The 56,403-nt window shown below is 65.1% G+C and carries 53 protein-coding genes (2 of these 53 cut by a window edge); 34 read left to right on the top strand and 19 right to left on the bottom strand.

Annotation, left to right across the window (positions count from 1 at the left end):
- Nucleotides 1–86: the end of a 1-acyl-sn-glycerol-3-phosphate acyltransferase gene (locus tag RSO41_RS10710; protein ID WP_315619101.1), read on the top strand. It extends 613 nt beyond the left edge of the window; the window shows 86 of its 699 coding nt (coding positions 614–699); the start codon falls outside the window, past its left edge; it ends in the stop codon at nt 84–86.
- On the opposite strand, the gene RSO41_RS10705 is transcribed toward RSO41_RS10710, so the two are convergent.
- The gene (locus tag RSO41_RS10705) at nt 76–1,362 is read right to left on the bottom strand and encodes an HlyC/CorC family transporter (RefSeq protein ID WP_315619088.1); all 1,287 of its coding nucleotides are present in this window, start codon (nt 1,360–1,362) and stop codon (nt 76–78) included. The two genes, RSO41_RS10710 and RSO41_RS10705, sit on opposite strands and share 11 nt — an antisense overlap.
- 68 nt (nt 1,363–1,430) lie before the next feature.
- The gene (locus RSO41_RS10700) at nt 1,431–2,231 is read right to left on the bottom strand and encodes an inner membrane protein YpjD (RefSeq protein ID WP_315619087.1); all 801 of its coding nucleotides are present in this window, start codon (nt 2,229–2,231) and stop codon (nt 1,431–1,433) included.
- 198 nt (nt 2,232–2,429) lie between these two features.
- On the opposite strand from RSO41_RS10700, the gene ffh reads away from it, so the two are divergent.
- The 10 genes from ffh (at nt 2,430) to RSO41_RS10650 (ending at nt 12,970) form a co-directional block, all read left to right on the top strand.
- Nucleotides 2,430–3,842: a signal recognition particle protein gene (gene ffh / locus RSO41_RS10695; protein WP_315619085.1), complete on the top strand. Its 1,413-nt coding sequence runs from the start codon at nt 2,430–2,432 to the stop codon at nt 3,840–3,842.
- 205 nt (nt 3,843–4,047) lie between these two features.
- Nucleotides 4,048–4,296 carry a 30S ribosomal protein S16 gene (gene rpsP, locus RSO41_RS10690; protein ID WP_149321042.1) on the top strand — a complete coding sequence of 83 codons (249 nt, stop codon included), beginning with the start codon at nt 4,048–4,050 and terminating at the stop codon, nt 4,294–4,296.
- A gap of 39 nt (nt 4,297–4,335) precedes the next feature.
- Entirely contained in the window at nt 4,336–4,887 is a 552-nt protein-coding gene (rimM, locus tag RSO41_RS10685; protein ID WP_315619083.1) for a ribosome maturation factor RimM, read from the top strand.
- 17 nt (nt 4,888–4,904) lie between these two features.
- Entirely contained in the window at nt 4,905–5,666 is a 762-nt protein-coding gene (trmD, locus tag RSO41_RS10680) for a tRNA (guanosine(37)-N1)-methyltransferase TrmD (RefSeq protein WP_315619082.1), read from the top strand.
- A 156-nt stretch (nt 5,667–5,822) separates the two neighbouring features.
- The gene (gene rplS / locus RSO41_RS10675; RefSeq protein ID WP_013333616.1) at nt 5,823–6,179 is read left to right on the top strand and encodes a 50S ribosomal protein L19; all 357 of its coding nucleotides are present in this window, start codon (nt 5,823–5,825) and stop codon (nt 6,177–6,179) included.
- Nucleotides 6,180–6,307: 128 nt separating this feature from the next.
- Nucleotides 6,308–7,210 (top strand): site-specific tyrosine recombinase XerD, encoded by a 903-nt coding sequence (xerD, locus tag RSO41_RS10670; protein WP_315619081.1) that lies wholly within the window; start codon nt 6,308–6,310, stop codon nt 7,208–7,210.
- A gap of 3 nt (nt 7,211–7,213) precedes the next feature.
- Nucleotides 7,214–7,951 (top strand): DsbC family protein, encoded by a 738-nt coding sequence (locus RSO41_RS10665; protein ID WP_315619080.1) that lies wholly within the window; start codon nt 7,214–7,216, stop codon nt 7,949–7,951.
- Between the two features lie 83 nt (nt 7,952–8,034).
- Nucleotides 8,035–9,351, top strand: coding sequence for a homoserine dehydrogenase (locus RSO41_RS10660; protein ID WP_315619100.1), 1,317 nt, complete (start codon nt 8,035–8,037; stop codon nt 9,349–9,351).
- A 179-nt stretch (nt 9,352–9,530) separates the two neighbouring features.
- Nucleotides 9,531–10,919 (top strand): threonine synthase, encoded by a 1,389-nt coding sequence (gene thrC, locus RSO41_RS10655; protein ID WP_315619079.1) that lies wholly within the window; start codon nt 9,531–9,533, stop codon nt 10,917–10,919.
- Between the two features lie 257 nt (nt 10,920–11,176).
- A complete protein-coding gene (locus RSO41_RS10650; protein WP_315619078.1) occupies nt 11,177–12,970 on the top strand; it encodes a single-stranded-DNA-specific exonuclease RecJ in 1,794 nt (597 codons plus the stop codon).
- Nucleotides 12,971–13,250: 280 nt separating this feature from the next.
- Here the strand turns inward: RSO41_RS10650 and RSO41_RS10645 are convergent, their stop codons facing one another.
- The 3 genes from RSO41_RS10645 to RSO41_RS10635 form a co-directional block, all read right to left on the bottom strand.
- Nucleotides 13,251–13,670 (bottom strand): VOC family protein, encoded by a 420-nt coding sequence (locus RSO41_RS10645; RefSeq protein WP_315619077.1) that lies wholly within the window; start codon nt 13,668–13,670, stop codon nt 13,251–13,253.
- Between the two features lie 119 nt (nt 13,671–13,789).
- Nucleotides 13,790–16,309, bottom strand: a complete 2,520-nt coding sequence (locus tag RSO41_RS10640; protein ID WP_315619076.1) for a heavy metal translocating P-type ATPase — start codon at nt 16,307–16,309, stop codon at nt 13,790–13,792.
- A complete protein-coding gene (locus RSO41_RS10635; protein WP_315619075.1) occupies nt 16,306–16,761 on the bottom strand; it encodes a MerR family transcriptional regulator in 456 nt (151 codons plus the stop codon). The genes RSO41_RS10640 and RSO41_RS10635 overlap by 4 nt, the downstream gene beginning before the upstream one ends.
- A 285-nt stretch (nt 16,762–17,046) precedes the next feature.
- Here RSO41_RS10635 and RSO41_RS10630 point away from each other — a divergent pair, with 285 nt between their 5' ends.
- On the top strand, nt 17,047–18,402 hold the full coding sequence (locus RSO41_RS10630) for an OmpP1/FadL family transporter (RefSeq protein ID WP_315619074.1): 1,356 nt from the start codon (nt 17,047–17,049) through the stop codon (nt 18,400–18,402).
- A 152-nt stretch (nt 18,403–18,554) separates the two neighbouring features.
- On the opposite strand, the gene RSO41_RS10625 is transcribed toward RSO41_RS10630, so the two are convergent.
- The 6 genes from RSO41_RS10625 to RSO41_RS10600 form a co-directional block, all read right to left on the bottom strand.
- Complete coding sequence (locus RSO41_RS10625; RefSeq protein ID WP_315619073.1) at nt 18,555–19,679, bottom strand: porin; 1,125 nt, start codon at nt 19,677–19,679, stop codon at nt 18,555–18,557.
- Between the two features lie 259 nt (nt 19,680–19,938).
- The gene (locus RSO41_RS10620) at nt 19,939–21,537 is read right to left on the bottom strand and encodes an ABC transporter ATP-binding protein (RefSeq protein ID WP_315619071.1); all 1,599 of its coding nucleotides are present in this window, start codon (nt 21,535–21,537) and stop codon (nt 19,939–19,941) included.
- Between the two features lie 82 nt (nt 21,538–21,619).
- On the bottom strand, nt 21,620–22,546 hold the full coding sequence (locus RSO41_RS10615) for an ABC transporter permease (protein WP_315619070.1): 927 nt from the start codon (nt 22,544–22,546) through the stop codon (nt 21,620–21,622).
- A gap of 19 nt (nt 22,547–22,565) precedes the next feature.
- Entirely contained in the window at nt 22,566–23,492 is a 927-nt protein-coding gene (gene oppB, locus RSO41_RS10610; RefSeq protein WP_315619068.1) for an oligopeptide ABC transporter permease OppB, read from the bottom strand.
- A 54-nt stretch (nt 23,493–23,546) separates the two neighbouring features.
- Nucleotides 23,547–25,130, bottom strand: a complete 1,584-nt coding sequence (locus tag RSO41_RS10605; protein ID WP_315619067.1) for a peptide ABC transporter substrate-binding protein — start codon at nt 25,128–25,130, stop codon at nt 23,547–23,549.
- Nucleotides 25,131–25,206: 76 nt separating this feature from the next.
- Nucleotides 25,207–26,790 carry a peptide ABC transporter substrate-binding protein gene (locus tag RSO41_RS10600; RefSeq protein ID WP_315619066.1) on the bottom strand — a complete coding sequence of 528 codons (1,584 nt, stop codon included), beginning with the start codon at nt 26,788–26,790 and terminating at the stop codon, nt 25,207–25,209.
- A gap of 326 nt (nt 26,791–27,116) precedes the next feature.
- Between RSO41_RS10600 and prfB the strand changes: the two genes are divergently transcribed.
- The 7 genes from prfB to RSO41_RS10565 all read left to right on the top strand — a co-directional run bounded on the left by prfB (nt 27,117) and on the right by RSO41_RS10565 (nt 33,933).
- Nucleotides 27,117–28,215, top strand: a protein-coding gene (prfB, locus tag RSO41_RS10595; protein WP_315619065.1) for a peptide chain release factor 2 whose coding sequence is annotated in 2 segments (ribosomal slippage) — nt 27,117–27,191 and nt 27,193–28,215 — 1,098 coding nt in all. Because the reading frame shifts where the segments join, the coding sequence is not laid out codon by codon here.
- A gap of 154 nt (nt 28,216–28,369) precedes the next feature.
- Nucleotides 28,370–29,923, top strand: coding sequence for a lysine--tRNA ligase (gene lysS / locus RSO41_RS10590; protein ID WP_315619064.1), 1,554 nt, complete (start codon nt 28,370–28,372; stop codon nt 29,921–29,923).
- Between the two features lie 266 nt (nt 29,924–30,189).
- A complete protein-coding gene (locus tag RSO41_RS10585; protein WP_315619063.1) occupies nt 30,190–30,576 on the top strand; it encodes a hypothetical protein in 387 nt (128 codons plus the stop codon).
- Nucleotides 30,577–30,893: 317 nt separating this feature from the next.
- Entirely contained in the window at nt 30,894–32,306 is a 1,413-nt protein-coding gene (locus RSO41_RS10580; protein ID WP_315619062.1) for an MFS transporter, read from the top strand.
- Nucleotides 32,307–32,334: 28 nt separating this feature from the next.
- Complete coding sequence (locus tag RSO41_RS10575; RefSeq protein ID WP_315619061.1) at nt 32,335–32,646, top strand: BolA family protein; 312 nt, start codon at nt 32,335–32,337, stop codon at nt 32,644–32,646.
- Nucleotides 32,643–33,476: a hypothetical protein gene (locus RSO41_RS10570; RefSeq protein ID WP_315619060.1), complete on the top strand. Its 834-nt coding sequence runs from the start codon at nt 32,643–32,645 to the stop codon at nt 33,474–33,476. Before RSO41_RS10575 ends, RSO41_RS10570 begins: the two co-directional genes overlap by 4 nt.
- Nucleotides 33,469–33,933, top strand: a complete 465-nt coding sequence (locus RSO41_RS10565) for a GNAT family N-acetyltransferase (protein WP_315619059.1) — start codon at nt 33,469–33,471, stop codon at nt 33,931–33,933. The genes RSO41_RS10570 and RSO41_RS10565 overlap by 8 nt, the downstream gene beginning before the upstream one ends.
- 2 nt (nt 33,934–33,935) lie before the next feature.
- On the opposite strand, the gene RSO41_RS10560 is transcribed toward RSO41_RS10565, so the two are convergent.
- Nucleotides 33,936–34,169, bottom strand: coding sequence for a cell division protein ZapB (locus RSO41_RS10560; RefSeq protein ID WP_315619058.1), 234 nt, complete (start codon nt 34,167–34,169; stop codon nt 33,936–33,938).
- An 86-nt stretch (nt 34,170–34,255) separates the two neighbouring features.
- Nucleotides 34,256–34,906, bottom strand: a complete 651-nt coding sequence (gene rsmD, locus RSO41_RS10555; RefSeq protein WP_315619057.1) for a 16S rRNA (guanine(966)-N(2))-methyltransferase RsmD — start codon at nt 34,904–34,906, stop codon at nt 34,256–34,258.
- A gap of 91 nt (nt 34,907–34,997) precedes the next feature.
- Between rsmD and ftsY the strand changes: the two genes are divergently transcribed.
- From ftsY to rpoH, 4 genes are all read left to right on the top strand, one after another.
- Nucleotides 34,998–36,287, top strand: coding sequence for a signal recognition particle-docking protein FtsY (ftsY, locus tag RSO41_RS10550; protein ID WP_315619056.1), 1,290 nt, complete (start codon nt 34,998–35,000; stop codon nt 36,285–36,287).
- Nucleotides 36,284–36,952, top strand: a complete 669-nt coding sequence (gene ftsE, locus RSO41_RS10545; RefSeq protein WP_315619055.1) for a cell division ATP-binding protein FtsE — start codon at nt 36,284–36,286, stop codon at nt 36,950–36,952. The genes ftsY and ftsE overlap by 4 nt, the downstream gene beginning before the upstream one ends.
- The gene (ftsX, locus tag RSO41_RS10540; protein WP_315619054.1) at nt 36,949–37,926 is read left to right on the top strand and encodes a permease-like cell division protein FtsX; all 978 of its coding nucleotides are present in this window, start codon (nt 36,949–36,951) and stop codon (nt 37,924–37,926) included. The genes ftsE and ftsX overlap by 4 nt, the downstream gene beginning before the upstream one ends.
- Before the next feature lie 129 nt (nt 37,927–38,055).
- Nucleotides 38,056–38,922, top strand: coding sequence for an RNA polymerase sigma factor RpoH (gene rpoH, locus RSO41_RS10535; protein WP_315619053.1), 867 nt, complete (start codon nt 38,056–38,058; stop codon nt 38,920–38,922).
- 119 nt (nt 38,923–39,041) lie between these two features.
- On the opposite strand, the gene slmA is transcribed toward rpoH, so the two are convergent.
- Genes slmA through coaBC form a run of 5 tightly spaced genes read right to left on the bottom strand, consistent with a single transcriptional unit; the run spans nt 39,042 to nt 43,799 of the window.
- Nucleotides 39,042–39,653, bottom strand: coding sequence for a nucleoid occlusion factor SlmA (gene slmA / locus RSO41_RS10530; RefSeq protein WP_315619052.1), 612 nt, complete (start codon nt 39,651–39,653; stop codon nt 39,042–39,044).
- Nucleotides 39,654–39,690: 37 nt separating this feature from the next.
- Entirely contained in the window at nt 39,691–40,608 is a 918-nt protein-coding gene (gene argB / locus RSO41_RS10525; protein ID WP_315619050.1) for an acetylglutamate kinase, read from the bottom strand.
- A 31-nt stretch (nt 40,609–40,639) separates the two neighbouring features.
- A complete protein-coding gene (locus RSO41_RS10520) occupies nt 40,640–42,037 on the bottom strand; it encodes a phosphomannomutase/phosphoglucomutase (protein ID WP_315619048.1) in 1,398 nt (465 codons plus the stop codon).
- 46 nt (nt 42,038–42,083) lie between these two features.
- Nucleotides 42,084–42,551, bottom strand: coding sequence for a dUTP diphosphatase (gene dut / locus RSO41_RS10515; protein ID WP_315619047.1), 468 nt, complete (start codon nt 42,549–42,551; stop codon nt 42,084–42,086).
- Nucleotides 42,552–42,575: 24 nt separating this feature from the next.
- Nucleotides 42,576–43,799 (bottom strand): bifunctional phosphopantothenoylcysteine decarboxylase/phosphopantothenate--cysteine ligase CoaBC, encoded by a 1,224-nt coding sequence (gene coaBC, locus RSO41_RS10510; protein ID WP_315619046.1) that lies wholly within the window; start codon nt 43,797–43,799, stop codon nt 42,576–42,578.
- Between the two features lie 185 nt (nt 43,800–43,984).
- Between coaBC and radC the strand changes: the two genes are divergently transcribed.
- The 10 genes from radC to RSO41_RS10460 all read left to right on the top strand — a co-directional run bounded on the left by radC (nt 43,985) and on the right by RSO41_RS10460 (nt 53,195).
- Nucleotides 43,985–44,659: a RadC family protein gene (gene radC / locus RSO41_RS10505; protein WP_315619045.1), complete on the top strand. Its 675-nt coding sequence runs from the start codon at nt 43,985–43,987 to the stop codon at nt 44,657–44,659.
- A gap of 321 nt (nt 44,660–44,980) precedes the next feature.
- A complete protein-coding gene (gene rpmB / locus RSO41_RS10500) occupies nt 44,981–45,217 on the top strand; it encodes a 50S ribosomal protein L28 (protein ID WP_275288981.1) in 237 nt (78 codons plus the stop codon).
- 36 nt (nt 45,218–45,253) lie between these two features.
- On the top strand, nt 45,254–45,409 hold the full coding sequence (gene rpmG / locus RSO41_RS10495) for a 50S ribosomal protein L33 (RefSeq protein WP_013333580.1): 156 nt from the start codon (nt 45,254–45,256) through the stop codon (nt 45,407–45,409).
- Between the two features lie 169 nt (nt 45,410–45,578).
- Nucleotides 45,579–46,403: a bifunctional DNA-formamidopyrimidine glycosylase/DNA-(apurinic or apyrimidinic site) lyase gene (mutM, locus tag RSO41_RS10490; RefSeq protein WP_315619043.1), complete on the top strand. Its 825-nt coding sequence runs from the start codon at nt 45,579–45,581 to the stop codon at nt 46,401–46,403.
- A 48-nt stretch (nt 46,404–46,451) separates the two neighbouring features.
- Nucleotides 46,452–47,648, top strand: coding sequence for a class I SAM-dependent rRNA methyltransferase (locus RSO41_RS10485; protein ID WP_315619042.1), 1,197 nt, complete (start codon nt 46,452–46,454; stop codon nt 47,646–47,648).
- Nucleotides 47,649–47,764: 116 nt separating this feature from the next.
- Entirely contained in the window at nt 47,765–48,082 is a 318-nt protein-coding gene (locus RSO41_RS10480) for a DUF2007 domain-containing protein (RefSeq protein WP_315619041.1), read from the top strand.
- A 34-nt stretch (nt 48,083–48,116) separates the two neighbouring features.
- On the top strand, nt 48,117–48,551 hold the full coding sequence (locus RSO41_RS10475; RefSeq protein WP_315619040.1) for a thioesterase family protein: 435 nt from the start codon (nt 48,117–48,119) through the stop codon (nt 48,549–48,551).
- 176 nt (nt 48,552–48,727) lie between these two features.
- On the top strand, nt 48,728–49,843 hold the full coding sequence (gene ald, locus RSO41_RS10470; RefSeq protein ID WP_315619039.1) for an alanine dehydrogenase: 1,116 nt from the start codon (nt 48,728–48,730) through the stop codon (nt 49,841–49,843).
- Nucleotides 49,844–50,188: 345 nt separating this feature from the next.
- Entirely contained in the window at nt 50,189–51,214 is a 1,026-nt protein-coding gene (locus tag RSO41_RS10465) for a tryptophan--tRNA ligase (protein ID WP_315619038.1), read from the top strand.
- 301 nt (nt 51,215–51,515) lie between these two features.
- Nucleotides 51,516–53,195, top strand: coding sequence for an NAD-dependent malic enzyme (locus tag RSO41_RS10460; RefSeq protein WP_315619037.1), 1,680 nt, complete (start codon nt 51,516–51,518; stop codon nt 53,193–53,195).
- A 224-nt stretch (nt 53,196–53,419) separates the two neighbouring features.
- On the opposite strand, the gene acnA is transcribed toward RSO41_RS10460, so the two are convergent.
- Nucleotides 53,420–56,164 carry an aconitate hydratase AcnA gene (acnA, locus tag RSO41_RS10455; RefSeq protein WP_315619036.1) on the bottom strand — a complete coding sequence of 915 codons (2,745 nt, stop codon included), beginning with the start codon at nt 56,162–56,164 and terminating at the stop codon, nt 53,420–53,422.
- 158 nt (nt 56,165–56,322) lie between these two features.
- Here acnA and RSO41_RS10450 point away from each other — a divergent pair, with 158 nt between their 5' ends.
- Nucleotides 56,323–56,403, top strand: partial view of a CPXCG motif-containing cysteine-rich protein gene (locus RSO41_RS10450; RefSeq protein ID WP_315619035.1) — the beginning only. The gene runs 129 nt beyond the window's last position; the window shows 81 of its 210 coding nt (coding positions 1–81); the start codon lies at nt 56,323–56,325; the stop codon falls past the right edge of the window.

The following is a 56,403-nucleotide window of genomic DNA, read 5'->3' as shown; positions in this document are numbered from 1 at the left end:
GCGCCGAGCGAGCCCGGCTCGAGGCTCGGGTGCGGGCGCTCAAGGAGGAGGCGGATGCCTGGGTGGAGCGTGGGGCTAGGTCGTGACGGCGACGGTGCGGCGGACCGACTGCCAGCAGCGTGCGGCGGTGATCAGGTTGTCGCGGACCTCGAGGATCTCCATACGCACCGGCCCGATCTCCAGGCAGACAGGGCCGTCCGGGAAGGATTCCAGGTATTCCAGGATCAGGCCATTGAGGGTCTTGGGGCCGTCGGTGGGGAGCTGCCAGCCCAGTGACTTGTTGACATCCCGAATGTTGGCGGTGCCGTCGATGACGTGACTGCCATCCTCCTGGGGATGGATGTCCTGATCCTGACTGGCTACGTCAGTGGTGAACTCGCCGACGATCTCCTCGAGGATGTCCTCCAGGGTCACCAGTCCTTCCACGTCGCCGTATTCGTCGACCACGATGCCGATGCGTCGCTTCTGTTTCTGGAAATTGAGCAACTGGGTATGCAGCGGCGTCGATTCTGGAATGAAGTAGGGTTCCCGCGCTTCCTGCACGATGGCCGCCTTGGTCACTTCGCCGCGAGACAGGAATCGTGCCGCGTTGCGCAGGTGCAGCATGCCGATGATGTTGTTGATATCGCCCTTGAAGACCGGAACGCGCGTGTGCTGGCTGGTACGTATCTGGGCGAGGATATCATCCAGGTCGTCATCCAGGTCGATGCCCGAGACCTCGTGGCGGGGTACCATGATGTCGTTCACCGTGACGTTCTCGAGATCGAGAATCGAGACCAGCATGGCCTGGTGGCGGCGTGGAATCAGCGGGCCGGCTTCGTGGACCACGGTGCGTAGCTCGTCGCGGGTCAGGTTGTCACCATCCCCCTCGATGTTCTTTACGCCAAGCAGCCGCAGCAGGCCGTTGGAAATGGCATTGACCAGCCAGACCAGCGGATAGAGCACCTTGAGCAGCGGCTCCAGGATCAGCGAGGCCGGATAGGCGATACGGTCGGGCTTCACCGCCGCATAGGTCTTGGGCGTCACTTCGGCGAAGATCAGGATGACGATGGTCAACAGGGTGGTGGCGACCGCCGGGCCCGTGACATCGCCGAAGAAATGGATGGCGATGATGGTCGCGATGGATGCCGCCAGGTTGTTGACGAAGTTGTTGCCGATCAGGATGACGCCGATCAATCGGTCGGGGCGGCTGAGCAGGCGCATGACACGCTGAGCGCGACCCTCGCCACCACCGGCCCGATGGCTCAGGCGATAGCGGTTGATCGACATCATGCCGGTTTCGGAACTGGAGAAGAAAGCGGAAAGGCAGATGAGCAGCAGCAGTAGGCCGAACAGCAATCCCAGAGGGAAATCGTCGTTCAAGTCTAAGGATCCTCAATCGCGGGTCAGGCTCGAGTTGTAGGGACTGGGCCGGGCGCTGTCAAGGTGACTCAGCCCTGAGCCAGCAAGACCTCGAGAACGAACTTGCTGCCGAAGTAGGCCAGCAGCAGCGTCAGGTAACCGCCCAGGGTCCAGCGCACGGCGCGCATGCCGCGCCACCCCAGCCAATGATGGCAGACCAGCAAGGTGGCGAAGATCACCCAGGCGAGCAATGACAGTACCGTCTTGTGCACCAGGTGCTGGGCGAACATGTCCTCGACGAAGATGAAGCCGCTGGCGATCGCCAGGCTCAACAGGACCATGCCGGCCCAGATCAGCTCGAACAGGATACGCTCCATGCTGGTCAAAGGGGGGAGAGACTGGACCACCCCTCGGATGTGGTGGTGGCGCAGCGCCTGGTTCTGTACGCCGAGCAGAATCGCCTGGAAGGCGGCGATGGCCAGGAAGGCGAAAGCGAGTGCCGAACTCAGGGCATGCAGGGCGATACCCGGGGTCATGCCCGGGTGGCGCTCAGGGCTCGGCAGGCCGATGGCCAGCAGCAGGGTGAGGCCTGCCAGAGGGAAGAGGCCGGCGGCCACGTTGAGCACCGGCTTGAACAGACTGACCACCAGTAGTGTCAGCACCGCCAGGCCGCTTGCCAGTACCGCACTGGTGGACAGGCCGGGCAGCAGGGAGGCGCCCTGGTCGAGCAGGCCGATGGCGAGGGGCAGGTGGCAGAGCAGACCCAGCAGGCCGAAGCTGCGCACCAGCGCGGCGCGCGGCGGTACCCGCCGGGCCAGGGTCAGGCCCTGCCAGGAGGCGGCCGCTATGTAGAGGATGAAGGCCATGACGGCAAGAGGTAGCGCGTGCATCGATGCTATCCGTGCGCCTTCGCCAGCGCCTGGTGACATGAAATGGAACGCTTACTATACCGAATCGTCTTGATGCCTGACAGCCGCGAGCGAAAGATGACGGCGGCCATGCATGGAGACTCGCGGTCACAAGGCGTATAATTTTTGGCCATTGCGGGGAAGCCACGGCTTCCCAGGCCATCGTTTGCGGAGAGGCCCATGTTCCAGAATCTCAGTGATCGTCTGTCCCAGACGCTCAAGTCCATCAAGGGTCAGGCGCGCCTGACCGAAGACAACGTCAAGGATACCCTGCGGGAAGTGCGCCGGGCGTTGCTCGAAGCCGATGTCGCGCTGCCGGTGGTCAAGGCGTTCATCGACCGCGTGCGCGAGCGTGCCGTGGGCCAGGAGGTGTCGAAGAGCCTCTCGCCGGGGCAGCAGTTCGTCAAGATCGTCCAGCAGGAGCTCGAGGCGATCATGGGCGAGGCCAACGAAGGCCTGGTGCTCAAGAGCTCGCCCGCCGTGGTGCTGATGGCCGGTCTGCAGGGGGCGGGCAAGACCACCTCGGTGGCCAAGCTGGCACGCTACCTGCGTGAACGCGAGAAGAAGAAGGTGCTGGTGGTGTCGGCGGACGTCTACCGTCCGGCGGCCATCGACCAGCTCGAGACGCTCGCCGAAGAGGTGGAGGTCGACTTCTTCCCGTCGAGCAGCGACCAGCAGCCGGTGGAAATTGCCGAGGCGGCCATCAAGCACGCCAAGATCAAGTTCCACGACGTGGTCCTTGTCGATACCGCCGGTCGTCTGGCCATCGACGAGTCGATGATGGCGGAAATCCAGGCGCTCAACAGTGCCGTGTCACCGGACGAGACGCTGTTCGTGGTCGATGCCATGACCGGTCAGGATGCCGCCAATACCGCCAAGGCGTTCCACGAGGCGCTGCCGCTGACCGGTGTGATTCTCACCAAGGCCGATGGCGATGCCCGGGGGGGTGCCGCCCTGTCGGTCCGGCACATCACCGGCAAGCCGATCAAGTTCATGGGGATGGGCGAGAAGGTCGATGCCCTGGAGCCCTTCCATCCCGACCGGGTCGCCTCGCGGATCCTCGGCATGGGCGACGTGCTGTCGCTGATCGAGGAAGCCGAGCGTACCGTCGACCAGGGCAAGGCCGAAAAGCTGGCCAAGAAGGTCAAGAAGGGCGATGGCTTCGACCTGGAGGATTTTCGCGACCAGCTTCAGCAGCTCAAGAAGATGGGTGGCATGAGCGGTATGCTCGGCAAGCTGCCGGGCATGGGGCAGATGGCCGAGATGGCCCAGGGGCCCGGGCCCGAGAAGGAGTTCGGCAAGCTCGAGGCGCTGATCAACTCCATGACACCCGGGGAGCGGCGTCGCCCGGATATCATCAACGGGTCGCGCAAGCGCCGGATTGCCGCCGGCGCTGGCTTGCAGGTGCCCGACCTCAATCGCCTGCTGAAGCAGCACAAGCAGATGCAGAAGATGATGAAAAAGGCCGGCAAGAAGGGCGGGATGCAGAAGATGATGCGTGGCATGCCCGGCATGATGGGCGGCCAGGGAGGTCCTGGCGGGCCCGGTGGCCCGGGCGGCATGGGCGGTCCCGGCGGCATGCCCTGGCGCTGAAGAGGCCGTGTGCACGCAAAAAGGTTTCCAAGCCGGGGAGATTTCCGTAAAATGCTGCGTCTTCACTGGCAGGTCCGCGTCGATTCGCGGGCATCGTCGTGACCGAACGACTCGGCGACGGGCGTAAACCCGCCACCGAACCGATTGTCGAAGGGTGAGCCTTCGATCGACAACCTCCGTAACTCAACCGAAGGACAGTCAACGCATGGTTACCATTCGTCTGGCACGTGGTGGCGCCAAGAAGCGTCCCTTCTATCATCTGACCGTGACCGACTCGCGCAAGTCGCGCGATGGTCGTTTCATCGAGCGCCTGGGCTTCTTCAACCCGGTGGCGCGTGGCCAGGAAGAGCGTCTGCGCATCGACCTGGACCGCATCAGCCAATGGCAGGAAAAGGGCGCTCAGCTGTCCGACCGTGTCGCCGAGCTGGTCAAGGAAGCCCGCAAGCAGGCCTGAGTCGCCTGACGCGGCTGCATATCCGACGCAGAGCCGACGATGAGCATGAGTGCCGAGCACAAGGCGTCTCCCGAGCATGTCGTACTGGGCAAGTTGACCAGCCCGTATGGCGTGAAGGGATGGCTGAGGGTGTATTCGTACACCAGCCCCATGGAAGGCATCCTCGACTATGATGAGTGGGTGCTGCGCCATCGGGGCGTCGAGTCGCGTTATCGGCTCGCTCAAGGCCGCCTGCATGGCAAGGGATTGGTCGCCCGGCTCGAGGGTGTGGAGGGGCGCGACCAGGCCGAGGCGCTTGCCGGCGCCGAGGTGTTGCTGCCCACCGCCGAACTCCCGGAACTTCCCGAAGACGACGATTTCTACTGGTATCAACTCGAAGGGTTGGCCGTCGTGACCACCGAGGGCATCGCGCTCGGGCGCGTCGAGTACCTGTTCGAGACTGGTGCCAACGACGTCCTGGTCGTCAAGGGGCGTGACGGCGAAAGCCTCGATGCACGTGAGCGTCTCCTGCCTTTTCTCCCCGACGAGGTCGTGAAGGAAGTAGACCTCGAAGCGGGACGAATGACCGTCGACTGGGATCCGACATTTTGAGTCGGAGCGAGGCGGCGATGTGGGTCGGTGTCGTGTCCCTGTTTCCCGAGATGTTCGAGGCGCTGACGCGCCAGGGCGTGACGGGCAGAGCCGTGGAAAAGGGGTGCATCGACCTGGCGGTCTGGAACCCCAGGGACTATGCCACCGACCGGCACCGTACCGTGGACGACCGCCCTTATGGCGGCGGTCCGGGCATGCTGATGAAGGTCGATACCTTGCGTGCGGCCATTCATGACGCTCGCTCGCGAGCGGAGGCCGCCACCGGCCAGCGGCCGAGGGTGATCTATCTGTCCCCTCAGGGGCGCCGCCTCGATCAGGAAGGCGCCCGGGAGCTGGCGTCGGGCCCGCCCCTGGTGGTGGTGGCCGGACGCTATGAAGGCATCGATGAGCGGGTGGTGGAAGCCGACATCGATGAGGAATGGTCGATCGGCGACTATGTGCTCAGCGGCGGTGAGCTGCCGGCCATGGTGCTGATCGACGCAGCGGCAAGGCTGGTGCCCGGGGTGCTCGGGCATCAGGATTCCGCGCTCGAGGACTCTTTCAACGACGGGCTGCTGGATTGTCCGCACTACACCCGTCCCGAGGATGTCGACGGTCGACGCGTGCCGGATGTGTTGCTCAGCGGCCATCATGGCGCCATTCGGCGCTGGCGCCTGAAGCAGTCGCTGGGGCGGACCTGGCTGAGGCGTCCCGATCTGCTGGAAGGCAGGACGTTGAACGACGAGCAATGTCGCCTGCTCGAGGAGTTCATCGAGGAATACGCGCTGGCCTCTCGTTAGGAAAGCGCGGAGGTGCAGGACGTGCCCCGAGGGGCGACGGACCTGTGTCACCAACGACGCTCCCGTGCCTCGATTCGTTCGAGCGCCGGGATCACGATTCACCGGCCATCCACTGCCGGTCCGGTGAGTCACGTAACGTTATCGAGGAGTTTTGTCATGAGTAGCAAGAACAAGGTGATCCAGGCGCTCGAAGCCGAGCAGATGAACAAGGACGTGCCGGAATTCGCCCCGGGCGATACCGTGGTGGTCCAGGTTCAGGTCAAGGAAGGTAACCGTGAGCGTCTCCAGGCCTTCGAAGGCGTGGTGATCGGCAAGCGCAACCGCGGCCTGAACTCCGCCTTCACCGTGCGCAAGGTGTCTCACGGCGTCGGCGTCGAGCGGACCTTCCAGACCTACAGCCCGTTGGTCGACTCCATCAGCGTCAAGCGCCGCGGTGATGTTCGCCAGGCCAAGCTGTACTATCTCCGCGAGCGCAGCGGCAAGTCCGCCCGCATCAAGGAAAAGCTGGCCTGAGGCCCGCCTTGCGGGCATGACGGAGCCGATGGCTCGCGTCCGGCGATACCCCGTCACCGCTCATGCGGGGCGGGGTTTTTCACGTTTCGGGACAAGTGCCGGCGACGCGCACGCGAGGAACTGACAACATGTCGAGCGCTTTCGACGACTCAGCGCTGATCGATGCCTTCCTCGACGGCCTCTGGCTGGAGCAGGGGGCCAGCGACAACACCCTGGCGGCCTATCGGCATGATCTGCGGACCTGGCAGGCTCGGCTCGCTGAGCAGGGTGCCACCTTGCTGGCGCCACCGCCGAAAGCGCTGGCGGACTGGCTGGACGAACGTCGAGAAGCAGGCTACAAACTGCGCAGCAATGCCCGACTGTTGTCCAGCCTGAGGCGCTTCTATCACTGGGCACTGAGCGATGGCCTGATCGAGCACGACCCCCTTGCCGAGATCAGGCTGCCCAGAGTGACCCCCTCGCTGCCCAATACGCTGGAGGAGGGGGAAGTGGAGCGCCTGCTCGAGGCGCCGGATGTCGACACCGAGCTGGGGTTGCGCGACCGCGCCATGCTCGAGGTGCTTTATGGCGCCGGCCTGCGAGTCACGGAGCTGGTGGGCCTGACGACCGATGCGCTCAACCTGCGCCAGGGGGTCGTGAGGGTGCGTGGCAAGGGCGACAAGGAGCGGCTGGTGCCGCTCGGCGAGGAAGCCGTGGACTGGCTGACGCGCTACCTACGCCGTGCCCGAGGGGCACTGATGCGTGACGTGACGCGCCCCGCGCTGTTTCCCGGGCGGGGCGATGCCTGCCTGACTCGTCAGGCCTTCTGGTATCGTATCAAGGCGCATGCCAGGCGTGCCGGCATCGAGCGTTCCTTGTCGCCGCACACCCTGCGGCACGCTTTTGCCACCCATTTGTTGAATCATGGGGCCAACCTGCGTGTCGTACAGCTGCTGCTGGGTCACAGTGACCTGTCGACCACGCAGATATACACCCATGTCGCGCAGGTCCGGCTCGAGGCCCTGCATGCTGAACACCACCCCCGAGGCTGAATCATGAGAGTATCGACCCTTCCCCTGGCCGGTGGCCTGCTTGCCGCTACCCTGGCGCTGCCTTCCCTGGCCGGAGCCAGCGTGCCCGAGTCCCTCGAGACACTCGAGGTGTCGGGACGCAGCATGCCGGTGAAAGGCGTGCGGGAAACCCCCATGGCGGATCTTTTCGAGGTGCGTCTGGAGACCGGGGAAACCTTCTATACCAACGCCGAGGGCAATTATTTCCTGGTGGGGGATCTCTACGAGAATACCGATGCCGGGCTCGTCAATCTGACCGAGCAGGCGCGCAACGCCGAACGCACCGCTCGGCTGGACGAGATCCCCGATGATCAGCGGGTCACCTTCCGTGGCACCGAGGACCCAGAGGCCAGGGTGGTGGTCTTCACCGATACGACCTGCCCCTACTGCCAGCGGCTCCATGAAGAAATACCGCGCTTCAATGAGCTGGGTATCGAAGTGGATTACCTGGCCTTTCCCAGGGGGGGCATGAACTCGCCCGGAGCCCGTGAGATGGAGCGAATCTGGTGCGCCGGCAATCCGAGCGAGGCGTTGTCGGCCGCGTTTCGGGACGAGTCGCCGGAAAGTGACGCAACCTGCGACAATCCGGTCGAGGAACAGTATCATCTAGGCCTGGAGCTTGGCGTGCAGGGCACGCCGGCCATCATTCTGCCCGATGGCAGCCTGGTTTCCGGTTATGTACCGGCGGAACGCCTGGCTACCATGCTGGGAGTGGATGACTGATACAACCGCGTCGATGAACGCGGACGGCGGGGCCCGGCCCCGCCATCGCTTGGACACACGCCAGAACGAAGAGGGGAATGACATTGAAACCGGTGAGAGTGGGAATCTGTGGCCTGGGCACTGTCGGAGGCGGGACCTTCAACGTGCTGACACGCAATGCCGACGAGATCGCCCGTCGGGCGGGGCGGCCCATCGTCATTGAACAGGTGGCGTATCGCAGCCCCAATCCCGAGTGCGACATTACCGGTATCAAGACCACCCAGGATGTCTTCGAGCTGGCCTCCAACCCCGATGTCGATGTCGTCGTCGAACTCATTGGCGGCTATGACGTGGCCCGGGAGCTGGTGCTGACGGCCATCGACAACGGCAAGCACGTGGTCACCGCCAACAAGGCCCTAATTGCCGTGCATGGCAACGAGATCTTCCAGGCCGCCCACGAGAAGGGCGTGATCGTGGCCTTCGAGGCCGCGGTGGCGGGCGGCATCCCGGTCATCAAGTCACTTCGCGAGGGCCTTGGCGCCAATCGCATCGAGTGGCTGGCAGGCATCATCAACGGCACCGGCAACTATATCCTTACGCACATGCGTGACGAGGGACGGGCCTTCGAGGACGTGCTCGCCGAGGCCCAGGCGCTGGGCTACGCCGAGGCCGACCCGACCTTCGACGTCGAAGGTATCGACGCCGCGCACAAGCTGACCATTCTGGCGTCCATCGCCTATGGCGTTCCCCTGCAGTTCGAGAAGGCCTACACCGAGGGTATCTCCCGGGTCACCGCCGAGGACGTCGAGCAGGCCGACAACCTCGGCTATGTCATCAAGCACCTGGGGATCTCCAAGCGCACCGATGCCGGCCTGGAGCTGCGTGTTCACCCGACCCTGATCCCCAAGGGGCGGCTGCTGGCCAACGTGCACGGCGTGAAGAATGCCATCGCCGTGATGGGCGACGCCGTGGGGCCGACCCTTTATTACGGTGCCGGCGCCGGTGCCGAGCCCACCGCCTCGGCGGTGGTCGCCGACGTGCTCGACGTGGCCCGCGACATCACCACCGATCACCATTATCGCGTTCCCTATCTGGCCTTCAGCGGCATTGGCGAGGGGGATGATCAGCCGCAGATCATGCCCATGGAGGAGATCGACACCGCCTACTACCTGCGCTTGCTGGCGGTGGACCGCCCCGGCGTGCTGGCCCGGGTGGCGACGATCCTCTCCGAGGAAGGCATCTCCATCGAAGCGTTGATCCAGAAGGAAGCCACCGAGGGCGAACTGGTGCCGATCATCCTGCTGACACACAGCACCCGCGAGAAGCACATGAACGAAGCGATTCGTCGTATCGAGTCGATGGCCGACATCGCCGGCTCGGTGACGCGAATCCGGGTGGAGAGCCTCGACGAGCAGGAATAAGCCGGGCTGCGCCCGGAGCGGTAAGCCGTAAGCTTTAAGCTGTAAGTAACCCCTTGGCCCGAGAAGGACGGGGGTTACGCTGCCTTCGAGCTTTAGACTTCGAGTGGCAGGCGACGAGCCGCGAGCAATGAAGTGCTCGCGACTCGAGGCTCGCGGCTCGAGACCCACGGAGTGGAATGATGCGTTATATCAGTACCCGCGGGCAGGCGCCCGCGCTGTCCTTCGAGGAGGTCGTGCTGACCGGCATGGCCAGCGACGGCGGCCTCTACGTGCCCGAGTCCGTTCCCCAGCTCGACCACGAGGCGCTGGCCGACATGGCCGGGTGTTCCTATGCCGAGATCGCCTTCCGGGTGATGAAGCCCTATGTGGGCGGCGAGATCGACGATGACACCTTCCGCGGTATCGTTCGCGATGCCTACGCGACGTTCAGTCACGATGCCGTGGTGCCGCTCAATCAACTCGATGCCAACCACTTCCTGCTCGAGCTGTTCCACGGCCCGACGCTGGCCTTCAAGGATGTGGCACTGCAGCTGCTCGGCCGGCTGCTCGACCACTTCCTCGCCAAGCGCGGCGAGCGGGCGGTGATCATGGGCGCGACCTCCGGCGATACCGGTTCGGCCGCCATCGAGGGCTGCCGCCACTGCGACAACCTGGACATCTTCATCCTGCACCCTCACGAGCGAGTCTCCGAGGTGCAGCGACGCCAGATGACTACCGTGCTGGCCGACAACGTCTTCAATGTCGCCATCGAGGGCAACTTCGATGACGCCCAGGCGATGGTCAAGGCCAGCTTCGCCGATCAGACGTTCCTGAACGGTACCCGCCTGGTGGCGGTGAACTCGATCAACTGGGCGCGCATCATGGCCCAGATCGTCTACTACGTGGCCTCCGCCGTGGCGCTCGGCGCGCCGCACCGCAAGGTGAGCTTCTGCGTGCCGTCGGCCAACTTCGGCAACGTCTTCGCCGGCTACATGGCCTACCGTATGGGGCTGCCGGTCGAACGCTTCGTGATCGCCACCAACGCCAACGACATCCTGCATCGCACCCTGGCCGACAACGACTTCTCCAAGCAGGAACTGGTCGCGACCCTGGCGCCGTCCATGGATATCGTGGTGTCGTCCAACTTCGAGCGCCTGCTGTTCGAGGCCTACCAGCGTGACGGTGCCGCCGTGGCCGAGCTGCTCGAGCGCTTCCAGGACGAGCCCTCGGCGCTGGCCGAGGCACCGCTGGCGCGGTTGCGCGAGATGTTTGCCAGCCACAGCATCGACGATGCCACCATCCTGGAGGTGATCCGCGAGGCGCATCACCGCACCCAGGAGATCCTCGACCCGCACACCGCCACCGGCTATCGTGCCGCCGAGCGCGAACGCGGCGACGAGAGCGTGCCGATGATCACCCTGGCGACCGCGCATCCGGCAAAATTCGCCGAGGCGGTGGTCAAGGCCGGCTTCCCCGGTGTGCCCTTGCCGCCGCACATGGATGATCTGCTGGAGCGCGAGGAGCGTTATACGGTATTGCCGGCGGAGCTTGCCGCGGTGCAGGCGTTCGTTGCCGAGAACCGCCGCTGAGGAGGTCTGATCTCCGGTGGTTCCCGATAAGCCGGCCCCAAGAGCCCATGGCCGTTATGGGGCGGGAGTCGCGCGAGGCTGAACCGTCGACAGGTCTGCGAGGGGGCGCTGTGAACCCTTCACTGGGCGCTACCGATGCCATCCATGGCATCGGACCCCCTCATTCGACCTGTCCCCGGCGCCTCTCGCTAGTTTTGTGCGAAAAGTCGGCGAGCGCAGCAATAGACCCGTGTTTCCCCTGATCAGAGGAGCCAGGCGTGAACGCCCCTGTCGATCTGCATGAATCCCTCAAGCCGCGTATTCTGCCGCGCCCGCGGGATGCCGCCGTAGAGCAGCGCGCCCTGGCCGAGGGGCTGACGCCGCTGCAGGCGCGGATCCTGGCCGGGCGACTCGGTGGCTACGAGGGCGAACTTGGGCCGCTGGTGGCGCCGAGCCTGCGCTACCTGGCGCACCCCGAACGTCTTCAGGACGGACGCCGTGCCGCCGAACGCATCGCCCGGGCGGTGACCGAGGGCGAACATATCGGCATCCTCACCGACTATGACGTCGACGGCATCACCTCCCATGTGGTGATTCGGCGGACGCTCAACGAGCTGTTCGGCATCCCCGAGAACCGCTTGCACAGCCTGATCGGCCACCGGATTCACGATGGCTACGGCATCAGCCTGCCACTGGTGGAACGCACTCTGTCGCTCTCGCCGCGTCCGAGCCTGGTCATCACCGCCGATTGCGGCAGCAGCGACGAGCCGCGTATCGCCAGGCTCCGCGAGGCCGGTATCGACGTGGTGGTCAGCGATCACCACGCTCTGCCGACGGAGGGGCCACCGGCCTCGGCCTTCGCTACCGTCAATCCCACCCGCGACGACTGCCCCTATCCTGACCCGACCATCGCTGGCTGCATGGTGGCCTGGCTGGTCATGTCGCTGACCCGCAGCGTATTGATCGAATGGGGGGCGCTCGAATCGGCCACCCCAAAACTGTCGCCCTGGCTCTCCTACGTGGCCCTGGGCACGGTGGCGGATTGCGTCTCGCTGGGCGGCAGTGCGTCCAATCGTGCCGTGGTCGCCCATGGTCTGACGCTGATCAATCGCATGGAAGCGGCCTGCTGGCGGACCATGGCCCAGCGGCTGGGGGCCGACAGCGTGCCCTTCGACGCCGAGACCCTGGCCTTTCAGATGGGCCCACGGATCAACGCCCGTTCCCGCCTGGATGATCCCTATGCGGCGCTGCACTTCATGCTGGCGGCGGATGACGCCACGGCGGCAGGCCACCTGGAAACGCTGGATCAGGACAATCAGTCGCGCAAGGCCATCGAGGCGGAGATGACCGAGCGTGCCCGTGGCCTGGCCATGGCCGAACTGGAGGCCGGCGCACCGCTGCTGCTGGTGCTGCTCGAGGATGGCCATCCAGGGGTCCAGGGCATCGTTGCCTCGCGGCTGGTGCAGGCCTTCGGGCGGCCCGCCCTGGTGCTGACCCCGGCCGCACAGCCCGGCATGCTCACCGGTTCCGGACGTTCCATCGAGGCCTTGCACCTGCGCGATGCCCTGCAGCGTGCCTTCGAGCTGGCACCGGCATCGCTGCCGCGCTTCGGCGGGCACCGAGGAGCCGCCGGTGTCGGGGTGTCTCGTGAGGCCTTCGGCGACTTCCGCCAGGCGTTGCTCCAGGCGGTCGGCGAACAGCTAGGCGATACGGAGCTGGGGCCGCGCGTCTTCACCGACGGTGAACTCGAGGCCGATCAACTGGGCCTGGAAACGCTCGATGAACTGGAAGCGCTCGGCCCCTATGGCCGCGAATTCGATGCCCCGCTTTTCGAAGGCGTGCTGCGGGTGGAAAGCCTGCGTACGGTGGGCGCCGACGGCAGCCACCTGATGCTCGAGCTGTCCAGTGGCGCCATCAGCGTCAGGGCGATCTGGTTTCGCGCCCTGACACCGGGCGAGGTACCGGCTTTCGATGCCGGCGACCTGCTGCGCTGTGCCTACAAGCTCAATCGCAATCGCTGGCGGGGACGAGAGTCGTTGCAGTTGATCATCGAGCATGCCGAACCCACCTGAGGAAACACTGATTTATTACTACGCTCGACGACCCATATGGATGTGGGAAGTGCGAAGGCCCGTAGGGTACGGGCCTAGCCATCTTGGCTGCCGGCGGTACTCAATATCCTCATTTACTGGCGTGTAAACTCCGGTATCTCCGTTCCGGCAGCAGCCAATCTATCTTCGCTCGCGACATAAATCAGCGCTTCCTTAAATGGAAAGAGGGGCAATAGAGCTCGGCATTCTGCCTGTTGCGTCTCCTTCAAGATGCACAGCGTCGTACTTCCTTCTTCCCTCTTTAGTACGTCGGCCAGACGCCGGGGGTGGCCAGTTCCAGCAGGTGGCCGTCCGGATCGCGGAAGTAGAGACTCTCGCCGCCTCGGGGCCAGTGCGTGCGTCCCTCGATCTCGACGCCGTGGCTCGTCAGGCGGCGTTCCCATTCCGCCAGGGCTTCGGCGCCGATGGCGAAGGCCATGTGCGTACGACCGCTGCCGTCGTGGGGTGGGATGGTCCCCATCTCGTCGGGCAGCACCACGGTGTCGCGCGTCGCTCCTTCGAGAAACAGCAGCAGGACGGTGTTGCCGCCGGCGTCGTAGGCGGTGAAGCGCTGGTCGGCGGTGAAGGCCGACAGGCCCATCACCTCTTCGAAGAAGGCCCGGGCCCGGACCATGTCGGTGACATACAGGGCCGTTTCCAGAACGCCGTCGAGTCTGGGCATGGTATTGCCTCCTTCTATCCGTCGTACTTGCCAGCCTAGCAGTCCCCGGTGTCAATCCAGCCAGAACCACCAGACGATCAGGGTGATCAGGCCCAGTCCGATGAGGTTGATGATCCAGCTCATGATGTCGTCTCCCGGGCATCGGTGGCGTCGTGCGGCGTGAACAGGCGCAGCCGGCTGGCATTGCCGACCACGGTGATCGATGACAGCGACATGGCGGCGCCGGCGATCATCGGTGACAGCAGGGTGCCGGTGAGCGGATAGAGCACGCCGGCGGCGATGGGAATGCCGAGCAGGTTGTAGCCGAAGGCGCCCATCAGGTTCTGCCGGATGTTGCGCAGGGTGGCGCGACTGATCTCGATGGCGGCGACCACGCCGTGCAGCGAGTCGCGCATCAGCGTGATGCCGGCGCTCTCGATGGCCACGTCGGTGCCCTGACCGATGGCGAAACCGACATCCGCCAGCGCCAGGGCCGGCGCATCGTTGATGCCGTCGCCGACCATGCCCACCACCTCGCCGTTGCCTTGAAGACGCTGGATCTCGGCGTGCTTGTCCTCGGGCAGCAGGTCGGTGCGGAAGTCGTCGATGCCGACTTCACGAGCGATGGCTTCGGCGGTGTGGGCATTGTCGCCGGTGAGCATGACCACCTTGAGGCCGTCGGCGCGCAGCCGCTGGATTGCCGCCATGCTATCGCCACGCAGCGGGTCGCTGATGCCGAAGACGGCAGAGAGGCGGCCATCGATGGCCAGGTGGACGACGCTGCGGGCCTGGCGCTGCAGGCGTTCGGCGATGTCCTGGCCGGCGCCGAGCGAGACCCCCTGGTCCTGCAGCAGTCGGGCATTGCCCAGCAGCAGCTTGCTACCTTCCGCAGTGCGTGCCGTGACGCCGCCCCCCGTCACCGACTGGAAGTCGTGAATGTCGGCGGCCGCGACATTCTCCTGTTCGGTGTAGGTCAGCAGGGCGCTGGCCAGGGGGTGTTCGGAGCCGCGCTCCAGGGCGGCCACCAGGGCGAGCGCGCCATCGCGGTCACCGTCGAGGACCTCGGCTTCGGTGACCTTCGGCTTGCCTTCGGTCAGGGTGCCGGTCTTGTCGACCACCAGGGTGGTCAGGCGGCTGGCGGTCTGCAGCGCCTCGCCGGTTCTGACCAGCACGCCGTGTTCGGCGGCCTTGCCCACGCCGACCATGGTGGAGATCGGCGTCGCCAGCCCCAGGGCGCAGGGGCAGGCGATGATCAGCACCGTGGTGGCGGTGACCAGCATGTGGATGACTCGGGGCTCGGCGCCGAGGTTGAACCAGGCCAGGGCGGTGATCACGGCAACGATCATCACCGCGGGGACGAAGATGCTGGAGATGCGGTCGGCGAGCTGGCCGATGGGCGGCCGTGAATTCTGGGCGCTGGCCACCTGCTCGGTGATACGGCCGAGCCGGGTATCGGCACCGACCCGGGTGGCACGGTAGACCAGCCCTCCCTTGCCGTTGACGGTGCCGGCGCTCAGTTCGTCGCCGACCGACTTGGCGACCGGCAGTGGTTCGCCGGTCAGCATGGATTCGTCGACATGGCTGGACCCCTCGAGCACGTCACCGTCTACCGGCAGACGCTCGCCGGGGCGCACGCGCAGATGATCTCCCTCGCGTACCGCATCGATCTCGATTTCCCGCTCCTCGCCGTCGCGGATGACCCGTGCGGTTCGGCTCTGCAGGTCGAGCAGGCGTCGCAGTGCTTCGCTGGTACGCCCACGAGCGCGCAGTTCCAGGGCATTGCCCAGCAGGACCAGGCCGATGACCATCGCCGAGGCTTCGAAATAGATACCGCGCGCGGCCTCCGGCAGAGCGCCGGCGAAGGCCACCACCGCCATGGAGTAGAGCCAGGCGGTCCCGGTGCCCATGGCGATCAGGGTATCCATGTTGGCCTGGCGATGGCGCAGGTTTTTCCAGGCACTGAGGAAGAAGTGGCGTCCGGGCAGCACCATCACGGCCAGCGTCAGCAGTCCGACCACCAGCCAGTAGAGACGGCCGGCGCCGATCGGCTGTGGATGAAAGGCGAACATGCTGGCCATCAGTGGCACGGCCAGCGCCAGGGAGCAGGCGGCGCCACGCATAAGGCGGCGGTACTCGGTACCCTCTCGTTCGGCGCGGGTGCGTTCGGCCTCGCGCATGTCGAGCACGGGTTCGGCGCCATAACCGACGCTTTCCACGGCACCGACCAGGTCATCGACATTGGCGTTGCCCCGTACCTGAGCGGTATGGGTACCGAAATTGACGCTGGCCTCGACGATGCCCGGGACGCTTTCCAGTGCCCCCTGGACGGTGCGCACGCAACTGGCACAGGTCATGCCGGAAATCGACAGTCGCCGGGTGTCGCCGGCACCCGGTGATGCGTCGTGAGCGGGTACCCCGGGAGCCGGGGAATCGGTCGCCGCCATGCCGTCGTCGTCGGCGGAGTCGGGGGGATAACCGGCCTCGCGTAGGGTGGCATCCAGCGCCTCGCCGTCCAGGGAAGTGGTGACTGTCAGGCGTTTGTCGGCGGGCTCGCCGGCCACTTCGGCCTTGGCGTCGTGGGCCTGAACGGCACGTCGCATGCGGCCGACGCAACCCTGGCAGCTCATGCCGGGAACCAGACGCTCGTATCGAGTGCTCATGAAGACGCCTCCTGGCGGGATGTGGTGGGGCTGTCGTCGGCCGCAAGTGGCTCGGGAAAGCTTTCGATCAGCCGGCACAGGCTATGGCCGTCGGGCGTGCCATCGGGCATGTCCGACCAGGCCGACAGTGCCTGCTCCATGCGCGACGCCAGCGCCTCGAGCTCACGGATGCGGGCGCGGATCTCCGGGAGGCGTTCGGCCATCAGGTCGCGCACCAGCGGGCAGGGCGAGTCGCCATGATCGGCATGTTCGAGGATCTGGCGGATCTCGGCCACGCTGAAGCCGAGTGTTCGGGCCCGTTGGATGAAGCGCAGGCGCTCCAGGTCGGTGTCGTCGTAGCGCTGGTAACCGTTGTCGGGATCGCGCTCGGGCGCGAGCAACCCTTCGCGGGTGTAATGACGCACGGTTTCGGCGGTGACGCCGGTTCGGCGTGCGAGTTCACTGACTTTCATGGTGCCCTCGTCGGGGTGGTGACGTTGGCAACAGTGTAAAACCTTTGTGTTACACAAAGGTCAAGGCAGGGTCCCGGGCGGATAACAGCGTTTTCAGAGGGGGCGTGTAACCGGTTGAAAAATAGAGGAGTCAAACGGTTGTGTGACTAAAGTATGAGCATGTTTTGCGTTAAAACGAACGTTTGGACTTGATCGTCGGGATGGGTTTCGCAAACACTGAGGCCACGTGACCGCCCCGTGGTTAGCGAGACAACAATCACCCATCACGACTAGGGAAGTCTGCTCATGCAAAACAAGCTCAACAAGCTCACCGTCGCCGTGACCCTGGCGTCCGCCGTGCTGGCGTCCAGCCAGGTCGCCGCGTCGGGTTTCCAGGTTCGTGAACAGAGCGCCAAGGCGCTGGCCAACGCCATGGCCGGGGCGGCAGCCGGTGCCGAAGATGTCAGCTTCATGACCTACAACCCGGCGGCCATCGGTAACGTCGAAGGGACCCAGATGGCCGGTGGCATTTCTTATATCGATGCCAACTTCGAGCTGACCGATGCCTCGGCGAGCCCCACTGGACAGCCTGTGAGCTATGATCGTGGCGGCTCGCGCGAAGGGGGCGAGGAGGCCTGGGTGCCGAGCTTCGCCTTCAAGACGCGGCTGAGCGATCAGTTCGATTTCGGCCTCTCCGTCTCGGCACCGTATGGCCTCTCGACGGAATACGACAAGGACTGGATCGGCCGTTATCATGCCGTCGAGACCGACCTGCAGACCATCGATATCCAGCCGACGCTGAACTATCGTGCCACCGATCGTCTCGATCTCGCTGTCGGGGTTCGAGCCCAGTACGCCGATGCCACCCTGTCCAATGCCATCGATCTCGGTGGTATGGGCGTCCGTGCCGGTCAGTTGCCGCCCTCGGCGATTGGCAATGCCGATGGCATGGCCGAGGTGACCGGCGATGACTGGGGGTATGGCTACACCCTGGGGGCGCTGTTCCAGGCCACCGATCGTACCCGCCTGGGGATCAGCTATCGCTCCGAAGTGGATCTGACGCTGGACGGTGACGTCAATTACAGCGCCGACAACGCCACCGGGCAGCAGGTGCTGGCGGGTGCCCAGGCCATGGGGCAACTGCAGGATGCCGGCGGCAAGGCGGACCTGACCACGCCGGCCAACCTCAACCTCGGGGTCTATCATCAGTTGACCGACCGCTTCGCCTTGATGGCCAACGCCGAATGGACCGAATGGAGCAGTTTCGATGAGCTGGTCGTCGAATCGGGGGGGCAGCCTTTGAGCACCACGTCGGAAAACTGGGACGATACCTGGGCTTTCTCGGTGGGGGCCAACTACCAGCTCAACTCGCAGTGGATGCTGCGTGCGGGCCTGGGGGTCGACGAGTCGCCGGTGCCGGACAGCGAGCACCGCACACCGCGCGTGCCGGATGCCGATCGCCGCTGGGCAACCCTTGGCGCGACCTGGATGCCGACGCCCGATCTGGGCGTGTCGGCCGGCTACATGCGAGTGTTCGGTGACGATGGCGACATCGACCAGGTGGCGACTCCGACCAACGAGAACGCCAGTCGTGGCGACCTGTCCGGGACCTATGAAGTCGATGCCAACGTCTTCGCCCTCTCGGTGGATTACCGCTTCTGACGCCGACTTCGCGCGACCTTCGCGCCTCCTGAGCATGACGGGACCCGGCCTCGGCCGGGTCCCGTCGTGTCGTGTCCCTTGTCTGTTCTGCCCCCGAGGTATCGCCCCGGTGGGGCCGGGCATCCTGCCCGGCCTTGACGGTAGAGCGGTGCTCAGAAGTTGTAGCGCACCAGCAGGTTCGTCTCGTCGTTGCCGATATCGCTCGTGCCCCCGGCGTCGACGGAGTCGTCGAACTTGCGCTCCAGGGCGATGATCAGGTTCTCGTCGAAGGTCAGCCAGGCTGCGCCGGCCAGGTAGAAGGCGCTGCGTGCTTCGGAACCGCTGTCCTCCAGGCGGTTGAACCCGGTATAGAGCTGCACCTTGCCGGGTACCTGGTCCTTGAGGTTATACAGTGCCACCCCCTCGACGCCACGGGCTTCATCGACGATGCCATCGGCGGCGTCGACGCCGCTGAAGCTGCCCTCGCGGATCAGGTTGTCGTAGCGACCGCCGGTCAGCGCGAAGTACCAGTTGCCCGGTGTCCAGCGTGCAGCGAGCAGGCCGGCATCGACATTCTGTTGGCGCTTGCCGCCGCCGGCCGTCTTGCCGTCGATGGCGCTGTGCGTGTAGGTCGCGCCCAGCGACAGGTCTTCGGTCGGCTGCCAGACCACAGCCCCCTGGGCGGTATAGTCGCGCTCAAAGCCGGTCAGGTTGCCGGTATAGCCGGCCCCAGTCGGCACATCGTCGCGGGAAGTCTGGTAGAGCACCCCGAGGCTCCAGTCGCCCCAGGTATTCTGGTAGGACACCGCATTGTCGGGGCGGCCATTGCCTTCGAAGCCACCGTCGCCGAAGGCGCCGTTGAAGCTGCCCTGGGCGGTGGCACCGTTGTACCAGAACCAGTCCGTCCAGTAGGCGACCATGTCGTACCACAGCGAATACTGCTTACCGATCAGTAGTTGCCCGTAATCATCGTGGCGGACGCCGGCGTAGAGCATGCGTTTGTAATGGTCGTCATCGCCGTGCTCGAAGAAAGGATCGAACCCCCATTCGGCGCGTGCCACGGATGACCAACCGTGTTCGAACTCATGCTCGTGGATGAGGCGAATCCGCGAGCCGGCGTTGGTCGGGTCGTGGTCATCATCGATGTGGTCGACGAAGCTGCTGCCGGCCGCGATGCGGCCGCTGATGGTGAGCGTATCTTTGTCGGTTTCGTAGGCCGTGACGGCCAGTGCCTGCTGGGTGGCGAGGGTGGCGCCGATGGCGACGACCAGCCCGGTCAACTTGTAGTGATGGAACATGCCAAACCTTTTGGGTTGTTGTGTTTCTTGTGAATCCGCGGATGGCGGAGCGGCTCGTTGACGGTCGGGTCGACCGGCATCGAGCGACATACTGCCGTGTGCGTCACGGGGGAACGCCAGTCGTGATCATGCCGTCCGGCATGAGCGGTCTCCTTTGCGGGTGAATGAAGGGCAGAGCCCTGTCGTATGGCCGCAGTCGCCCCTGGCGGACGCCCAAGGGCGCCCGCGGCCGGAGAGAAGCATTGGGGGCCGTCGCTCGTCAGGCGGCGTCGTCGACGAAGGCCGCTCGCATCAGTTCCCGGGTATAGGCGTCGCGCGGGTTGGCGAAGATGTCCTCGGTCGGCCCCTGTTCGACGACCTGGCCCGATTTCATCACCATCACGGTGTCGGCCAGGGCGCGCACCACGGCGAGGTCGTGGCTGATGAACAGATAGGTCAGGCCGTATTTCGCCTGGAGGTTGCGCAACAGCTCGATCACCGTGACCTGCACGGAGCGATCGAGTGCCGAGGTGGGTTCATCGAGCAGCAGGAATTCCGGCTTGAGCACCAGGGCGCGGGCGATGGCGATGCGCTGTCGCTGGCCCCCGGAGAATTCGTGGGGGTAGCGCTGGCGCATGGTCGGGTCGAGGGCGACTTCCTCGAGGGCCTCGATGACCCGGCGTTCGCGTTGGCGTCGATCGAGCTCCGGGTGATGGACGCGCAGCCCTTCGCTGATGACCTCGCCGACGGTCAGGCGTGGCGAGAGCGAGCCGAAGGGGTCCTGGAAGACGACTTGCAGGCGCGAACGCAGCGGACGCATGCCGGCGCCATCCAGGGCGGAGAGGTCGCTGTCGTCGAAGCGGATGTTGCCGCTGCTCTTGAGCAGGCGCAGCAGGGCGCGTCCCAGCGTCGACTTGCCGGACCCCGACTCGCCGACCACCCCGACGGTCTGGCCACGCCGGATGGTCAGATCGATGCCGCGGACGGCCTCGAAGTACGAACTGGGGCGGAACAGACGCTTCTTGAGGGCGAAGCGAACACATAAGTCTCGTGCTTCCAGCAGGACCGGTGCACTGGCCTCGACCGGTGACTTTCCGCCACGGGGTTCGGCGTCGATCAGCATGCGGGTGTAGTCATGGCGGGGATTGGCAAAGACCTCGGCGGTGCTGCCGCGTTCGACCATCTCGCCGCGGCACATCACACAGACCCGGTCGGCGAAATGCCGCACGATGCCCAGGTCGTGGGTGATGAACAGGATCGCCATGCCATAACGCGCCTGCAGCGACTTGAGCAGTTGCAGGATCTGCGCCTGGACCGTGACATCCAGGGCCGTGGTGGGCTCGTCGGCGATCAGCAGTTCTGGCTCGCAGGCCAGTGCCATGGCGATCATCACGCGCTGGCGCTGGCCACCGGACAGTTCGTGCGGGTAGCTGTCGATGCGCCGCTCGGGCTCGGGAATGCCGACCTGGTCCAGCAACTCGATGGCCCGGGTGCGGGCCGCTCGGCCCTTGGCCTTGTTGTGCCGGGTCAAGACCTCGATGATCTGGGCGCCGATCCGGTGCAGCGGATTGAGCGAGGTCATCGGCTCCTGGAAGATCATCGAGATGGCATTGCCGCGGATGCGTCGCATGCGGCGCGGGGTGGCGGCAAGAAGATCCTCGCCATGGAAACGGATCGCGCCGCGGGCCTGGGCCAGGTCGGGCAGCAGGCGCATGGCGGCGGTGGAAGAGACCGACTTGCCGGAGCCGGATTCACCGACCAGCGCCACCGTCTCGCCGGCATGGATGTCGAAGCTCACTCCCTTGACCGCGGCGACGGCGCCATCGGGGAGCTGGAAGTCGACACTCAGGTTGTCGATGTCGAGCAGTGGGGTTGTCATCTTTCACTCCTGGTATCGATCATGTGCGTGACATGGGAGTGCCGATTCATGTCGCGAGCGCAGTAATACATCGGTGCTTCCATCAGCGTGTCTTGGGGTCCAGGGCGTCGCGCAATCCATCGCCCAGGAAGTTGAGACAGAACAGCGTCGCCGCCAGGAACACCGAGGGCACCAGCAGCATCCAGGGCGCGCTCTGCATCATGTCGGTGCCTTCGGAGATCAATACGCCCCAACTGGTCAGCGGTTCCTGCACGCCGAGGCCGAGGAACGACAGGAAACTCTCCAGCAGGATGACCTTGGGCACCGTGAGGGTGACATAGACGATCACCGGCCCGATGGCATTGGGAATCAGGTGGCGGGTGACGATTCTGGAGTCGCGCACGCCCAGGGCGTGAGCGGCCTCGATGAACTCGCGCTGCTTGAGCGCCAGGGTCTGGCCGCGCACGATGCGCGCCATGTCCAGCCACTCCACGGCACCGATGGCGGCGTAGATCAGCAGAATATTGCGGCCGAACACCACCATCAGCAGGATCACCAGGAACATGAAGGGCAGCGAGTACATGATGTCGACGAAGCGCATCATGACGTTGTCCACCCGGCCGCCGAGATAGCCCGAGATGGCGCCGTAGAGCACGCCGATCACCAGGCTGACGAGGCTCGCCACCAGCGCCACCGAGAGTGATACTCGGCCGCCGTACAGCGTCCGGGTGAGCAGATCGCGTCCATTGGCATCGGTGCCCAGCAGATGGCCGTTCTCGATACCGGGCGGGGCATTGAAAGCATTCCAGTCGACTTCCGCCAGGCCCCAGGGCAGTACATAGGGGCCGAAGACGCAGATCACGGTGATGACGCTCAGCATCACCAGGCTGACCATGGCCGCGCGGTTCTGCTTGAGCCGCCGCCAGGCGTCTCGCGTCAGGCTCTCGCCGGCTGCCGGCGCGGCGTCCGGTCCGAGGTCATCGACCGCGGCATGGCGGTCGCCGTCGTGGGTAAGGGGGTCTGTGGTCATGGCTATCCGCTCCCTGCGGTCAGTCGTCATGGCGGATCTGCGGATCCAGCGCGGAATAGATCAGGTCGACGAGCAGGTTCATCAGCACGATCAGGGCGCCGTAGAACACCACCGTGCCCATCACCAGGGTGTAGTCACGGTTGAGCGCGCCCTGCACGAAGTAGCGACCGATGCCGGGAATGCCGAAGATCTGTTCGATGACCACCGAGCCGGTGATGATCCCGGCGACGGCCGGGCCGAGATAGGACGTCACCGGCAGCAACGCCGGGCGCAGCGCATGGCGCCAGATGACCTGGGACTCGGCCAGCCCCTTGGCACGCGCGGTGCGGATGTAGTGGCTGCCCAGAACCTCGATCATGCTGGCGCGCATCATCCGCGCGATATAGGCGATCTGCTGGATCGACAGGGCGATGACCGGCAGCACCAGGTTGGGCAGGGCACCGCCGTTCCAGCCGCCGGCTGGCAGCCAGGCCAGCAGCACGCCGAACACCAGCGCCAGGATCGGGGCGATGACGAAATTGGGAATCGCGATGCCGGCCAGGGCCGTGCCCATCACCAGGTAATCGACGGTCGAGTTGCGCTTGAGTGCGGCGATCACGCCCAGGGGCAGGCCGAGCAACAGGGCCAGCAGGATCGCCAGTCCGCCGATCTCCAGGCTGACCGGAAACCCCTGCAGGATCAGCTCGGTGACCGAGAAGTCCTTGTACTTGAAGGAAGGGCCGAAGTCGCCCTGCAGCAGGTTGCCCATATAACGCAGGTACTGCATCGGCAGGGGCTCGTCCAGATGATAGGCGGCCATCAGGTTGGCCTCGATCTCCGGCGGCAGGGCGCGCTCGCCGTCGAAGGGACCGCCGGGGGCGATGCGCATCAGAAAGAACGAGATGGTGATCACGATCAGCATCGTGGGAATGGCCTGCAGCAGCCGTTTCAGCGTATAGATCAGCATGACGGCCTCCGGGGCATGGGCCGATGATGTAGGAAGGTGTGGAACATCACGGGGCTAGTCCTTGAGCTGGATGTAGCGCAGTGGGTGAACGTCGATGGCGGTGGTCTGCCAGCCCTTGACCTCGGGGGCGACCAGGTGGGCGCTGACATAGTCGTAGAGCGGCAGCAGGGCGTGGTCGTCGAGCAGCATCTGTTCGGCCCGGGTCATCAGTTGGGCGCGGCGCTCGGTGTCCAGCTCCCGGGTGCTGCGCTCGACCAGAGCATCGTAGGCGTCGTTGCGATAGCCGGTGCTGCGCTGTGCGGAGCCGCCCTCGGCATAGGCGTTGAGAAAGTCGTAGGGGTCGTTGATGGTGGCGACCATGCCGTAGCGGGCGATCTCGAAGTTGCCCTCGTTGACCGTCGCGTAGTGCACGGCCGCCTCGGCGTTGATCAGCTCCACCTCGACACCGAGCGGCTTCCACATGGCGGCCACGGCCACGGCGATCTTCTTGTGGTCCTCAAGAGTGTTGTAGCGCAGCGTTACGCGCAGGGGGTTGTCGGGGCCATAGCCGGCCTCGCGCATCAATCGCTTGGCCCTGGCAAGCCGCTGTTCCACCGGCTGCTCGGCGAGCTTCAGCGAGCCATGGGTGCCGCCCTCGGTGGCGCGCGGCACATACCAGTACGAGGCACGTTGCCCCATGCCGAGGGTGCGGTCGGTGATCACCTCGCGGCGCACGGCGAGGCTGAGCGCCTCGCGCACGCGTTCGTCGGCCAGTGGCTGGCCGTCACGCAGGTTGAACATGTAGAAGTATTCGGCGACCAGCGGTCCCACGCGGAGGGACTCGCCGAGATTGTCCGTCACCCAGTCGAAACGCGAGGCGGGCACGCCGGAGTAGGAGATATCCAGGTCGCCGGCACGAAAGCGGTTGAGGGCGGAGCCGGTGTCGTCGATGGGGTAGAAGGTCACGCCGTCCAGCGAGACCGCGTCGGCGTCGTGGAAGTGCGGATTCCGCTCGAGGTCGATGCGTGCCTGGGGGCGCCATTCCCGCAGGGTGAAGGCGCCGCTCGACACCATGGTGCCGGGGCGGGTCCATTCATCTCCGGCTTTTTCGACGAGATGGCGGGGCAGCGGGGCGGCCTCGGTCATGGCCAGCGCCTGCAGGAAGTAGGCGGTGGGCTCGTCGAGCTGGATGACCAGGGTGTGGTCGTCCGGTGCCGAAACGCCCAGCTCGCTAGGCTCGGCCTCGCCGGTATTGACCGCCCGGGCGTTTTTGATCGGGTAATAGAGATTGGCGTTGTGGCTGGCGATGGCCGGTTTCAAAAGGCGCCGCAGGGCGAAGACGGCATCGTCGGCGGTGATCGGCGTGCCGTCGGACCACTCGGCCGGGCGCAATTGGAAAGTATAGGTGGTGCCGTCGTCGCTGATGGTCCAGGACACGGCGAGGCCGGGGGCCAGGCTGCCATCGGCGGCGTAGGTCACCAGGCGCTCGAAGAGGGCGCGGGTGATACGGGTCTCCCAGACACCATTGGTCTTCTGGGGATCGAGGGTGCCGGGCTCGGCACCATTGCCGACCTGCAGGACGGCAGCAGGGGCGCTCTGCGTCGCGCCGGCCATCAAGGCAGCCAGCAACGCCGCACGCGTGAAGCGGTGAGAGAACATGGAAGCATTCCTTCGCGAGAGAACATCGATAGTATGGCGCGCTCCCCGGGGGAGCGCGCCGCTCACGGCTCGAGGATCACTGATCGAACGAGATCCAGCGTGAGGGGTGATCGTCCTCGACGTTGTCTTCCCAGCCGTTGATGGCCGGATTGACCAGGTTGCGTGACACGTAATAGAGCAGCGGCAGGACCGCGTAATCGTTCAGTGCCGTCTGTTCGGCCTGCTCGAGAAGGGCTTCGCGTTCGTCGGCGTCCAGGGTGCGGGCGGCCTGGTCCGTCAGGTCGTCGAACTCGGCATTGGAGTAGGCGCCGTAGTTGTTGCCGACCCCGCTGTGCAGCAGGCTGAGGAAGTTCTCGGCGTCGTTGTAGTCGGCGATCCAGCCGGCCCGGGCGATGTCGAAGTCGCCCTCGGCGATGGTCTGGTAATGCACCGTGGCTTCCGAGTTGATCATCTCGACCTCGACGCCAAGAGGGCGCCACATGGCGGACAGGGCGACGGCGATCTTCTTGTGCTCGTCGTTGGTGTTGTAGCGCAGGCGCAGCTGCAGCGGGTTGTCGGGGCCGTAGCCGGCCTCCTCGAGGAGCTGCCGGGCGCGTGCCATGCGCTCGTCCATGCTGCCTTCCAGCGGTATCTGCTGGACGTCATAGTGGTGGACGCCCTCTGGCACGAAGGAGCGCGAAGGCAGGAAGGTGCCACCCATGATCTGCTCGGAGAGTACCTGGCGGCGCACCACGAGACTCAGTGCTTCGCGCACCTTCGGGTCGGTGGTCGGATGGCCCTCGCGGTGGTTGAAGACGTAGTAGTAGCTGCCCAGGTAGGGCGCCATATGGGTGGCATCGGGCAGTTCCTCCTGGAGCATGCCGTACATGCTGGAGGAGTATTCACGCATGATGTCCAGCTCGCCCGAGCGGAAGCGCGAGACGCCGGCGTTGCGGTCCTCGATCGTGTAGTAGTTGACTCCGTCCAGCGCGATCTCGTCGGCGTCGTAGTACTCGGGGTTGCGGCTCACGCTGATGCGCGACTGCGAGACCCACTCTTCGGGGGTGAAGGCGCCGTTGGTGACGATGTTGTCGAGCTTCACCCAGTCTTTTCCGTACTCCTCGATGGCGTGCTCGGGCGCCGGGTAGGCGGTGTAGTGGGTCAGCAGCTGGATGAAGTAGGGGGTTGGTTCCTCGAGCTCTACCCGGAAGGTGCGACCATCATCGAGAGAGGCCACACCCAGGGCGTCCAGAGGCTTCTCGCCAGTGTTGACCGCTTCGGCGCCCACCACCGGATAGAGCATGTAGGCGTACTTGGAGGCGTTCTTCGGGTCGAGCAGGTGTTGCCAGCCGAACACGAAGTCATTGGCGGTGACCGGCTCGCCATCGGACCAGGCGGCATCCTCGCGGATGTGAAAGGTATAGGTCCTGCCGTCCTCGGAGACGTCCCAGGAGGTCGCCATGCCAGGCAGTATCTCGCCGTCCGGGGCTTTCTTGACCAGGCCCTCGTAGACGTCCATCAGAATCTGGGATTCCCAGATGCCGCCGGCGACCTGGGAGGTATCGAAGGAGGCGAGTTCACCGGTGACGCCCATGTCGAGGGTCTGTGCCGCCACGGGCGACGCCAGCAGGGCAGAAGCGAGCGCGATGGCGCCCGCCAGGGGGGTACGAATCTGGGTCATGGATCTCTTCCCTGACGTTGTTGTTGTGGTCGGCACGAGGTATCGGTGCCGCTCTTCTTGACCTTCGAACGGGCTCAGCAATAAGTCCATGTGAAATTTCACATGGCGTATTACGTATCTTGCATGAGCCCGGTGTGACGCCGGTCGAGCGGGGGCTGACCCGGATCGTCGATGGAATGGCGCCGAGCAGGTGCTGCGATCTGCGATGACATCGGGGGGCCTCGGGACGGGATGACGCTGTGCGGGCATTTGGCTACAATGCCTCTCTTTTCCCTGCCGCCGGGGCACACCCGGCGGACATTTCACTGCGGAATCAGGCGAACGCCATGCAGGAAGTCAATCCCATCAATCACCTCATCAAGGACCTGTCTGAGCGGACAGACGTCCTGAGGGGGTATCTTTGACTATGCCGAGAAGAAAGAACGGCTAGAGGAAGTCACTCGCGAACTCGAGGATCCGGAGGTCTGGAGCGACCCGGACCATGCCCAGAAACTGGGCAAGGAACGGGCTACCCTGGAAATGGTGGTCGAGACCATCGACGCGCTGGAACGCGGCCTGAACGACAGCCGTGATCTGCTCGAGCTGGCCGAGATGGAAGAAGACACGGATACCGTCGACGAGGTGAGTCGAGAGCTGGAGAACCTCCAGGCCAACCTCGAGAAACTCGAGTTTCGGCGCATGTTCGCCGGCGAGATGGACCCCAACAACGCTTACCTGGACATTCAGGCGGGCTCGGGGGGCACCGAAGCTCAGGACTGGGCCAACATGCTGCTGCGCATGTACCTGCGCTGGGCCGAGCATCATGGCTTCAAGGCCGACCTCATCGAGCTGTCCGCCGGCGATGTGGCGGGTATCAAGTCGGCCACGGTGCATATCCAGGGTGAGTACGCCTTCGGCTGGCTGCGCACCGAGACCGGCGTGCATCGGCTGGTGCGCAAGAGTCCCTTCGACTCCGGCGGCCGGCGGCATACCTCCTTCGCTTCGGTATTCCTGTCGCCGGAAGTCGACGACACCTTCGAGGTCGAGATCAACCCGTCGGACCTGCGTGTCGATACCTATCGTTCCAGTGGCGCTGGCGGTCAGCACGTCAACACCACCGACTCGGCGGTGCGCATCACCCACGAGCCGACCGGCATCGTGGTGGCCTGCCAGAGCCAGCGCAGCCAGCACGCCAACCGCGACTTCGCCATGAAACAGCTCAGGGCGAAGCTGTGGGAACACGAGATGGACAAGCGCAATGCCGCCAAGCAGGCCGCCGAAGACTCCAAGGCCGACATCGGCTGGGGCAGCCAGATCCGTTCCTACGTGCTGGACGACCAGCGCATCAAGGACCTGCGCACCGGCGTCCAGTCGAGCAGCTGCGAGAAGGTGCTGGATGGGGATCTGGATCAGTTCATCGAAGCCAGCTTGAAGCAAGGGCTCTGAAGCGCCGCGAGCCCTGGGAGGCGAGCTACGAGTCGCGAAACCCAAAGCATACGAGCGGCGAGATGCGAAACCCGAAAACCCAGCCCGCAGCTCGTAGCTCGTAACCCGCAGCTCGAAGCTCGCAACCCGAAGTCCACTCTTTACAGGTAGCAATATGGCCCACCAGGATAATTCGCAAGCCCCTGCGGGGACCCAGGACGAGAACCACCTGATCGCGGAGCGACGGTCCAAGCTGGCCACGCGTCGCGAGCGTGCCGCCGCCGATGGCGGCAGTGCCTTCCCCAATGACTTCCGTCGCGACAGCCTCGCCGCCGAGCTGGCCGCCGAGCTGGGCGACAAGGACAAGGCCGAGCTCGAGTCGCTGGGACGTCCGGCTGCCGTGGCGGGGCGAATCTTGCGCAAGCGTGGGCCGTTCATCGTCATTCAGGACGCGTCCGGCCAGATTCAGCTCTACGTCGACAAGAAGGGGCTGCCTGCCGAGGTTCTCGAGGACATCAAGGGGTGGGACATCGGCGATATCGTGGCCGGTCGGGGGCCGGTGCACAAGTCGGGCAAGGGCGATCTCTACGTGATGATGGAAGAGGCGCGCCTGCTGACCAAGAGCCTGCGGCCGCTGCCCGACAAGTTCCATGGTCTGACCGACATGGAAGCCCGCTATCGCCAGCGCTATGTGGACCTGATCATGAACCCCGACTCGCGTCGGGTCTTCGAGGCGCGCGCCGGGGTGATCAGCGCCATGCGTCGCTTCTTCGAGGAGCATGGCTTCATGGAGGTCGAAACGCCGATGCTTCAGCCGATCCCCGGCGGAGCGACGGCCCGTCCCTTCATCACCCATCATAATGCGCTGGACATCGACATGTACCTGCGTGTCGCCCCGGAGCTCTATCTCAAGCGGTTGGTGGTGGGGGGCTTCGAGAAAGTCTTCGAGATCAATCGCAATTTCCGCAACGAGGGGCTGTCCACACGTCACAATCCCGAGTTCACCATGGTCGAGTACTATCAGGCCTACGCGGACTATCGGGACCTCATGGATTTCACGGAGGCCATGCTGCGCACCGTGACCCGGCAAGTGCTGGGCGGTACCAGTGTGCTCAGCACCGTGCGTGATGCCGAGGGTGAGGTAATCGAAACCTTCGAGTACGACTTCGGCAAGCCGTTCGAGCGCCTCAGCGTGTTCGATGCCATCCTGGCCCACAACCCGGAGATCACCGCCGAGGCACTGGCCGACGAGGCCGCGGCGCGGCAGATCGCCGAACGCCTGGATATCGACGTCAAGGACGGATGGGGACTCGGCAAGGTTCAGATCGAGATCTTCGAGAAGACCGTCGAGCATCGCCTGCAACAGCCGACCTTCATCATCGACTATCCCACCGAGGTCAGCCCGCTGGCGCGTCGCAAGGACGACGATCCCTTCGTCACCGAGCGTTTCGAGTTCTTCGTCGGCGGCCGCGAACTGGCCAACGGCTTCTCCGAGCTCAACGACGCCGAAGACCAGGCCGATCGCTTCGCCGCCCAGGCTGCGGAGAAAGATGCCGGCGACGACGAGGCCATGTACTACGATGCCGACTATATACGTGCCCTGGAGTATGGCTTGCCGCCCACCGCGGGCGAGGGCATCGGGATCGACCGGCTGGTGATGCTGCTCACCGACAGCGCCTCGATCCGGGATGTGCTGCTGTTCCCGGCCATGCGCCCTTCTGGAGATTGAAGGCGCTGCGCGTCGGCCTTTGCTTGTTCCCTGCTGCTGCATGTTGATGGGGTGAGCGAGGGGCGCCGGGGGCAGGTCGTAGAGAGGGTCTTTTGCCAGGGATGGCAAAAGTAGCGCCCATGGAGGGGTTTACCGCGCCCTCTCGTAGACCTGCCGACGGATCAGCCCCGAGTGATCCGCAATTCGGGGCGCTGTGTTGTAGAAATGTTGGTAAGGGGCGCCCCTGGCGCCCATAATGGCAGCGTTTCGACGTCGAGGAGACCGTGATGAAACTGCTCAACCGCTCCGCCCTGAGTGTCAGGCCGACCCAGTCTTTCGTCGACTGGATCAACGCCCTGGAGCCCACCGTGGGCGACGACGACCTGGCCCTGGAGGACGTCGAACGGGAAAGTACCGTCTACCTGATTCCAGAGATGGACACGCCCGAAAATCTCCAAGCCTTCGTGCGCGAGCGCTATCTCGAGATCCTCGAGACCGAGCTGCGTGCCTGGGAAGAGGACGAGCGCCAATGGCCCGAGGCGCTCGACTGGTCGCTCTTCCAGCGCTTCCTGTGCGTCGAGCACAGCTACCTGGCCATCGACCTCGACGACGAGGCGGCGCTGGAGATCGCCGAGGTGGATGATAGTATGCTGCTGGAAACCGACCAGGACTGAGCTCTTGACGAAAAGTGTCTGCACTCGGTGATGACGGCGTTGAAAGCGGCCTCAAAATGCTCATTTACTCTTTGTAAACTGCGCTTTTTTGACCGCTTTCGCCTTGCCTCACCTTCGTTCTCCAACTTTTCGTTCAAGACCGATGGGCGGTATGCAAAGTGCCGGCCCCGGTCGTATCGCTTCCTGCGTTAGCCCTGCTCCGGCGAGCCCGGCCAGCATGCGCAGTGATCGCGTCTTGATGCGTGATATCCCTGCCACTCGCTCTTGAAAGATGAAACCAGCCCGGCGCCGGTTTTTCGTGGAATGGATGCCGATTCATGAGTCGACTCTTCGCGACCCGAGAGGGTGACGATGGTCTGCCCGGCCCCGAGCGCCGGCTGGCCGTACTGGCGTTGATCTTCGGCACCACCATGGCGGTGGTGGATGCCACCATGATCAACCTGGCGTTGCCCACCATCGCCGCTGACCTCGACGTGGCGCCGGCTAGTGCCGTCTGGGTCATCAATATCTTTCAGGTGGTCTGTGCCGCCTTCCTGCTGGTGTTTTCCGGGTTGAGCGAGATCATCGGTCGGCGTCGGCTCTATGTCGCGGGGCTGGCGCTGTTTGCGGCGTCGGCGGCAGGCAGCGCCCTGTCACGCGATCTGGATACCCTGCTGGTGTTTCGGGCCCTGCAGGGGCTGGGGGCTGCGGCGACGCTGTCGATCGGGCCATCGCTATATCGGACTATCTTTCCGTCGCGGCTGCTGGGCAGTGCCCTGGGACTGAGCTCCTTGGTGGTGGCAACCGGCTATACGGCAGGGCCAGCGATCGGTGGTCTGGTGCTTTCCGTGGCCGACTGGCCCTGGCTGTTCGCCCTGCCGGTGCCGATCGGTATCGTCGCCGTGACCCTGGCCTGGTGTGCCTTGCCTCGGGAGCCGGGCCGACGCGGAGGCTTCGATGCACTGGGAGCCGGTTGCTCGATTCTTGCGCTCGGTGCTCTCTTCCTGGCCATGGACGGAGTAGGGCACCAGGTGCCTGTCGGGCAAGCCCTGGGTTGGTTGTCGTTGAGTCTGGTGGCCGGCGGGCTCTTCCTGTGGCGTCAGCGGCGCGCGCCTCACCCGCTGTTGCCGTTGGCGCTGTTCCACCAGCGTCGCTTCAGTCTGGCGGTGTCGGCCTCGGGGCTTGCCTTCGTCGGCCAGGGGCTGGCTTTCGTGGCCCTGTCGTTTCTCTATCAGCAGGGTATGGGCTTCTCGCCCCTTGAAACGGCCTGGCTGTTCACTCCCTGGCCGCTGGCGATCATGGTGGCGGGGCCCCTGGCGGGACGCCTCGCCGACAGGGTCAACCCCAGTCTGCTGGCCTGCCTGGGCCTGGCGGTGCTGATCGCCGGCATGGTTGCGCTGGCTGGTCTCGAGGCCAATGCCGGCGTGGCCGATTGCCTGTGGCGAACGGCATTGTGCGGGTTCGGCTTCGGTATCTTCCAGCCTCCCAACAATCGCGAGTTGATGGCCAGTGTGCCGGCCGAGCGCAGCGCCAATGCCTCCGGCGTGATGAGCACGACCCGTACTGTGGGGCAGGCCATGGGGGTGGCCCTGGTCGGTGCCTGCCTATCGATCGGTGTGCCGGTTCAGACGGCGCTCTGGGGAGGGGCGATGGCCGGGGGGCTGGCGTTGCTGGCGAGTCTCGGCCGGGTGTCCCGGGCCGGCGAGGCAGCGCGTACACGTCGTCGCGCCGCCAGCGAACGCGTACAATGATGACGACATTCACCATCGGGGAGCCGACATGAGCACCCAGTCGACCATCGAGAAAAAGCTCCAGGCCCTCGAGCCCACCTTCCTGACGGTGGAGAACGAGAGCCATATGCACAATGTGCCGCCGAATGCCGAGACCCACTTCAAGGTGACCCTGGTTTCATCGCGTTTCGAGGGCATGATGCCGGTGAAGCGACACCAGCAGATCTATGCGCTGCTGGCCGATGAACTGGCCGGCCCCGTGCATGCCCTGGCGCTGCACCCCTATACCCCGGAAGAATGGCAGTCGCGGGGCGAGGGGCGTCCGGATTCACCGAACTGCCGGGGCGGCGGCGCCTCGTGACCAGCGAGCCGCATCGGCTGCAATACCTGGAGGCCATGGGCCTGACGGCCTGGGTGGCACGTTACCGTCTGCCCAACGCTCGACCCAGCGAGGCCTGTGAATGGGACCTGCCGGCGGAGGCCGATACGCGTTCCCGCGCTCCTGGCGAGCGTCTGCACGCCCTGCTGGAGGATGCCGCCGAGGCATCTCCGGCCGAGCCTCCGGCCCGGGAGTCGACGGCCCGTCCGCCAGCAGGGCCAGGCAAGGCTCGTGCCCTGTTGGGAGGGCTGGTGCCGGAGGAAAACGCCGCGCCTGCCGAGCCGGCCCCTGCTCCCTCGGTCACAGCGAAAGCCGAGCAGCCGGTCGCCGAGGCATTGCGTTTTACCTGGCAGGTGACCTGCCTGGATGGGCGCTGGCTACTGGTGCTGCCCCGCGATGCCGGACCCAGCGACGTGGAGTATCGTCTGCTTGGCAATATGCTGCGTGCTGCCGGTGTGGTGCCTGTCCGGGCGCCGAGTTTCGAGACCTTTCGCTGGCCGCAGCTCGAGGGGCTGTCCGTCGAGGCGCCCCTGGAGGAAGCACGGGAGGGGCTGCGGGCGTTCCTGACCGGTCGTCGGCAGCGTGGCTGGGTACCGGAACGGCTGTTGGTGTTCGGTGACGACGCCGTCCTGAGCGACCTGCTGGAGCTCGACGAGGGATACAGTGGCCTGTTGGCGATGCCCGTATGGCAGGGGCCCGAGCTGAAAGACCTCGCGGATGGCGCCGAGGCCAAGCGAGCGCTGTGGCCCCGCCTCCAGGGCTGGCAGCGTGACTGGCGTGTCGGTGATGAAGAGACCCGGCGCGATGTCTGATCCTTCTCCGGTGCCCCTGGGACGCTCGGCTCTGGCAGCGTTGGTCGAGCTGGAGCGCGTTTCCCAGCCTTACCCCCTGTCGGCGGCTCGACTGAAGGCGGCGCTGACGGATGATGCCGATGTGGTGCTGGGTCTCGAGGAGCAGGGCGGGCTGATCGGCCATGCCATCCTCTCGCGTCAGCCCTTCGATGCCGAGCTCCAGGCCCTTCTGGTGGCGCCTCATCATCGTCGACGTGGCCTGGCGTTGGCGCTGATGGAGGCGGTGATCGCCCAGGCGCGAGCCTGGAAGAGCGAACGGCTGCTGCTGGAGGTCAGGGCCGCCAATGCGCCAGCGATCACGCTCTACCGACGCATGGGGTTTGCCGAGGATGGGCGCCGTCGTGGCTACTATCCGTCACTGGACGGCGCCGGGCGGGAGGACGCCTTGCTGATGTCATGCCGCCTGAGTAGGGCCTGAGCTCAACCGGGCTGCTGCTGAGGCGCCGGCTGTTCCTGCCGGGATGACGAGTCATCGGTCTCGATGTCGTCGAACTTGCCCAGCAGCGCGGACAAGCGGCGTTCCCATTCCTCGCGTTCCTGCTTGAGGCGGGCGTTTTCCTCGCGCAGCTCCTCGGCTTCCATCTTCATCAACTCCAGGGCCTCGACGGCGCTGGAGACTTTCTGTTCGAGCTGGTTGAAGAGTTCGATGCTCATCCGTTTCTCCTGATGATGTCCTGCTGAGTCGGGCCCGGCCCGCCGAAAGCGTCCTGCCATCGGCAGCGTAACGCCACCGACGGGGCTCAGCAAGCGTCTTCGGTGGGTGATTCCTTACCCGTGGGCAGGCGTCGATACAGCCGTCCGGTGCTGTCACCTGCCTGCACTTCTCGGTGCAGGTGCCAGTTGGCCGGCACCACCGGGTCGAGGGTCGATTCGGTCTCCAGATAGATGCGGGCATCGTCGGTCAGCCAGCCGTGCTCCAGCGCCGCGCAGCAGGCGGCCGCCAGGTCCTTGCGAAAGGGCGGGTCGAGGAAGACGAGCGAGTGCGGCGTCGGTTCGCCTTCGAGGAAGTCCATGGCGTCGGCATTGAGCACTCGGGCCCGAGTGACGCCGAGCGTGCCGAGATTGCCTTCCAGGGCGCGACTCGCCCGGCTATCGAATTCGACCAGAGTGGCCTCGTGGGCGCCTCGCGACAGGGCTTCCAGGCCGAGGGCGCCGGTGCCGGCGAAGAGGTCCAGTACTCGAGCGCCGGCAAGGGTCGGGCCCAGCCAGTTGAAGAGTGTTTCCCTGACGCGGTCCGGCGTAGGGCGTAGCCCCGGGAGGTCGACCACGGGGAGCAGGCGGCGGCGATACTCGCCCCCGATGATGCGCAACTGGCCCTTGCCGCGACCTCCGTCTCGGCGGGGGGCGCGGGAGTGGCGTGATGCGCGGGAAGAAGAACGGCGTCGAGTCATGAGCGCCGATTGTAGCGGGCGTCTTGTCCACAGTCATGGTGCGCGATGGTAGGATGTGGCGATTCGTTCACCCGCGAGGCTGAATCCCCCCATGTTCGGTTTTTTCAAGCGCAAGAAGAAGCAGCAGGAAGAACAGGCGACGCCTGAGCAGGAAGTCGAGCGCGACGACGCGGCGCTCGCCGACGAGGACTCGACGCCATCCGAGGCCGAGTCTGCCTCTGAGGTCGAGCCCGAGCCGGCGCCGGAAGTGGAGCCGGAGCCCGTTCCCGAGGTCGAGCCCGAGCCGGCGCCGGAAGTGGAGCCGGAGCCCGCCCCCGAGGTCGAGCCCGAGCCGGCGCCGGAAGTGGAGCCGGAGCCCGCCCCCGAGGTCGAGCCTGAGCCGACGCCGGAACCCGAACCGGCGCCTGCCGCCGTGGCACCTCGGGAAAAACCCCGGGGCGAGAAAAAGGGGTGGTTCGCGCGCATCAAGGATGGGCTAGGCAAGACGCGGGCCAACCTGGCCGATGGGCTGTCCGGGCTGTTTCTCGGCCGCAAGCAGATCGATGACGATCTGATGGAAGAGCTCGAGACCCAACTGCTGATGGCCGATGTGGGGATCGAGGCCACCACCGAGATCATCGATCGACTCACCGAACGGGTCTCGCGCAAGGAGCTCAAGGACCCGGAAGCGCTGTTCAAGGCGCTTCAGGAGGAGCTTTCGGGGCTTCTCGAGGGCGTCACCCAGCCACTGGAGCTGCCGCCCAAGGGCGAGGGGCCCTTCGTCATTCTGGTGGTCGGCGTCAATGGCGTGGGCAAGACCACGACCATCGGCAAGCTGACCCAACGCTTCCAGCGCGAGGGCCGCAGCGTGATGCTGGCCGCCGGTGATACCTTTCGTGCCGCCGCCGTGGAGCAGCTCAAGGTCTGGGGGGAGCGCAACGACGTGCCGGTGGTGGCCCAGCATACCGGTGCCGACAGTGCTTCCGTGGTCTACGATGCCTTGGCGGCGGCCCGGGCGCGTGGCGTCGATGTTCTGATCGCCGATACCGCTGGGCGCCTGCACAACAAGTCGCACCTGATGGAGGAGTTGAAGAAGGTACGGCGAGTGATGGGCAAGCTCGATGCCGATGCGCCCCACGAGGTGATGCTGGTGCTCGATGCCGGCACCGGCCAGAATGCCCTGTCCCAGGCGTCGACCTTCAACGAGGCGGTGCCGGTCACCGGTATCACCCTGACCAAGCTCGACGGCACCGCCAAGGGGGGCATCATCTTCGCCCTGGCGCAGCAGCTCGGCACACCGATTCGTTTCATCGGCGTGGGGGAAACCCTGGATGATCTGCGCCCGTTCGCGGCCCGTGAGTTCGTCGATGCGCTCTTCGATCGGGACGATGCCGCGGCATGATCGCCTTCGAGCATGTCGGCAAGCGCTATGGAGGGCGCTTCGAGGCACTGGCCCATCTCAATTTTCGGGTCGGGCGCGGCGAGATGGTTTTTCTCACCGGCCATTCCGGGGCTGGCAAGAGCTCGCTGCTGCGCCTGATCATGCGCCTCGAGCGCCCCAGTCGGGGGCGTATTCTGGTGGCCGGCCATGACATCGATCGCCTGCACCATACCCAGGTGCCCTTCTACCGGCGTCAGATTGGCGTGGTCTTCCAGGACCACCAGTTACTGTTCGATCGTTCGATCTACCATAACGTGGCGCTGCCGCTGGAGATTCAGGGCATGGAGCCTCGGGAAGCGTCGCGCCGGGTGCGGGCGGCTCTCGACAAGGTCGGCCTGCTGCATCGCGAACGGGCCCTGCCCATCGAGCTGTCGGGCGGGGAGCAGCAGCGGGTGGGCATCGCCCGGGCGGTGGTCAACAAGCCGGCCCTGTTGCTGGCCGACGAGCCGACGGGAAACCTCGATCCTCAGCTATCGGCCGATATCATGTCGCTGTTCGAGGACTTCAATCGAATCGGTACCACGGTGATGGTGGCCAGCCATGACCTGGCACTGATCGCCCGTTTGCGGCATCGCACGCTGCGTCTGCACGAAGGTCGCTTGGTGGCCGACGAGGAGGCCATATGAGCCGTCAAGGGCAGGAGAGCTCCCGACGCGGGGCTCGTGCGTATCGCGCCGGTGCTGGTGGGCGGTGGCGCAGTTGGGGGCGTCACCATCGGGCCATGAGCCTGGACAGTGCGCGCCGCTTGCTGCGTCACCCGCTGAGCAGTCTGTTGACCATGCTGGCCATCGCGATCGCCCTGGTGCTGCCGGCCGGGCTATGGCTCGCCCTGGACGGAGCGCGGCTGCTCGATGCCGAACTCGATGAGAGCGCCACGCTGACGGTCTATCTCGCCGACCGGGTTGATAGTGGTGAAGCCGGACGCATCGAAGAGGCCCTCGGGGCTCAGGAGGGTGTGGCGGCGACCCGCTTGATCACCGCGGCCGAAGGCATGGCCGAGTTTCAGCAGTCACTGGGACTCGAGGATGCCCTGGCGCGCTTGCCCGGTAACCCGCTGCCGGCAAGCGTGGTGGTGTCCCCTCTCGATCCCTCGCCGGAGGCCGTTCGGCGACTGGCCGACGCACTCGAGGACATGAATGGTGTCGAAGAGGTGCGGCTCGACCTCGCCTGGCTGGAACGTCTGCGGCACCTGGCGGAAGTCGGCCAGAGGGTCACCCTGGCATTGGCCGTGCTGTTCGGCATGGGCGTGTTGCTGGTGGTGGGCAATACCATTCGCCTGGCCGTGGAGAACCGCCGTCAGGAGATCGAAGTGGTGACGCTGATCGGTGCCACGCATCCATTCGTGCGGCGTCCCTTCCTGTACAGCGGTGCCTGGTACGGCCTGGGCGGCGGTGTCCTGGCCTGGGGGTTGCTGACGCTCGGCGGCGGCTGGCTGTCGGGTCCGGTATCGGCGCTGGCGGCCAGTTACGGTGCCAGCTTTTCACTGCCGGCCTTGGGGGTCGGGGGGTCGGCAACCCTTCTGGCATGTAGTACACTGCTGGGCTGGCTGGGTGCCTGGATTGCGGTCAGTCGTCATCTGGCGCAGATCCGCCCCCGCTGATGCCATGAGGAAAGCTGTCACGAAAGCATCATGGCAAATTCATTGCGAGCCGGAACCAAATCGGCCCCTTGCCGTCAAAGGCAGCGATTACCGATTCCATACATGGGTTTCGAGGGAGACAACCTGCAAATGAGCACCAGTCTTCTGCCGGTGGGCCACCTGTCACCGGGCCACGACCTCAACGGTTACATCCAGGCGGTGAACGGGATCCCCATGCTCACCGTGGACGAGGAGCGTGAGCTGGCCTTCCGCCTGCATGACGAGGGCGACCTCGAGGCGGCACGCCGTCTGGTGATGTCTCACCTGCGTTTCGTCGTGCATATTGCGCGGAGTTATTCCGGCTATGGCCTGGCCCAGGCGGATCTGATTCAGGAAGGTAACGTCGGCCTGATGAAGGCGGTCAAGCGCTTCGACCCTAACCAGGGTGTGCGCCTGGTGTCCTTCGCCGTGCACTGGATCAAGGCTGAGATTCACGAATTCGTGCTGCGCAACTGGCGGATCGTCAAGGTCGCCACCACCAAGGCCCAGCGCAAGTTGTTCTTCAACCTGCGCGGTGCCAAGAAGCGCCTGGCCTGGCTGAACAGCAACGAGGTCGAGGCCATCGCCAAGGACCTCGACGTCAAGCCCGAGGTGGTTCGCGAGATGGAAGGGCGTCTGTCGGCCCACGATGCCGGCTTCGATGCCGCGCCCGGCGAGGACGAGGAGTCCGCCTATCAGGCGCCGGTCCATTATCTGGATGATGCGTCTCAGGATCCGGCCACCCAGCTCGAGGACAGCGATTGGGAAGAAGATTCCACTCAGCGCCTGGCGTCGGCCCTGTCCGAACTGGATGACAGGTCCCGGGATATCCTCCAGCGCCGCTGGTTGAGCGACGACAAGTCGACGCTACACGATCTGGCCGATGTCTACGGCGTGTCCGCCGAGCGTATCCGCCAGCTCGAGAAGAACGCCATGAAGAAGATTCGACAGAGTATCGGCGATACCCTGGCGGCATGATGGCGGGCTTGAGCAGGCGCTGACGCCTGATCCTAGAGTCGCTGTCATCGGCAGAACGCAAAACGCCCTGGCCAATGGCCGGGGCGTTCGTGTTTCGGATCGTCGTCGAGGAGGGGGCGTCAGGCCGTCTGGGGCGCCTCGCGAAGCAGGCGGGCGGAGAGCGATTGCCACTGGTCATCCCAGTGTTCGGTGGGGAGGCGCTTGAAATCGCTGCGCACGTACTGGGAAATGCGTCCCTCGACCTGAGCCAGCAGCATGTTGGCGGCGGCCGGGATCGGAAGCGCGGGACGTCGCCCCTCGCGGAGTTCGGCCTCGCGCAGTACCTGCTTGAGCTGGGTTTCCAGGCGTTCGAACAGCTGGTGGATGCGCTGTCGCAATCGCGCGGTCTCGCCGGTCAGGGCATCGCCGCCAAGCAGGCGCGACAGGCCAGGGTTCTTCTCGGCGAAGGCCAGTAGCAGGGTGAGGATCTGGCCGCAGCGCGGCACCGCTTCGGGCACTTCCTCGAGAATGCGTCCGATGCGTTCGAACAACGTCTGTTCGATGAACTCGATGAGCCCCTCGAACATGCGTGCCTTGCTGGGGAAGTGGCGATAGAGGGCCGCTTCCGAGACGCCGACCTGGCGTGCCAGGGCGGCGATGGTGATGCGCTTGCCGCTGTCTTCCTCCAGCATCAGGGCCAGCCCCTGCAGAATCTGGTCGCGTCGACTGGAGGTGGAAGGTTCCTGCGTCATGATGTGCTTTTCTTGTCGGTCGGTGGGAAAGAAAGGGTCAATCGTCGTGTGTTTCGTCTCCGGCGTTGGTGATCAAGGTGCCGACACCGGCGTTGGTGAATATCTCGAGCAGGGTGGCGTGAGGTACCCGGCCATCGATGATATGTGCGCTGGCCACGCCGCCCTTCACGGACTCCAGGGCGCAGCGGATCTTCGGCAGCATGCCGCCGTGAATCGTGCCGTCGGCGATCATGGCATCGACCTGAGCGGTGCTGAGGCCGGTCAGGACCTCGCCGTCGGCATTCATCAGTCCGGCCACGTTGGTCAGCAGCATCAACTTCTCGGCATCCAGTGCCTCGGCGACCTTGCCGGCCACCAGGTCGGCGTTGATGTTGAAACTGCGGCCCGAGGCGTCGACGCCGATCGGGGCGATCACCGGGATGAAGTCCCGGGCGGCGAGCATCTCGATGAGGTCGGTGGAGATATGCTCGACCTCACCCACGTGGCCGATGTCGATGATCTCCGGGGCCGTCATCTCCGGGCTCTGGTGCTCGACCCTCAACTGACGGGCGCGAATCTGCGCGCCATCCTTGCCGGTCAGGCCGATGGCTTTGCCGCCGCACTGGTTGATCAGATTGACGATGCCCTTGTTGACCAGGCCGCCGAGCACCATCTCGACGACGTCCATGGTTTCGGCGTCGGTGACCCGCATGCCATTGACGAAGCGCGACTCGATGTTGAGTTTCTCGAGCAGTTCGCCGATCTGGGGGCCGCCGCCGTGAACGACCACCGGATTGATGCCGACTTCCTTCATCAGGACCATGTCGCGCGCGAAGGAGTCGATCAGCGGGTCCTCGGTCATGGCATTGCCGCCATACTTGACCACGACGGTCTTGCCGGAGAAGCGCTGGATGTAGGGAAGTGCCTCGGAAAGCACTTCCACCACCTGGCGCGGGTCACGGGGCTGTTCGGTCATGTCTGGGGTTCCGTATCGAATCGAGGAGGCGTCAAAGTGTGATCTCGAGAGCCGGGGCGACCTGCTTGAGGGCATCGGCGAAACGGCCGCGGATGCGCGTCAGCGCCGCGTCGCTCTTGCCTTCGAAGCGCAGTACCAGCACCGGGGTGGTGTTGGAGGCGCGACACAGTCCCCAGCCGTCGGGGTAATCGACGCGGATACCATCCAGCGTGGTCTTGACGCCGTCGTCGCCGAAGTCGCCTTCCCGGGCCAGGCGCTCGACCAGGTCGAACTTGGTCTCGTCGGTCACCGTGATGTTGATCTCGGGCGTGCCGATATCCTGAGGATAGCGGGCGAAGAAGGCATCGGCGTCGAGGGGCTGGCGCGACAAGACTTCCAGCAGTCGGGCTGCACCGTAGAGGCCGTCGTCGAAGCCGAACCAGCGCTCCTTGAAGAAGATGTGGCCACTCATCTCGCCGGCGAGCAGAGCGCCGGTTTCCTTCATGCGTGCCTTGATCAGCGAATGGCCGGTACGCCACATCTCCGGCGTGCCGCCGGCCTGTTCGATCACCCCGGCCAGGTTGCCGGTGCATTTGACGTCGAAGATCACCCGGGCGCCGGGGTTGCGCTCCAGCATGTCCTCGGCGAAGGCCATCATCAGGTGGTCGGGATAGATCAATTGGCCCGAGGGGGTGATCACCCCCAGACGGTCACCGTCGCCGTCGAAGGCCAGGCCGATGTCGGCGCCACTGGCCTGGACCTCGGCGATCAGGTCCTCGAGGTTCTCCGGCTTGCCGGGGTCCGGGTGATGATTGGGGAAGGTGCCGTCGATCTCGGCATAGAGCGGGATGGTCTCGGCGCCGAGGCGCTCCACGAGCTTCGGGCCGAGTTCGCCGGCCACGCCGTTGCCGCAGTCCACCACGGCCTTGATCGGCCGTGTCAGGACGACATCGCCGAGGATGCGTTCCAGGTAGGCGTCGCGCAGGTCCTGCTGACTCACCTGGCCCTGGCCCTCGGTGAGGTCGCCTTCCGTCAGGCGGCGATGCAGGTCGGTGATGGTGCCGCCGGACAGGGTCTCGCCGCCGAGGACGATCTTGAAGCCGTTGTAGTCGGGCGGATTGTGGCTGCCGGTGACCATCACGCCGGAGGTGGTGTCCGCCATCACATGAGTGGCGAAGTAGAGTACCGGGGTGGGCACCATGCCGATGTCGATCACGTCGCAGCCCGAGGCGGTCAGGCCGCGGGTCAGGGCCGCGAGCATGCGGGGGCCGGAGAGACGGCCGTCGCGGGCGACGATGACCCGGGTTTCGCCTTTCGCTCTGGCGGCGCTGCCGATGGCCCGGCCGATACCCTCGACGCCGGGTTCGGTGAGGGTGTCGTCGACCACGCCGCGAATATCATAGGCGCGGAAGATGGAGGCGGGGGCGGGGCTGGTCTTGTCTGTCGTCATGTCATCGGTCCTTGATCGGGGAAGGGGTCAATGGCGTTGTCGGGCTTCAGTGACGACCGGAGCTGCCGAAGCCACCCATGCCGCGTGCGCTGGTGTCGAAGTCGTCGACGACCTCCAGGTCGGCCTGTACGACCGGTACCAGGACATACTGGGCCAGGCGCTCGAAGGGCGACAGGGTGAACGAGGTGTCGCCGCGGTTCCAGACCGAGATCATCAACTCCCCCTGATAATCGGAGTCGATCAGCCCCACCAGGTTGCCGAGCACGATGCCATGCTTGTGGCCCAGTCCCGAGCGGGGCAGGACCATGCCGGCCAGCCCCGGGTCGGCGATATGGATGGCGAGTCCGGTACGCACCAGTTCGCAGTCGCCGGGCTCGAGAGTCAGGGGGGCGTCGAGCAGCGCCCGCAGATCCATGCCGGCGGAGCCGGTGGTGGCGTAATGGGGCATGTGGTCGCGCATGCGCTCGTCGAGCAGCTTGACGGCGAGGCGGGGACGGTCGGGAAAGGTCGGCATCGAGTGTCTTCCGGAATCGAGGTGTCAGGCGTGGTGAATGGCGTTCAGGCGCGTCAGGGCCCGCCTCAGTACAGCGTCGGCCAGGCAGGACTTGGGCTGTGGGGGCTGGGCGTCGCGATCGATGGCGTCGGCGTCGCGCCAGAGCAGCACGGCGGCGTTGTCGTCGGCCCCGAAGCCGAGGCCGGCCCGGGAAACATCGTTGGCCACCACCATGTCGAGGTGCTTGCGTGTCAGCTTGTCCCGAGCGTAGCGCTCGAGGTCGCGCGTCTCGGCGGCGAAGCCGATGACATAGGGGCGATCGTCCCGGGCAGCGATGCGGGCGATGATATCGGGATTCTTCACCAGGCGCAGGGTCATGGTGTCGTCATCGTCCCGCTTCTTGAGCTTGTGCTCGGCCGGGGTTTCGGCGCGATAGTCGGCCACCGCGGCACAACCGATGAAGAGGTCGCAGTCGTCGGCGAGGCGCTCGGCGGCCGCCAGCATGTCATCGGCGCTCTCCACATCGTGCCGGGTCACGCCGGCTGGGGTGGCCAGAGCCACCGGGCCGCTGATCAGGTGTACCTCGGCGCCCAGGCTCACGGCGGCGGCGGCCAGGGCATAGCCCATCTTGCCGGAGCTGTGGTTGGAAAGGTAGCGCACCGGGTCGAGGGCCTCGCGGGTCGGGCCGGCGGTGATCACCACCGTCAGCCCCTCGGCGGGCCGGTCCGTCGTCCCGGCCAGGCCCGTCATGATGTCTTCCGGCTCGAGCATGCGCCCCGGCCCCACATCGCCGCAGGCCTGGTCGCCACTGCCGGGGCCGAGCATTTGCCAGCCATCCTCGGTGAGCCGGCGGGCATTGCGCGTCGTGGCAGGGTGGCCCCACATGGCCTGGTTCATGGCCGGCGCCATGAACTTTTCGGCATGACTGGCCAGGCACAGGGTGGTGAGCAGGTCATCCGCGTGACCCTGTGCCAGGCGCGCCATCAAGTCGGCAGTCGCCGGAGCGATCAGGATGCGGTCGGCCCAGCGGGCCAGCTCGATGTGACCCATACCGGCTTCGGCCTCCGGGTCGAGCAAGGAGGTGCGCACCGCCTCGCCGGTAAGGGCCTGGAGCGTCAAGGGCGCGATGAAGGCCTGGGCGCCTTCGGTCATGACCACACGGACCTCGAACCCAGCCTGCTTGAGCAGGCGGGCCAGGTGCGCGCTCTTGTAGGCGGCGATACCGGCGCCGATTCCGAGCAGAATGCGTTTTCCGGGCAGTGCTGACATGGCAGTGTCCAAGCGTGAATCCGGTCGTCTACCTTACCACTCGCGGGGTGGCTTGCGTAGCCGGCCCCGCATGTCGGTGCCCGGCCGGCATGGCGACTACACTATGCGTTGAAGGCGTGCCGAGAAGGGGCAGGGGCGGCGTGCATGGCCAAGACAAGGACGATGGGCCTGCACGGGAGGCAAGGATGTCGATTCGCGACTGGCCGGAGGGTGAACGCCCCCGGGAAAAACTCTTGGCGCTGGGCACGGAGGCGCTTTCCGATGCCGAGCTGCTGGCGATCTTTCTGCGCGTCGGCGTATCGGGGCGCTCCGCCGTGGACCTGGCGCGGGATATGTTGTCGGCCTTCGGTGGCCTGCGGCCCTTGCTCGAGGCCGATGAACGTGCCTTCTGCGCGCAGCGCGGGCTAGGGCAGGCCAAGTATGTGCAGTTGCAGGCGGTGCTGGAACTGGCGAGACGCCATCTGGCTTGTCGGCTGGATCGCGAGGCGGCGTTGACCTCACCGGGGCTGGTTCGCGATTACCTGACCTCGCGACTGCGCCACCTCGGGCACGAAGAGTTCGCCGCCCTGTTTCTCGACAGTCAGCACCGAGTGATCCGCTACGAGTCGTTGTTCCGGGGTACCCTGGACAGTGCCTCGGTCTATCCCCGCGAAGTGGCGCGACGTGCTCTGGAACTGGGGGCGGGGGCGCTGATCTTCGCGCACAACCACCCCTCCGGTGTGGCCGAGCCGAGCGACGCCGACCGGCGCATCACCGAGCGGCTCCGCCAGGCACTGGAATTGTTCGAGATCCGGGTGCTGGATCATTTCGTGGTGGGGGATGGCGAAGTGGTGTCATTTGCCGAGCGTGGCCTGCTATAAATCTGGCAATCGAATAGATCGTCCTGATCTATTCGATTGTCGCCCGCACCCCACTGGCGCAGATGCGTGGATCTTCTGGTGTGGCGCGGGCTCGCGCCGGCCTGACGGCCGGCGGCGGCACTTTCCTGTGCCGCGATTAACCCGACATAAAAGCTTGCCGGGTTAACATAATCCCGCATCTCGCTTGTCTGGCCCGGCCAACTCTGGTATAAAGTGCAGCCTTTGAATTCCCTTGGGTCAAATGACACGGGGTCGTCCCGGTTTGCCCGACAGGTTTTGAACACTCAGGTTAATACCCTGGCCAAGCGGTTGGAGGCTCTCATGTCCAAAGTATGTCAGGTTACCGGCAAGCGCCCGGTGACTGGTCACAACGTATCCCACTCTCAGCGCAAGACCACGCGTCGTTTTGTGCCGAACCTGCACACCCATCGCTTCTGGGTGGAAGCCGAGAAGCGCTTCGTCAAGCTGCGCGTCTCTACCAAGGGTATGCGTATCATCGACAAGAAGGGTATCGAGGCGGTGCTCAGCGATATCCGTAAGCGCGGCGAGACCGTTTAAGACGCCCCAGCGCCCGATCCATGAGGGAGAAGAGTCATGCGTGACAAGATCAGAATGGTGTCCAGCGCCGGTACCGGCCACTTCTACACCACCGACAAGAACAAGCGGAACACTCCGGACAAGCTCGAAATGAAGAAGTTCGACCCGGTGGCCCGCAAGCGTGTCATCTACAAGGAAGCCAAGATCAAGTGATCACGATGCCGGTGCGCTGACGCGCACGGCATCCTGGCCGTCGGCTCCGCCCGCGAAAGCGCACCGGGGCGTTCGATGGCTTCCTTCCGCAGGTAAGCGCCTGTCCGCCTGAACCCGGCCCGATGGTCGGGTTCTTGCGTATATCGCCCCGATACCGGATATCCCCGCCATGCCCGAGCTTCCCGAGGTCGAAACCACCCGACGAGGCATCGCCCCTCATGTCGAGGCGCGCGAGATCCGCGAGGTGATCGTGCGACAGCCGCGCCTGCGTCACCCGGTGCCGGAAGATCTCGTCGATCGCCTGGTGGGGGCGCGCCTGGGGCGGCTGGACCGACGCGCCAAGTATCTGCTGGTGCCGGTGGTCGGCGAGTCGGGGGGGACCCTGTTGTGCCACCTGGGCATGTCCGGCAGCCTGCGCATCGCGAGGCTGGGGGAGCTGCCCAGGAAGCATGATCACGTCGACCTGGTGTTCGACGATGGGGGCATCCTGCGCTATCACGATCCGCGCCGCTTCGGTTTCATCGATTGGCTGGACGGGGATATCGAAAAGGATCGACGGCTGTCGAAGCTGGGGCCGGAACCGCTCTCGGAGGCCTTCGATGGCGAGCGGCTCTATGCGATGTCCCGCAGGCGCCGGCTGGCGGTCAAGCCCTTCCTGATGGACAACGCCGTGGTGGTCGGCGTCGGCAACATCTACGCCGCCGAGGCCCTGTTCCTGGCCGGTATCGATCCACGCCGCGAGGCAGGGCGCATCTCGCGTCAGCGGTATGCACGCCTGGCGAGTGCCATCCGCGAGGTGCTGGCCGCCGCCATCACCCAGGGAGGCACGACGCTGCGCGACTTCGTCGGTGGCACCGGGGAGCCGGGGTATTTCGCCCAGCGGCTCAATGTCTATGGCCGTGACGGTGAGCCCTGCCGACGGTGCGGCGCCGAATTGCGCCTGGTGACCCTGGGACAGCGTGCCAGCGTCTTCTGTGCCGGGTGCCAGCGCTGACCCTTGGCCCCGCACCCGCCCATTTCCCTATCAATCATGAGATTCCCGATGACCGCTCTACGCTCATTGCGCCTCAAGAAGAACGCCGATCGGCGACTGAAGTCCGGCCATCTGTGGCTGTATTCCAACGAGATCGATATCGGCACCACCCCCCTCAAGGACTTCGCGCCGGGCGAGCAGGCGGTGGTGGAAGCCGCAAACGGCAAGGCCATGGGGGTGGCCTATGTCAACGCCCATTCACTGATCTGCGCACGCCTGGTGTCCCGCGATGCGAGCACCACCCTGGACCGTTCGTTGCTGGTGCACCGTCTCAACCAGGCTCTTTCCCTACGCCAGCGCCTGTTCGCCAAGCCGTTCTATCGTTTGGTGCATGGCGAGGGCGACCTGCTGCCGGGGCTGGTGATCGACCGCTTCGACGACGTCCTGGTGGTGCAGCTCAATACCGCCGGCATGGAGGCGGTACGCGAGCCGTTGCTCGATGCCCTGGACAAGGTGTTGTCGCCGCGGGCCGTGGTGTTGCGCCATGATACCAGCGGGCGCCGGATGGAAGGCCTCGAGGGAGGCGTCGAGGTGCTCGGCGACGAGCCGCCCGAGAGCGTCGAGCTGGAAGAGAACGGCGTGCGCTTCGTCGCGCCGGTGCTGGATGGCCAGAAGACCGGCTGGTTCTTCGATCATCGTGCCAACCGAGCTTGGCTCAACGGCTTGGTGGCCGGCAAGCGGGTACTGGACCTGTTCAGCTATGTCGGTGGCTGGGGCGTCCAGGCGGCCGCGCATGGTGCCAGCGAGGTGCTGTGCGTCGATGCTAGCGAGCGCGCGCTCCAGGGGGTGGCCGAGAACGCCGAGTTGAACGGGCTCCAGGAACGCGTCGCGGTGGGCGAGGGAGATGCCTTCGAGGCACTGGCCGCCCTCAAGGCCGATGACGAGCGATTCGACGTGGTGATCCTCGACCCGCCGGCCTTCATCAAGAAGCGCAAGGACACGGCCGCCGGAGAGCGTGCCTATGGGCGTCTGAACCGGGAGGCGATGCGCCTGCTGGGGCGCGATGGTCTGCTGGTCTCGGCGTCCTGCTCCATGCACCTAGGGATGGATCGTCTCACGGATGTGGTGCGTGGTGCCGCCCGTCACCAGGACCGCCATGGTCAGGTGATCTTCCAGGGGCATCAGGGGCCGGATCATCCGGTGCATCCCGCGATTCCCGAGACGTCCTATCTGAAGGCTCTGGGGGTGCGGGTCTTCCGTGACTAGCCGCCTGCGAAAAGTGCCTGCGCTCGTCGACGTTTCAGGCAGTGCCAGGGCGCTATGACAAGTGCCTGCACCCGTCGACGGTGTCGAGGAACGCTTATCATGAGGAATATCGCGTCGTGAGGGATGTCGACTTCGTTCGCGTCTTTGCGCATACGAATCCACTGCTGGTCAGCCATGTCGCCAACCTGCTCGAATCGGCCGGCATTCCGGTGGAACGGCGCAACATGACGTTGGGCGGCGCGTCGGGAGAGTTGCCGCCCGTCGAGTGCGAGCCAGAGGTATGGGTGGCGCCGCATAATCGTGCCCGGGCCGAGGCGCTGATCCGCGAGGCCCGCGAGGGCGGAGCGCGCCCCGACTGGGTCTGTTCCGGCTGCGGCGAAACGCTCGAGGGTGTCTTCGACCGTTGCTGGAACTGTGGTCGCGACCGGCCCTGATACCGCTTCATCACCTCACAGGGAGGAGGGCACCATGTCCTGGGACCTGCCGGACCCTTTCATCATCGACCTCGATGTCTCACCGTCGAGCATCGACGATTATGGCCATGCCAACAACGCCGAGTACCTGCGCTGGGTCGAACGTATCAGCTGGCGCCATTCGGAGCATCTGGGGCTCAGCCTGGCGCACTATCGCGAGCTGGATCGTGCCATGGCGGTGCATCGTCACGAGCTCGACTACCTGGCACCGGCCTTCGAAGACGACAGGCTGCAATTGGCTACCTGGATCGTCGATTGCGACAACCGTCTGACCCTCACGCGCCGCTTCCAGCTCAGGCACCACGATACGGGGCAGACCCTGCTGCGGGCCCGTACGCGCTTTGCCTGTATCGAGCTGTCCAGTGGGCGTCCTCGACGCTTGCCGGCAGAGTTCCGGCGTTGCTACGGCGCGGTACTGGTCAGCGAGTGACCGGAAGGCGGAAGACTTTCTGTTTCGTGTTTCCTTGATAGTCGTATCTTCGATGTAGAAACGGTCTTTTCCGAATTTTTTTTGTTTTTCTCCCGTGATCTCTGCGTGTATGGACTGCTGTGCTGTAATGGAATCGAACGCGCAGTCATCCATTGTCCACGCATCGGAGGAATTCCATGAAGATCGCCGTGCCGAAGGAAATCAAGAACCATGAATATCGCGTTGCCCTGACACCCAGCGGTGCTCGTGAGCTGGTCGGTCGTGGCCACGATGTCGTTGTCCAGACCGCTGCCGGTGAGGGAGCGGGCTTCAGCGATGCCGACTTCGAGGCGGCCGGTGCTCGACTGGAAGCCGATGTGGCCAGGTTGTGGGGTGACGCCGAACTGATCCTCAAGGTCAAGGAGCCGCAAGCCGAGGAGGTCGCCAGGCTGACCAGCGGGCAGACCCTGTTCACCTACCTGCACCTGGCGGCCGAGGAAGCCCTGACCAAGGGGCTGCTCGACAGCGGCGCGACCTGCATCGCCTACGAGACCATTACCGCGGCCGAAGGTGGACTGCCGCTGCTGGCGCCGATGAGCACCGTGGCCGGGCGCATGGCCGTCCAGGCCGGCGCGCACAGCCTCGAGAAGGCTCAGGGCGGTGCGGGTGTCCTGTTGCCGGGCGTGCCGGGTGTGGCACCGGCCAAGGTCACGGTCATCGGCGGTGGCGTGGTCGGCGAGAACGCCGCGCGCATGGCGCTGGGGCTGGGCGCCGAGGTGACGGTACTGGACAAGTCCATTCCGCGCCTCGAGACCCTGGATGACCGTTATCAGGGCCGAATGAAGACGGTGTTCTCCACTGCCGATGCGCTCGAAGAGGCGGTACGCGAGTCGGACCTGATCATCGGCGCCGTTCTGGTGCCCGGGGCCGCCGCGCCCAAGCTGATCACGCGTGACATGCTGTCCGACATGAAGCCGGGCAGTGTGCTGGTGGACGTGGCCATCGACCAGGGCGGTTGCTTCGAGACCAGCAAGCCGACAACGCATGCCGAGCCGACCTATGTGGTGGATGGCGTGGTGCACTACTGTGTGGCCAACATGCCCGGCGCGGTGGCGCGGACCTCCACCCAGGCACTGACCAACGCGACCCTGCCGTTCGTGCTGTCACTCGCCGACAAGGGCTGGCAGAAGGCGCTGGCCGACGACGACCATTTCGCCGCGGGCCTCAATGTCCACGACGGCAAGCTCACCTACCGTGCCGTAGCCGAAGCCTTCGGGCTGGAACATGTGGACGCTGCCACCTTGATCGGCTGAGGCGGGGCCGACTCGTCGACGAAAGGCCAGGGCTACCGCGTGGAGTCCTGGCCTTTTCTCGATCTGAGGTTGGCCTCTCTCCCTGGCGACGACTGCGATGCCTCGCCAGGGTGATCCTGACGAGGGGCGCCGGGGACAAGCCGAAGAGGAGGTCCGACGCCAGGGAAGGCGTCGGTAGCGTACAGGGAGGTATTCACAGCGCCTCCTCGCAGGCTTGTCGACGGATCAGCCCCGGGCAGGTACTACTCTCTGTACTAGCCCTGCGACTTGTTCCCGGCAGGTCGCCTTGATCGGGGCCTCGCGTTACCATGGCGGGCATTCCAGAGTCAGCAGAGTCCCGCTTTCATGACTGCAGCATCCGACAAGACCCGTGTGCTCACGGGCATCACCACCACCGGTACTCCCCACCTGGGCAACTATGTCGGCGCCATCAAGCCCGCCATCGCGGCGAGCCAGGATCCGAACGTCCAGTCCTACTATTTCCTCGCCGATCTGCATGCCCTGATCAAGAGCCAGGACCCCAAGCGTGTCCAGCAGTCGCGCCTGGAGATCGCTGCCACCTGGCTGGCTCTGGGGCTGGATACCGACAACGCCATCTTCTATCGGCAGTCGGACATTCCGGAGATTCCCGAGCTGACCTGGATGCTCTCCTGTGTCTGCGCCAAGGGCCTGATGAATCGCGCCCATGCCTACAAGGCGGCGGTAGCCGACAATGAGGAGGCCGGCCACCCGGACCCGGACAGGGGCGTGACCATGGGCTTGTTCGGCTATCCGGTGCTGATGGCCGCCGACATCCTGATGTTCAATGCCCAGCGCGTGCCGGTGGGGCGCGACCAGATCCAGCACATCGAGATGGCGCGTGACATGGCCGGCCGTTTCAACCATCTCTTCAAGGGCCAGTACTTCACCTTGCCCGATGCGGTAGTCGACGAGCGGGTCGAGGTCCTGGGCGGGCTCGATGGGCGCAAGATGTCCAAGAGCTACGACAACACGATTCCGTTGTTCGTCTCCGAGAAGAAACTGCTCAAGCTGGTGCGCAAGATCAAGACCAATTCGCTGGAGCCCGGTGAACCCAAGGATCCGGACAGCTGCACGTTGTTCCAGATCTACTCGGCCTTCGCCAGTCAGGAAGAAGCGGCCGAGATGCGCACCGAGTACGAGAACGGCATCGGCTGGGGCGACGCCAAGAACCGGGTCTTCGAGTATCTCAATGCGCAGCTGCGCGAGCCGAGAGAGCGCTACCAAGCACTGCTGGAGGACCCCGCGCACATCGAGCAGGTGCTGCGCCAAGGGGCCGACCGTGCGCGTGCCGAGGCTGCTCCTTTCATGGATCAGCTGCGCCAGGCGGCGGGGCTGGGACGTTTTATCTGACTTGCCATGGGCGAGTGCCGTGCGACGCCAGGGCTATCGTGGTTGGATCTGGCGAGGGGCGCCGGGGGCAGGCCGAAGAGGGGGTCCGATGCCATGGATGGCATCGGTAGCCTCCAGGGAAGGATTCACAGCGCCCCCTCGCAGGCCTGTCGACGGATCAGCCCGAGCGACAACGCTTCACTGCGATAGCCCTGCGCACGACGCTTCGGGCTCCATGGTCGTCGCGTCGACGTGGTAGAGTAGCGCCCAAGTCGCCATAGAGCGTCACGGCCCGGATTCCAGAGACAGCAGAGACGAACCGATGACCAGAGAAGCCAAGCGCCCCCTCTATATCCCCTACGCCGGGCCCCCCTTGCTCGAGATGCCGCTGCTCAACAAGGGGAGTGCCTTCACTCGCGAGGAACGCCTCGAGTTCAACCTGATCGGCCTGTTGCCGCAGAACGTCGAGACCATCGAAGAACAGGTGGAGCGGGCCTATCGTCAGTATCGCCAGTGTCAGAACGATCTGGACCGGCACATCTATCTGCGTGCCATTCAGGATGACAACGAGACGCTCTACTTTCGCCTGGTCTCCGAGCACCTCGAGGAGATGCTGCCGATCATCTATACCCCCACGGTGGGGCAGGCCTGCGAAGAGTTCTCCAATATCTATCGCAACCACCGTGGCCTGTTCATTTCCTATCCCGACCGGGACCGAATGGACGACATCCTGCGCAGTGCCACCAAGGACAAGGTCAAGGTGATCGTGGTCACCGACGGCGAGCGCATCCTGGGACTCGGCGACCAGGGTATCGGTGGCATGGGGATCCCCATCGGCAAGCTGTCCCTGTACACCGCCTGTGGCGGTATCAGTCCGGCCCACACGCTGCCGATCACCCTCGATGTGGGGACCAATAACCAGGCCCTGCTCGATGACCCGATGTACATGGGCTGGCGACATCCGCGTGTCTCCCAGGAGGAATATGATGCCTTCATGGCGGACTTCATCGCCGCAGTGAAGCGCCGCTGGCCCCAGGTGCTGCTGCAGTTCGAGGATTTCGCCCAGGCCAACGCCATGCCACTGCTCGAGCGTTATCGCGATGAGCTTTGCTGCTTCAACGACGATATCCAGGGGACCGCCTCGGTCTGTGTGGGCACTTTGATGGCGGCATGCAAGGCGCGCGGCGAGGGTGTCGCCGATCAACGCGTGGTATTCGTCGGGGCGGGCTCCGCCGGTTGCGGCATCGCCGAGCAGGTGGTGGTGGCCATGCAGGCCGAAGGTCTCTCCGAAGAGGAGGCCCGGGCGCGAGTCTTCATGGTCGATCGAGATGGGCTCGTCACGACGGATCAGGAATGGCTGCGAGACTTCCAGCGCCGATTGGCCCAGGAACCGTCGCTGATCGATGGCTGGGACGGGCAGTCGCTGCTCGAGGTGGTCAAGCAGGTACGCCCGACCGTTTTGCTCGGCGTGTGCGGCCAGCAGGGTCTGTTCACCGAAGAGGTGATCCGTGCCATGCATGCGGGCTGCGCATCGCCGCTGGTGATGCCGCTCTCCAATCCGACGTCCCGTGCCGAAGCACTTCCTGAAGACGTGATCCGCTGGACCGACGGTCATGCCATGGTGGCGACCGGAAGCCCCTTCGCACCCGTGGAATATCAAGGGCGACAGTACCCCATCGCCCAGTGCAACAACGCCTACATCTTCCCGGGCATCGGCCTCGGGGTGGTGGCGGCGGGCGCGCGCCGTGTCACCGATGGCATGCTGATGGCGGCTTCCCGGGCCCTGGCAGACGAGGCGCCGGTGGCCAAGACCGGTGAAGGGGCGGTGTTGCCGGCCCTGTCGAAGATTCGGGAACTGTCCAAGGCGATTGCCTTCGAGGTGGCGGCCCAGGCGCAGAAAGAGGAAGTCGCCCTGAAGAGTGACGACCAGGCGATCCGTGCCGCCATCGAGCGTCACTTCTGGTACCCCGAGTATCGGGCGTATCGACGTCGGTCATTCTGACGAGCCACGGGGGTCGAGTGTCGAGATGCGAGCGGCGAGCTTGAAAGTGCCAGGGCCGGGAATAGGCTTTTGCTCGTATCTCGTATCTCGTATCTCGTATCTCGTATCTCGTAGCTCGTAGCTCGTATCTCGTAGCTCGTAACTCGTAACTCGTATCGACAAAATGCCCCCGCCGGTGATGAACCGACGGGGGCATCTGCGTCATGCGGGCAGGATGACGGCGATCAGGCCGCGCCGATCATCTTGCGCAGCACGTAGTGCAGGATGCCGCCGTGGAGGTAGTACTCCAGCTCGTTGGCGGTGTCGATGCGGCACAGCGCTTCGATGCGTTTCTCGCCCTTGGGGCTGGCGATGGCCACCTCGACCTTGCCGCCCGGCGTCAGGTCCGATAGCCCGGAGATGGAAACACGCTCGTCGCCGGTCAGGCCCAGGGTCTCGCGTGTGTCGCCTTCGGTGAACTGCAGCGGTACCACGCCCATGCCGATCAGGTTGGAGCGGTGAATGCGCTCGAAGGATTCAGCCAGCACGGCGCGCACACCGAGCAGCCGAGTGCCCTTGGCGGCCCAGTCGCGCGACGAGCCGGTGCCGTATTCCTTGCCGGCGATCACCACCAGTGGTGTACCTTCCTGCTGGTATTTCATGGCCGCGTCGTAGATGGCCATCTGCTCGCCGGACGGCACATGCCGTGTTTCCCCCCCGACCACGCCGTCGAGCATCTCGTTCTTGATGCGCACATTGGCGAAGGTGCCGCGCATCATGATCTCGTGGTTGCCGCGACGGGAGCCGTAGGAGTTGAAGTCCACCGGCTTGACGCCGCGCTCCTGGAGATAGCGACCGGCGGGGCTGTCAGGCTTGATGGCACCGGCCGGCGAGATGTGGTCGGTGGTCACCGAGTCGCCGAGCAGGGCCAGGATGTTGGCGCCCTCGACATCTTCGGTGGCGGCGGGCTCGCGTCCCATGCCCTCGAAGAAGGGAGGATGCTGGATGTAGGTCGAGTCATCGGACCACTGGTACACCTGGCTCTCGGGCACGTCGATGGCCTTCCAGACATCGTCGCCGTCGAAGACCTCGGCGTATTCCTTGCGGAACATCTCGGTCTTGACCTTTTCCACTGCCTCGGCGATCTCGGCCTGGCTGGGCCAGATGTCCTTGAGATACACCGGCTGGCCGTCGTCGCCGGTGCCGAGAGGCTCGCTGGCAAGATCCTTGCGCACGTTGCCGGCCAGGGCATAGGCCACCACCAGGGGCGGCGAGGCCAGCCAGTTGGTCTTGACCAGCGGGTGCACCCGGCCTTCGAAGTTGCGGTTGCCCGACAGGACCGAGGCCACGGTCAGGTCACCGGCCTCGACGGCCTTCTCGATGGCCTCCGGTAGCGGCCCGGAGTTGCCGATACAGGTGGTGCAGCCGTAGCCCACCAGGTTGAAGCCCAGTTCGTTCAGGTCGTCCTGGACACCGCCGGCGGCGAGGTAGTCAGTCACCACCTTGGAGCCGGGGGCCAGCGAGGTCTTGACCCAGGGCTTGGTCGCGAGGCCTCGGGCCAGGGCGTTGCGCGCCAGCAGGCCGGCGGCCATCATCACGCTGGGGTTGGAGGTGTTGGTACAGGAGGTGATGGCGGCGATCACTACGGCACCGGGATCGAGCCGGAAGGCTTCGCCTTCCATGTCGACGTGCTGGCTGTCGTGATGTTCGTAGCTCTCCTCGACGCCTACGGCGGTCTGGCCGCCTTCGGAGAACAGGCGTCCCTTCTCGGTGTTCGGCAACGACTTGCCGTCATCTTCCATCACCTTGGCGAAGGCCGACGGCATGTCCTTCAAGGCGACGCGGTCCTGGGGGCGCTTGGGGCCGGCCAGGCTGGACTCCACCTCGTCCATGTCGAGATGCAGAACGTCACTGAAGATCGGCTCCTGGCCGGGTTCGCGCCATAGCCCCTGTGCCTTGCTGTAAGCCTCGACCAGCTCGACCTGTTCGTCGTCGCGACCCGTCAGGCGGAGGTAGTTGAGCGTTTCGTCATCGACCGGGAAGAAGCCGCAGGTGGCACCGTACTCGGGAGCCATGTTGGCGATGGTGGCGCGGTCGGCCAGGGGCAGGTCGGCGAGGCCGTCGCCGTAGAACTCGACGAACTTGCCCACCACACCGCGCTCACGAAGCATCTGGGTGACTGTCAACACCAGGTCGGTGGCGGTGATGCCCTCGCGGAGCTTGCCGGTCAGCTTGAAGCCCACGACCTCCGGAATCAGCATCGATACCGGCTGCCCGAGCATCGCGGCTTCGGCTTCGATGCCGCCTACGCCCCAGCCGAGCACGCCCAGGCCATTGATCATGGTGGTGTGGGAGTCGGTGCCTACCAGGGTGTCGGGATAAGCGAAGGTCTTGCCGTCCTCTTCCTTGGTCCACACCGTCTTGCCCAGGTACTCGAGGTTGACCTGGTGGCAGATGCCGGTGCCCGGCGGCACCACGCGGAAGTTGTCGAAGGCCTGCTGGCCCCAGCGCAGGAATTCATAGCGTTCGCGATTGCGTTCCATCTCGATGGCCACGTTGTCGCGGAACGCCGTGGGATTGCCGAACTTGTCGACCATCACCGAATGGTCGATGACCAGGTCGACGGGCGACAATGGGTTGATGCGCGAGGGGTCCTCGCCGAGGCGCTCGACCGCGTCGCGCATGGAAGCGAGGTCGACCACGCCGGGCACGCCGGTAAAGTCCTGCATCAGGACCCGGGCCGGCCGGTAGCCGATTTCGCGGTCGGACGAGGCGTTTTTCTGCCAGTCGACCAGCGCCTGCATGTCGTCGCGCGCGACGCTGGGGTCGGTGGCGAAGCGCAACTGGTTTTCCAGCAGGATCTTGAGCGTCATCGGTAGTCGATCGATGTCGCCAAGGGCTTCGGCGGCTTTCGGCAGGCTGTAGTAATGGTAGGTAGTGCCGGCGGCCTCGAAGGTCTGCAAGGTATCCGGTGTTGACTCGGTGCTCATTGCTGTCCTCCTGTCACGGGGAGTGTCGAGCCATCCTGGGCTCTCGTTCTTACATGGTCATGATAGAAGGCGTTTTCAACCACTGCTCCCGCTTGGCGGCCTTGAAATGGGGCCTGTCATCCCCATCTCCGACGGAGTGAATGCTGCCTGGAGGAGATGTGCACGAAGACGCACTGGAGAGCCGGTCGGTCAATTGCCCCTATTGTGACACCCCTTTTGCGCTGCAGGTCGATGTCTCC

The sequence above is a fragment of the Halomonas sp. I1 genome (assembly GCF_032334135.1).
Taxonomy (GTDB): Bacteria; Pseudomonadota; Gammaproteobacteria; order Pseudomonadales; family Halomonadaceae; genus Halomonas.
Note: the sequence above shows the minus strand (reverse complement) of the source record. Positions and strands in the feature narration are given on the sequence as shown.

Coding starts and splice junctions, on each gene's coding strand:
- RSO41_RS10700 (WP_315619087.1), bottom strand. CDS start 2,231: ATGCACGCGCTACCTCTTGCCGTCATGGCCTTCATCCTCTACATAGCG.
- ffh (WP_315619085.1), top strand. CDS start 2,430: ATGTTCCAGAATCTCAGTGATCGTCTGTCCCAGACGCTCAAGTCCATC.
- rpsP (WP_149321042.1), top strand. CDS start 4,048: ATGGTTACCATTCGTCTGGCACGTGGTGGCGCCAAGAAGCGTCCCTTC.
- rimM (WP_315619083.1), top strand. CDS start 4,336: ATGAGCATGAGTGCCGAGCACAAGGCGTCTCCCGAGCATGTCGTACTG.
- trmD (WP_315619082.1), top strand. CDS start 4,905: ATGTGGGTCGGTGTCGTGTCCCTGTTTCCCGAGATGTTCGAGGCGCTG.
- rplS (WP_013333616.1), top strand. CDS start 5,823: ATGAGTAGCAAGAACAAGGTGATCCAGGCGCTCGAAGCCGAGCAGATG.
- xerD (WP_315619081.1), top strand. CDS start 6,308: ATGTCGAGCGCTTTCGACGACTCAGCGCTGATCGATGCCTTCCTCGAC.
- RSO41_RS10665 (WP_315619080.1), top strand. CDS start 7,214: ATGAGAGTATCGACCCTTCCCCTGGCCGGTGGCCTGCTTGCCGCTACC.
- thrC (WP_315619079.1), top strand. CDS start 9,531: ATGCGTTATATCAGTACCCGCGGGCAGGCGCCCGCGCTGTCCTTCGAG.
- RSO41_RS10645 (WP_315619077.1), bottom strand. CDS start 13,670: ATGCCCAGACTCGACGGCGTTCTGGAAACGGCCCTGTATGTCACCGAC.
- RSO41_RS10640 (WP_315619076.1), bottom strand. CDS start 16,309: ATGAGCACTCGATACGAGCGTCTGGTTCCCGGCATGAGCTGCCAGGGT.
- RSO41_RS10635 (WP_315619075.1), bottom strand. CDS start 16,761: ATGAAAGTCAGTGAACTCGCACGCCGAACCGGCGTCACCGCCGAAACC.
- RSO41_RS10630 (WP_315619074.1), top strand. CDS start 17,047: ATGCAAAACAAGCTCAACAAGCTCACCGTCGCCGTGACCCTGGCGTCC.
- RSO41_RS10625 (WP_315619073.1), bottom strand. CDS start 19,679: ATGTTCCATCACTACAAGTTGACCGGGCTGGTCGTCGCCATCGGCGCC.
- RSO41_RS10620 (WP_315619071.1), bottom strand. CDS start 21,537: ATGACAACCCCACTGCTCGACATCGACAACCTGAGTGTCGACTTCCAG.
- RSO41_RS10615 (WP_315619070.1), bottom strand. CDS start 22,546: ATGACCACAGACCCCCTTACCCACGACGGCGACCGCCATGCCGCGGTC.
- oppB (WP_315619068.1), bottom strand. CDS start 23,492: ATGCTGATCTATACGCTGAAACGGCTGCTGCAGGCCATTCCCACGATG.
- RSO41_RS10605 (WP_315619067.1), bottom strand. CDS start 25,130: ATGTTCTCTCACCGCTTCACGCGTGCGGCGTTGCTGGCTGCCTTGATG.
- RSO41_RS10600 (WP_315619066.1), bottom strand. CDS start 26,790: ATGACCCAGATTCGTACCCCCCTGGCGGGCGCCATCGCGCTCGCTTCT.
- lysS (WP_315619064.1), top strand. CDS start 28,370: ATGGCCCACCAGGATAATTCGCAAGCCCCTGCGGGGACCCAGGACGAG.
- RSO41_RS10585 (WP_315619063.1), top strand. CDS start 30,190: ATGAAACTGCTCAACCGCTCCGCCCTGAGTGTCAGGCCGACCCAGTCT.
- RSO41_RS10580 (WP_315619062.1), top strand. CDS start 30,894: ATGAGTCGACTCTTCGCGACCCGAGAGGGTGACGATGGTCTGCCCGGC.
- RSO41_RS10575 (WP_315619061.1), top strand. CDS start 32,335: ATGAGCACCCAGTCGACCATCGAGAAAAAGCTCCAGGCCCTCGAGCCC.
- RSO41_RS10565 (WP_315619059.1), top strand. CDS start 33,469: ATGTCTGATCCTTCTCCGGTGCCCCTGGGACGCTCGGCTCTGGCAGCG.
- RSO41_RS10560 (WP_315619058.1), bottom strand. CDS start 34,169: ATGAGCATCGAACTCTTCAACCAGCTCGAACAGAAAGTCTCCAGCGCC.
- rsmD (WP_315619057.1), bottom strand. CDS start 34,906: ATGACTCGACGCCGTTCTTCTTCCCGCGCATCACGCCACTCCCGCGCC.
- ftsY (WP_315619056.1), top strand. CDS start 34,998: ATGTTCGGTTTTTTCAAGCGCAAGAAGAAGCAGCAGGAAGAACAGGCG.
- ftsE (WP_315619055.1), top strand. CDS start 36,284: ATGATCGCCTTCGAGCATGTCGGCAAGCGCTATGGAGGGCGCTTCGAG.
- ftsX (WP_315619054.1), top strand. CDS start 36,949: ATGAGCCGTCAAGGGCAGGAGAGCTCCCGACGCGGGGCTCGTGCGTAT.
- rpoH (WP_315619053.1), top strand. CDS start 38,056: ATGAGCACCAGTCTTCTGCCGGTGGGCCACCTGTCACCGGGCCACGAC.
- slmA (WP_315619052.1), bottom strand. CDS start 39,653: ATGACGCAGGAACCTTCCACCTCCAGTCGACGCGACCAGATTCTGCAG.
- argB (WP_315619050.1), bottom strand. CDS start 40,608: ATGACCGAACAGCCCCGTGACCCGCGCCAGGTGGTGGAAGTGCTTTCC.
- RSO41_RS10520 (WP_315619048.1), bottom strand. CDS start 42,037: ATGACGACAGACAAGACCAGCCCCGCCCCCGCCTCCATCTTCCGCGCC.
- dut (WP_315619047.1), bottom strand. CDS start 42,551: ATGCCGACCTTTCCCGACCGTCCCCGCCTCGCCGTCAAGCTGCTCGAC.
- coaBC (WP_315619046.1), bottom strand. CDS start 43,799: ATGTCAGCACTGCCCGGAAAACGCATTCTGCTCGGAATCGGCGCCGGT.
- radC (WP_315619045.1), top strand. CDS start 43,985: ATGTCGATTCGCGACTGGCCGGAGGGTGAACGCCCCCGGGAAAAACTC.
- rpmB (WP_275288981.1), top strand. CDS start 44,981: ATGTCCAAAGTATGTCAGGTTACCGGCAAGCGCCCGGTGACTGGTCAC.
- rpmG (WP_013333580.1), top strand. CDS start 45,254: ATGCGTGACAAGATCAGAATGGTGTCCAGCGCCGGTACCGGCCACTTC.
- mutM (WP_315619043.1), top strand. CDS start 45,579: ATGCCCGAGCTTCCCGAGGTCGAAACCACCCGACGAGGCATCGCCCCT.
- RSO41_RS10485 (WP_315619042.1), top strand. CDS start 46,452: ATGACCGCTCTACGCTCATTGCGCCTCAAGAAGAACGCCGATCGGCGA.
- RSO41_RS10475 (WP_315619040.1), top strand. CDS start 48,117: ATGTCCTGGGACCTGCCGGACCCTTTCATCATCGACCTCGATGTCTCA.
- ald (WP_315619039.1), top strand. CDS start 48,728: ATGAAGATCGCCGTGCCGAAGGAAATCAAGAACCATGAATATCGCGTT.
- RSO41_RS10465 (WP_315619038.1), top strand. CDS start 50,189: ATGACTGCAGCATCCGACAAGACCCGTGTGCTCACGGGCATCACCACC.
- RSO41_RS10460 (WP_315619037.1), top strand. CDS start 51,516: ATGACCAGAGAAGCCAAGCGCCCCCTCTATATCCCCTACGCCGGGCCC.
- acnA (WP_315619036.1), bottom strand. CDS start 56,164: ATGAGCACCGAGTCAACACCGGATACCTTGCAGACCTTCGAGGCCGCC.